Origin of the sequence: Streptomyces sp. NPDC005576 (assembly GCF_042871745.1) — a bacterium.
GTDB lineage: Bacteria > Actinomycetota > Actinomycetes > Streptomycetales > Streptomycetaceae > Streptomyces.
On record NZ_JBIAJC010000009.1, the window covers coordinates 1 to 55646 of the forward strand.

Below are 55646 nucleotides of genomic sequence, written 5' to 3' on the forward strand. Positions count from 1 at the left end.
GGGGGATGCCGTCGAGGGGGCGGGGGGTGGCGGTGAAGGACTGGAGGGGGGTGCGGAACTTGCCTTCCCAGTCCACGACGTCCTCGCGCCACAGTGTGTGGAGGAGGGCGTAGTTCTCGATGGCGAGCGGGATGCCCTGGCGGATGTCCTTGCCGAACCACGGGTAGACGGGGCCGGTGTTGCCGCGGCCCATCATCAGGTCGATGCGGCCGTCCGCGAGGTGCTGGAGGGTGGCGTAGTCCTCGGCGATCTTCACCGGGTCGTTCGTCGTGATCAGGGTGGTGGAGGTCGAGAGGATGAGCTTCTCGGTGCGGGCGGCGATGTAGGCGAGCGTCGTCGTCGGCGACGACGGGACGAACGGCGGGTTGTGGTGCTCACCGGTCGCGAAGACGTCCAGACCGACCTCTTCGGCCTTCTGCGCGATCGCGAGGGTCGCCTTGATCCGCTCGTTCTCGGACGGAGTCCGGCCGGTCGTCGGATCGGTGGTGACGTCCCCGACGGTGAAGATCCCGAACTGCATGACGCCCGCCTCCTGTGCTGTGGCTGCTTCAATGTTGTTGAAGCTTGAACTAACTGGTCCCACCCTACAACGGGGACCCCCCTCTGGCTATTCCGCCACCGGGCGGTCCGCGGTCGGAGGAGCGGCCGACAGCTCCGCCCGACACCGGACCGGTGCGTACGCTGAGGGCGAGGGGCGAGGGCCGCCGGGGCGCGGTGGACGCGGTGTACCCGGGCGCCACGCACCGGAGCGCGGGACGAAGGGAAACAGCCGTGAGCGAGAGCGAGAGCTGGAAGGAGCGCGGCGTCGCGCTGCGTGTCTTCGTGTACGTCTTCGCCACCCACGCCTTCGCGGGCTTCGTCTACCTGCTCTTCTACGTGGGGGACCACGCCCACAAGTAGCCGGGCGGACGAGCGCAACGCCACCGGGGCCGTGACGGGTCGATGGCGGGGGACGACCGGGCCGCAGCGCCCTTCGGTCCCGGGGCGCGCGGGTAGGTGCGCGGTACACTCGCCCCATGACCTCCGTACCGTGCCGGAACTGGTGGCGCTCCTCCTAGGAGCGGCACCCCTTCCGCACGGAACCAGGGCCGTTCGACACGGACGGCCCTTCTCCGTCCTCCCGTACGGCGCCCGTGGCGCGTACGGCAGGGACATGGATCAGCTTCACCGGCGGGGCCGTCCTCCACGCAGCCACATCCCGCGAGGAGAGATCCCATGACCACGATTCCGCCGACCGCCGCCCCCACGCCCACCGACGGCCCCGTCCCGGCCACCGGCTCCGGCGCGTCCGCCGCTTCCCCGCTGCCCGCGTCCACCGTGGCCGCCGCGCGCCGGCGCAGCGCCGAACTGGAGCGGGAACTCGCCGCCGACCCGGGCCGCTTCCGGGTGATGACCGGGGACCGGCCGACCGGCCCCCTCCACCTCGGCCATTACTTCGGCACCCTTCACAACCGGGTCCGGCTCCAGGACCTGGGCGTGGAGGTCTTCGTGCTGATCCCCGACTACCAGGCACTGACCGACCGGGACGTGGTCGACCGGCTCGCCGAGACGATGGAGGGACTGCTCCTCGACTACCTCGCCATCGGTATCGACCCGTCGCGATCGACGATCTTCAACCACAGTGCGGTGCCCGCTCTGAACCAGCTGCTGCTTCCCTTCCTCAGCCTGGTCTCGGTGGCCGAACTGGGCCGCAATCCCACCGTCAAGGACGAGATCGCCCACTCCCGCCAAGCGGCGGTGAGCGGCCTGATGTACACGTACCCCGTCCACCAGGCCGCCGACATCCTCTTCTGCAAGGGCAACCTCGTCCCGGTGGGCCAGGACCAGCTGCCGCACCTGGAACTCACCCGGACCGTCGCCCGCCGTTTCGGCGAGCGGTACGCGCCGGTCTTCCCGCAGCCGGAGGCGCTGCTCTCCGCCGCCCCGCTCCTGCTCGGCACGGACGGCGGGAAGATGAGCAAGAGCCGTGGCAACGCCATCACCCTCGGCGCCACCGCCGACGAGACCGCCCGGCTGATCAAGGGCGCGAAGACCGACGCCGACCGGACCATCTCCTACGACCCCGAGAACCGCCCCGCCGTCTCCAACCTCGTGCTGCTCGCCGCGCTCTGCCAGGACCGCGACCCGTACGAGGTCGCCGAGGAGATCGGCGACGGCGGCGCGGCGCTGCTCAAGCGGACCGTGACGGAGGCCGTCAACACCCGGCTCGCGCCCATCCGGGCCCGGCGCGCCGAGTACGCGCGGGACATGGGGTACGTACGGTCCGTGCTGCGTGAGGGGAACGCGCGCGCGAACGAGATCGCCGAACGCACCCTGGACGAGGTGCGGAAAGCCATGGGGACGCTGCGGTAGCCCGAGCCTGTGAGCCTCTGTCCCTCCACGCCGCGTACCTGCGTACCTGCGTACCTAGGCGGGCCGGTCGGGGCGGCGGGCCAGCGTGATGATCTCGCGGCTCGCCGCCGTGACCGGGGTACGGTCCCAGTCCCCGTATCTGCCTTCGATCAGGAAGCCCGCCCGGGCGAGGAGACCGTCCAACGCGGCCTCGTCGAGGAAGCGCAGGCGCGAGCGGTCCGTATGGAGCACGGTGGCGTCGGGGCCGGCACTCGCGGTCGTGCTCGTGAAGGCGACCACGCCACCTTCGGCCGACTCGACCTCGTGCCAGACGCGGAGCCCGCGCCCGGACGGGTACTCGACGGTGGAGGCATGGTCCGGAGTCCAGCTCTCCCAGGCGCGGGCGCGGGGGTGGCGGGTCTCGAAGGCGAACACCCCGCCGGGGCGCAGCGCGGAGTGGATCGCGTCCAGGGAGGCGCGCAGTTCCTCGTCGGTCACCAGACACTGGAACGCGTGGCTCACCATCGTCACCAACGTGAATCCGGACGGCTCGCCCTGCCGGTCGGGCCCGCCCACGTCCTGCCGGTCCGCGTCCGCCGCCGTGCCCTCGATCCATTCGATGTCGGTGCGGCGGCGGGCCCGGGCCAGGGCCGCCCGGTCCGGTTCGAGCCCGACGAGCCGGCCGGTGTGTCCTTGCTCCCGGGCCCGGACGAGCATCGCGCCGGTGCCGCAGCCCACGTCCAGGACGGAGTCCGCGTCGGCGAGCAGCGCCTCGTAGAAGGCGTCGGCAGGCCAGGCTCCGGGGTCCCAGGGGTTCAGCACGTCGTACAGGGCTGCGGCGTCCGCGTCCGAGAACATCGGCGCAGTGTGGCACGCCACGGAGAGGGCTGCCGGCCCCGCGTCACTTCGTGAGGAAGTCCAGCAGGTCCCCGGTGAACTTCTCCTTGTCGCCCGGTACCAGGGCGATGCCGTGCGAGCCGCCCTCGTAGACCTTCAGCGTGGCGTCCTTCACCAGCTTCGCCGTCTTGCGGCCGGTGGCGTCGATCGGGACGATCTGGTCGTCGTCCCCGTGCACGACGAGGGTGGGGACGTCGAACTTCTTCAGGTCCTCGTGAAAGTCCGTGGACGCGAAGGCGTCGACGCAGGCGACTCCGCCTTCGATGGTCTCGGCCATGGCCATGAACCAGAAGGCGTCCTGGTTGCCCTGGGTGGCTCTGGTGCCCTCGCGGTCGGCGGAGTGGAACCCCACCGCGGTGTCCTTCCAGAACTGCGAGCGTTCCGCCAGGATGCCCTTCTTGATGTCGTCGAAGACGCTCTGCGGGACGCCTTCGGGGTTGTCCTTCCCCTGGAGCATCAGAGGGGTGATCGCGGAGAGCAGGACGGTGGATCTGACCCGCCCGGTGCCGTACCGGCCGATGTACCGCGCCAGCTCGCCGCCTCCCATGGAGTGGGCGACCAGGGTCACGTCGCGCAGGTCGAGCTGGGTGATCAGGTCATTGAGGTCGTCGGCGAAGGTGTCGAAGTCGTAGCCGTCCCACACCGGGGTGGAACGGCCGTGGCCCCGGCGGTCGTGGGCGATGCCGCGGTAGCCGGCGTCCGCGACGGCTCTGAGCTGGTCCTGCCAGGCGTCGCCGTTCAGCGGCCAGCCGTGGATGAAGACCACCGGCCGACCGTGGCCCCAGTCCTTGTAGAAGATCTCGACTCCGTCGCGCGTGGTGCAGACGGGCATGTGCTTCTCCCTCTCCTGCGGTCCTGCCGTACGGGGGCAACACGGCCCATTACCGCATGACGGGAAAATCGGCGGGGAGCGTTCCTGGGCCGAACGGGTGAGGTGTACGGGCCGGGGTGGCGAGGAGAGCCGGGCCGGGGCATGGTGGGCCGGCGTCCGTTCGGGTGCGCACATGTTTCACGTGAAACGGGCCCGGAGCCCTCCGGAGGGCTCCCTGGCTCCGGGCCCGGCTTCGGCACCCGCAGATGTGTTCGGGCTTCGTTCAGCGCCGTCCGGCCGCCGAGCGCTGCCTGCGGAGCAGCTCGGCCAGCCCGCGCCGGGTCGCGGCGATCACCACCCGGTCCGCGGCCTGGAGTACGTACCCGGGCGGGAGATCCCAGATCAGTCCGGAGGTGCGCTGCTGCCTCCCTCGGGTGTCGTAGGGGGGTGGTGCGGCCGGATCGGGGACCCGTTCGCCGAGCGGGGTGGTGTCCAGGGCCAGTACCCGCCAGGCGCCGGCCCGGAAGGCCTGTGCGACGGTGTGGCCCTCCAGCTGCGGGTGGCCGCCCACCACCAGGGCGGCGAAGAGCATGACCTTCCGCTCCACCGGGACGGCGCCGAGGATCTGGCGGCCCATCATCGCCACGGCGAAGGAGGGGGCGGCCAGGTGGGTCACCGACCGGGAGCGGGTGGTGGCCTGCGGGTGGGCGGTGCGCAGGGTGCGGTAGACGATGGTCGCGAAGTCGTCGTCGTAGAGCCGGAGCGCCACCCGCAGGTCGGGCTTGATCGACCGGGCGTAGAGGGTCGCTTCGAGGTTGGTCGTATCGATGCTGGTCAGGGCGAGCAGCGCACGGGCCCGGCCGATCTTCGCCGCTTCCAGCACGCCCTCCTGGGTGACGTCGCCGATGACGGTCGGTACGTGCAGGGAGCGGGCCAGCGGGATGCCCCGGGCGTTCGGGTCCTCCTCGACGACGACCACGGGGATGCCGAGCTCCCGGAGCCGCACGAGGACTCGCGTACCGATCTTGCCCAGGCCGAGCAGGACCACGTGCCCGGAGAGGCCGCGGGGCGGGCGGCGCAGCGAGGAGGCGGTGCGCAGGGTGCCGAAGGCTTCCAGCACTGCCGCGATCAGCAGCGGCAGCAGGAGGAGCCCGGCCACCCCGGACAGAAGCTGGATGATCTTGCGTGCGGAGGGGGCCGTGGCCTCCGCCGGGTCCCCCATGGCGACGAGGTCGAGCAGGGTCAGGTACACGGCGTGCGGCGCACTGTCCCCGGTCGTCCGTACCGAGGCCACCGCCAGGCCGACGACCGCTGCCGCGACGCCCAGGGCCGACCAGCGCAGCCGCCGCGAGAACACCTGGCTCAGCGGGGCGCCCCTGCCGCCCATCCGGATGGCGGGCCGGTCCGGGCCCGACCGGCTGATGGTTTCCAGGACGATGGTGCCGCGCCCGGTCGCCGCCGCCACGGACCGCTCGTCGGGCAGCAGCCGCGGTCCTTCGTCGCCGCTGCTGTCGGAGCCTTCGGCGCCTGCCGGGTTGACGGTGGTGGACGAGAGGAGCGCGAGCGTGCAGAGTCCCGGGTCGGCTCGCTCGCCGGGGCCGGGAGGGGTACGTTCGACCGCCCGCAGCAGCAGCCCCTCCGCCTCGACGACCTTGCTGCTGCCGGTCAGCGCGGTGGCGGCGAGGGCCGGGGCGACCGTGTCGGCGTCGGAGAGGACCGTGGTGCTCGCGTCCAGCGCGGCCGGGTCGAGTCCGGGCGAGGCGACGGCCGCAGCCTGGTCGAGCAGCGTCTCCAGGTGGACGCCGAGCTTGCGGTTGTAGAGCCGGATCACCAGGCGCAGTCGGGGGTTGAGGCGTCGGGCGGTGAGTGCGGCCCGGATGTTGCGTTCGTCGTCCTCGTAGACGAGGGCGAGGGCGGCGGCCCGGTCGACGCCGGCGTCCTCCAGTGCGTCGTCGGAGGGTTCCGCCGCCTCCAGGATGAGGACGGGCTCCACCCCGGCGTTGGTGTCGCTGTCGCCCGATCCCACGCCGTCCAGGGGTGCGGGACCGACACCGTTGCGGCTCATCGCCGCGGACATCCGGCCGAACAGGGCGGAGGCGCGCGCCCGTTGGTTCATCGGGAGGTCGGGCTGTGCGGCGTCCGGGCCGGGCGGGATGATCAGGGTGACACGTTCGCCGTAGACGTAACGGAGCTCCACCGCGAGTCGTCGGGCCAGTGCGTCGTCGCCGCAGACGACCATGTGGCCCGATATCGGCGGGCGTTGGGAACGCTGCGGCTGCTGGGGGAGAGGGGACACAGAACCCAGCATGCCTTGCTCCTGTCGGGTCTGTGCGGGACTCGGTGATCCGGACGCGGTGCGTCCGTCGCTCGCGTGGACCGAGGAGGTGCGTGGAGGCGGGGAGTGCGCGCTGCTGCCGTGGTGGATGCCGCCGGACCGCCGGACTGCCGCACCGCCGGACCGCTGGGCTGCCGGGCGGTCCGTAGGCGGCGGGGAGAGGGCGGCGGGAGAGAGGAGACCCGTTACCGAGTCCCGTAGCGGGACCCGGTCGCGGGCCGTCCCCCCATCAATCCCCCGTCAGTACCCCCGTTGGCACCTGGTCGTTCCCCCGTGCGGTGCTGTACGGATCGTGGCAGCCGGAAGGGCCCCGGCGCACTGCCGGATTCCGGCAGTCATGGAGCGAGTGACTTGCCGGGCAGTGGCATGGACGGTTGTGAGCTACATATAGGTCAGGCGAGCACGGGGAGGGGAAGGGTCGATGGCGGAGTCGCGCATACCCATCGAGGCGCTGGGGAACTACGTCCGCGTCCTGGAGGAGGTGGCCGGGACGGGGCGGCGGTTGACGCACAAGGAGCTGGAGGAGCGTCGCGATCTGGGCCGGGAAGCCGCGGAATCCGGGGCGCAGTTGCGTGAACTGATCACTCTCCACCTCGCTCAGACCCGCGCCCACTGGCCGTGCGCGGTCCGGGGAGGCGCGGTCGCGACCGATGCGGTGCTGTTCGCCGTCGAGCAGGCCGTGGACGCCTTCGCCGAGGGCTTCGAGGGGGCGCAGCGACTGACGGTGCGCCGCGAGGAGGCGGCCCGCCGTGAGTTCATCGACGACCTGCTCTACGGGCGCAGCGACCTCGGCCGCCTCGCGGAGCGGTCCACCCGGTTCGGGCTGCATCTGTCGCGGGCGCACGCGGTCGCGGTGGCCGTGGGCCCGGAGGCGTACACCGAGACGGACGTGGTGCCGCGGGGCGTGGAGGCGGCGATGCTGGCCCGGTTCAGCGGTCGGGAGATCCTGCTGACGACCAAGGACGGCCGCCTGATCTGCATCGCGCCGGGCACTCAGCCGGACGTGCTGCTCCACTTCGCCAAGCAGGCCCACTCCGCGACCGGCGGTGGGCAGGTCGCCGTCGGCCGCCCGCACCACGGGCCGGGCGGCGTCGTCCAGTCGTACGACGAAGCTCTGGAAGCCCACGAACTCGCCGGGCGGATGGGGCTCGACGATCCGGTGCTGCACGCGGCCGATCTGCTGGTCTACCCCGTGCTGACCCGCGACCGGCAGGCCATGGCGGACCTGGTGCGCAGTCGGCTGGGTCCGCTCCAGAAGGCGAGGGGCGGCGCTGAACCGCTGCTGCGGACCCTTTCGGTGTACTTCGAATCGGGGTGTGTGGCGGCGGAGACGGCCCGACGCCTGTCGTTGAGCGTCCGGGCGCTGACGTACCGGCTGGAGCGCATCCACGAGTTGACCGGTTCCGACCCGTCCGACCCGGTGCACCGCTACACGCTCCAGACGGCCGTCATCGGCGCCCGGCTGCTGGACTGGCCGGCGAAGGAGCTCTGAGGGGTCCCGGTGGTACCCGGCGGCGACGGTGCGCCGGGCACCTGCCCGCCGTTCTCTCAGGCCCCGATGTCCCTGCGTCGGAGGTCGTCGAGGGATTCGCGGCGTACGAGCAGCCGTGCGGTACCGTCCGACACCGCGACCACCGGGGGCCTGCCGACGAGGTTGTACCCGGAGGCCATCGACAGGTGGTACGCCCCCGCCGCCGGTACGGCCAGCAGATCGCCCGGGTGCACGTCCCCGGGGAGTTCCACCGCTTCGGCGAGGATGTCGCCGGCCTCGCAGTGCCGGCCCACCACGGTCGTCAGCAGCCCGGGCGCGGTGGAGGCCCGTCCGACCAAGCGGGGCGCGTACCGCACTCCGTACAGCGCGGGTCGCGGGTTGTCGCTCATGCCACCGTCGACGGCGACGAAGGTGCGGGTGCCGGTCCGTTTGACCGCCAGCACCCGGTACACGGCGATGCCGGCCGGGCCGATGACCGCCCGGCCGGGTTCGACCGTCAGCCGGGGCACCGGCAGCATGGACCGGGCGCAGCCGGAGGCCAGTTCGGCGCGGATGCGGGAGGCGAGCGCGGGGATGTCGAGCGCTGGCTCCCCCGCCCGGTAGGCGATTCCGTGGCCTCCGCCCATGTCCAGTTCGGGCAGCACCACCCCGTGCTTGTCCCGGGTGCGGGCGAGGAGCCCCACCATCCGGCGGAGGGCGGCCACATACGGTGTGATCGAGGTGATCTGTGAGCCGATGTGACAGTGCAGGCCGACGAGTTCGAGCCCCGGCCGGCCGAGGACACGGTCGATTGCGTGCTGCGCCGAGCCGTCCATGAGGGAGAGGCCGAACTTCTGGTCGTCGGTACCGGTACGCACCGCCGCGTGTCCACCGGCCGAGATCCCGGGCACGACGCGGATCATGACGGGCCGGCGGGTCCCGTGCGGGACCAGGGCGGCGAGGCGGACGATCTCGGAGGTCGAGTCGAGCACGATCCTGCCCACCCCGAGTCGCACGGCGGTGCCCAGGTCCTCCGGGCTCTTGGCGTTGCCGTGCAGCACGATCCGCTCCGCGGGGAAGCCCGCGCCGACCGCGAGGAGGAGCTCGCCGGCCGAGCAGACGTCGAGCCCGAGGCCCTCCTCCCGGATCCACCGGACGACGGCCCGGCTCAGGAATGCCTTCGCCGCGTAGACCACGTCCGCCTCCTCGGGCGGGAAGGCGGCCCGGTAGGTCCGGCAGCGGTCGCGGACCTCGCCTTCGTCGAGCAGGTACAGCGGGGTGCCGAACCGTCCGGCGGCCTCGGACAGGGAGACCCCGCCCACGGTCATGTCCCCGTGCGGGCCGGGGCGTGCGGAGGCGGGCCAGACGTCCTGGGGGTACGCCTGCTGGGCCGGGGGGTCATACGGGACGGGGGCGGAGGGGGCGTTCGGGGTGGTGGTCATGGCGCGGTCCCTTCAGCGTCCGTGACGGACGAGCGCGGGAGCATCGGGGGCGGCCGGCGCGGCCTGCGCGGCGGTGGGGGGCACCGAGAGGTGCGGATCGGCGGCGCGCCGCGCGGAGAGCGGGGGATCGACGGTGAGGGCAGGGACGCCGAGCGGCGCGGCGAGCGCGCGCAGGGCGGTTTCGCAGAGGCGTACCCACTGCTGTCCGGTACCCAGCGTGGCGACGAGCCGTTGTTCCGAGGTGAACCCCACGGCGGTGCGCGCGCCGAGCGGGGTACGGAAGAACAGGGCCCGGACGCTCGACGGGCAGCGGACGGAACCCGGCCTGACGGGTACGAACAAGGGCCCGGCCGGGACGGACAGGAGCGGGGGTCCGGCCGGGACGGGTTCGAGGGGGTCGGAATCCGGCAGCGCGCTTTCCATGGTGCCTCCCAGCGTCGGCACGGGTCTCGGAGATGACCCGGCGGTTCGCCTTCGACGCTAAGTCCGCAGGCAGGAGGCGGTGCGGATGTGGGCCGGGCCCTGACGACGGCTTGACGCCGGACCGGGGTCACGTTGACGCGACCCTGATGCGGGTGTCTCTCCGCCCGGCCCGGGAAGCGCGGAAAGGGAGGCCGCGACGGTGAACGTGCCGGAGAGCCGCCAAGAGAAACGCCCCAGCCGTGGTGGCCGGGGCGCGTCGGGGTGGGGCTGGGTACCGCTGGGTGAGTCAGGGGTGGAGCGGGGGTGGGCGGGGTGAGCCGGAGTGGTTCGGCTCAGAGGTCGAACTCGTGCGGCGGCAGGTCGAGCGCGTAGCACGCCTCCCGGACCACGGCCTGCTCCGACTTGTCGAAGTCGCCGTCGGCGCCGCCGATGACGATGCCGATCTGGATGACCGCGCGCGCCTCGGCCGGCTTCTTCTTGGCCTTGGCGATCTCCTGGAGCACGGTGACCTTGCCGAAGGCGAAGTCCGCGGTGAGCTTGTCCACGTACGCGTTGAAGCGACGCTGGAGGTCGTCCGCGGGGAAGTTCTGGAGCACGCCGTTGCTCGTGATCAGCTGGGCGACACGCTGCCGCTCCGACGGGTCGATGGAGCCGTCGGCCGCGGAGACCAGGGCGCACATCGCCATGCTCGCATCGCGGAACGCCCCGCTCTTCAGGTCGTTCTTCTTCGCCTCCAGCTGCGTCTGCATCGTCGAGGCGGATTCCTTGATCCGGTCCCAAAGGGCCATGACGTCTCCATACGTTGCCTTGTGGTGCGTTGCCTGAACCGAAGCGAACTCTACAGACGTGTAGAACGTGATGCTCGCCCCGGCAGGCTTTGCCCCGGCAGGCTTTGCCCCGGAAAGACGGCTCAGTAGGATGCGGCGATCGCTGAGCAGTGCCCGGGGCCGCCCCGCCGTGACTGCGAGAGCTCGCGCGAAGGGCGGACATCGCATGGGAAACGCCGGAAGGCACCAAGACGTTCCGCCGGGGCGTGACGCCCCACCCGGACACGGTGCCGTGTCGGGCGGGGACGTTGCTCCCCGGGCGGCCCCGGACAGCGATGCGCCCTCGGGCGGCGGGCAGGGAGCCCGGCAGGACGCCTGGCAGGGCTGCGAACCGAGTGGCGAACCGAGGAGAGAACAGAGCGGCGGGCGCCTGCGCAGGCGCGGGCAGGGCGAGTTGGAGGCGCAGGTGCTCGCCGCGGTGCGGGCGGGCGGCGGCCCGGTGACGGCGGGCTGGGTGCGGGAACACCTCGAAGGCGGCCTCGCCCTGACGACCGTCATCACGATCCTCTCCCGCCTCCACGCGAAGAACGCGGTCACCCGCGCCCGCGCGGGCCGTTCCTACACCTGGACGAACGCTTCCGACGAGGCCGGTCTGGCCGCCCTGCGGATGCGCCGGGTGCTCGAAGGCGAACGGGACCGCGAGGCTGTCCTCGCCCGCTTCGTCTCCGCGCTCAGCCCCGGCGACGGGGAACGCCTGCGCGCGCTGCTCTCCCTGGCCGATCCGGCGGCCCCGGACGCGAACACGACGAGTGGGTCCGCCGAGCAGGCCGGGCCCGCCGCGCCCGTCGTGCCCGCAGGGTTCGCCGGTTCGGCCGGCTCCGCCACGCCTGCCGGGTCGGCCGAGCGGGCCGAACCGTCCGATCTCGGCGAACCCTCCATCCCCGGTGACCCCGGCCGCGCGCCGGGGAACCGGTGACGGCCGGCGGGACGTCGAGGGAGCGATGGGCATCTTCGTCTACCTGCCACTCGTCCTGCCGCTGACCGCGCTGCCGGTCGCACGGCTGGCCGCACACCATCTGCACCCGCGCAGCGCGACCCGGCTGCTGGCCGTCGCGGGTACGACGCTCGCGCTCTGCAGCACCCTCTGCCTGGCCCTGCTGATGGTGATCGGTACGGCCCAGCTCCCCGGCAACCCCTTGCCGGACGGCTGGTCGGACCCCCAGGTCAGGGCCGCGCTGCCGTACGAGGACCGGACGGGCCTGGTGGCCATCGGGGTTCTGGCCGCGGTGGTGGCCGCTTGCGCGACGACGCTCGTGCGCCATGTACGTACCCGGGCCGCCGCAGCCCGCGCGCTGAACACGCCGGGGGCGTCGGGTGGGTCGGGGACATCCTGGTCGACGGCGGGCCGGGGTTTCGAGGTGAGCGTGGTGGAGTCCCCCACCCCCTACGCGTACGCCCTCCCCGGTGGTCCGAGGGGCGGTACGGGACGGGTCGTCGTCTCCAGTGGCCTGCTCGGATGTCTCGAACCCGTCGAGCAGCAGGCCCTGTTCGCCCACGAGCGGGCGCACCTGGCGGGGCGCCACCACCGCTACCTGCTGCTGACGCAGCTGTCCGCGCGCGCCAACCCGTTCCTGGTGCCGCTGCGTACGGCGGTGGCGTACAGCATCGAGCGGTGGGCCGACGAGGAGGCCGCCCGGGCGGTCGGCAGCCGCCGCGCGGTGGCGCGGGCCGTGGGCAAGGCGGCGCTGGTCTCGGCCCGAGCGCCGTACGGGGGTCCGGCCGCCTTCGCCGGGGCAGCAGGGCCCGTACCGCGCCGGGTCGCCGCCCTCCTCGATTCCGCCCCGGCCTCCCGCTTCTGGCCCCCTTCCTCGGCCCACCTGCTCCTCGCGGCGCTGACGGCGCTGGTGGGCACGACGGTGTCGGCGCTGTCGTCGGTGAACGCCACGGTGGCGCTGGTCCGCATCCTGCACGCGGCGAACTCGTTGTAGGCGGAGACCGACGGCGGAGACCGACGGGGGAAACCCGCAGGTCGGGTGAAGGCGGCGCGCCGCGGGCGGTACACAACTGTTGCTGTGTACGGGAACGATGACAGCGGTGTCGTGGGTCCAGGACTTCCGGGCCGACGGCCCTCCGGATGGCTCATAGTGATCACACAGCGGGTTACGCACCGGGCCGTCCGGCCGGCGCGCAGAGCAGGTCCCCCACCAGATCACCGGCAGACCGAGGAGACGTCTCTCCACGGACGCCCTTCCCACGGGAGCATCACCATGGCTTCGGCCCTCCGCACCAAGACCGCCGTCCTCGTCGCCGCCGCCTTCGCGAGCACCCTGCTCCTCACGGCCTGTCAGGGCAGCGACTCCGACACGGCTTCGGACACCGGCGCGAAGGACACGAGCACCGGCGCCCCGGCGGACACCACGCCCTCGGCGACGGCTTCGGCGCCGCAGGACGCACCGTCCGCCACCGCAGCCGCTTCCGACGGTGGCAGCAGTTCGAGCGGTGGCAGCGCGACCTCGGGCGGTACCTCGGCTTCGGACGACCCGGAGACGGTGATCGAGGGCATCGACCAGGGCAAGGGCGTCAACGGCACCTGGAACGGAAAGGTGCGCTTCCTCGCCCCCGGCAAGTACACGGTTGTCCGACCGGACGGCATCGAGCAGCAGTTCTTCGTGTCCGAGGACACGGACATCGAGGGGACCGGCGACATCTGCGGTGTCGAGGACGGCCAGGCCGCGATGCCGTGCAGCGAGGAGATGCTGGAGGCCGCCACCAAGGGAGACGGTGTGGCCGCCGAGGTCGTCGTCGTGAACGGCATCGCCAAGAGCATCGTCGACAACCACTGACGCACCGCACCGCACCGCACCGCACCGCACCGCACCGCACAGCACGCACGGCACGGCACCACACCGTACTTCCCGCGCCGCGCCACGAGGTCTCCCGCTCTCCGTCCGCAGCCATCGGCTGTTCCCGGACGAGGAACGGGAGACCTCGTGGTGTTACGGGCCCGACCCGCAGCGCGTCAGCGGGTGGCGCGTCCCGGTGTCGGAGCGTCCCGGTATCGGGGCGTCAGTCGCGGCCCTCGCCGGCGTGTTCGGGCGTGAGGTCCTCGTGCGTGGGCCGTACGGCGACGGCCGTGGTGGCCTTGCCCTCCCGCACCCGACCGCTGTCCCCGGTACCGGTACCGATGGCGGTGCCCGTGCCGCCGGCTGTACGGGTACCCGCACCGCGCATCGCCTTGATCCGGCTGACGGCCGGCTCCGTCCAGCGGGCGGTGAGCGGGCCGAGGATGACCAGGATCAGTACGTACGCGGTGGCGATGGGCCCGATGCGCGGCTCGGTCGCGACGGCCAGACCCGCGATGACGATGGAGAACTCGCCGCGCGCCACGAGCGTGCCACCCGCCCGCCACCTGCCGCGCGACTTGATGCCGGCGCGACGGGCCGCGTACCAGCCGGTGAAGATCTTGGTCAGCATGGTGACGACGGCGAGCAGCGCGGCGGGGAGCAGCACCGGCGGGATGTCGGCCGGGTTGGTCGAGAGCCCGAAGAAGACGAAGAAGACCGCCGCGAAGAGGTCGCGCAGCGGCGTCAGCAGCTTGCGCGCCCCCTCGGCGACCTCGCCGGAGAGCGCGATGCCGACGAGGAACGCGCCCACCGCAGCCGAGACCTGGAGTTCCTGGGCCAGCCCGGCGACGAGCACGGTCAGACCGAGGACGACGAGGAGCAGCATCTCCGGGTTGTCGGAGGAGACGGCCCGGCTGATGAGCCGGCCGTGGCGCAGTGCCAGGTAGAGGACGAACCCCACGGTCCCGAGCGCGATCAGCAGCGCGATGCTTCCTCCGGCGAGGCCGACCCCGGCGACCATGGCGGTCAGCAGCGGCAGGTACACCGCCATCGCCAGGTCCTCGATGACGAGGACGCCGAGGATGACCGGCGTCTCCCGGTTGCCGAGGCGCCCCAGGTCCGTCATCACCTTGGCGATCACACCGGACGAGGAGATCCAGGTGACCCCGGCCAGCGCGACGGCCCCGGCGGGTCCCCAGCCGAGGATCAGCGCGGCGACGGCGCCGGGGGTCGCGTTGAGGACGAAGTCCACGAGGCCCGAGGGGTACTGCGTCTTCAGGCTCGTGACCAGCTCGGAGGCGCTGTATTCGAGCCCGAGGAGGAGCAGTAGCAGGATCACGCCGATCTCGGCGCCGACCGCGGTGAACTCCTCACTGGCGCCGAGTGGCAACAGCCCTCCCTCGCCGAACGCCAGCCCGGCCAGGAGGTAGAGGGGGATGGGCGAGAGCCCTATCCGGCCGGCGAACCGCCCGATGATGCCCAGCCCGAGAATGACGGAGCCGAGCTCCACCAGCAGTGCGGTCATGTCGTGCACGATCAGCCCTCCGCAATGATCTCGGAGAGCGCGTCGACGCCCTCACGCGTACCGACGACGACGAGCGTGTCGCCGATGGCCAGCCGGAAGTCCGGGCCCGGTGACGGATGCGCACTGTGCGTCCGCAACACCGCCACGATCGACGCCCCCGTACGGGTCCGCGCCTGCGTGTCCCCCAACACCCGCCCGCCGTAGGGCGAACGCGACCCGAGCGGGATGTGCTCGGTCACCAGGTCGATGCCCTCGGTCCGTACGGCGTCGATCGGCGCGGCGTCGATGAGGTGGGCGAGCGCGGTCGCCTCCTGCGTCGTCAGGGGTACGGAGAGGCGGCACGAATCTGGGTCGTCCTGCTCGTAGAACCCGATGAACCGGCGCCCGTCGTGGTGGACGACGACGGAGATGTGCTGGCCCGACTCGGTGATGAAGTCGTACTGAGCCCCGACTCCGGGCAGCGTGGTGCGGTGGGTTCCCATGGCTTCCTCCCGAGTGGCACGCCGGTCCGTGTGGCGCCCCTTGTCAACTCTTGGTGATCTCTTTACCTTTCAATACCTTAACGCGATCCATACGCGTGATCGGGAGTCGGGGGAGGGGACGGGGTGTAAAGGGGTGGCGGCGGGGTGTTGTGAGGGGACCGTGTCTCGACGCCCGGGAGGGGCGGTTGTGAGTGCCCTGTCGGACAGGGCGGAAGCGGCGAGGGTGGCCCGGAAGGCGGCTGTCGCCGGATGAACCAGCAGGTCGGGAGGAGTGCTCCCGCGTGGGCGGGGACAATCCCGAGTCGGACTGCTTCACCGCCGTCACCGACCGGCGCTCCCCGCGCGTGCGCGGATGGGCCCCCGCTTCCGTCGGCGGTCGGGGTGGCCGCACACTGCGGGCATGAACGACATGAGCGCCGCCCCCGGCAGCCGCATCCGGGGCACCACCGAGGCGGCGGTTCCACCCCTACGGTCGGGTGAACTGCTCGGATACCCGCCCGGGGAGCGCCTGCTGATCGTCAACTGCGACGACTTCGGGATGTACTCCGCGATCAACGAGGCGGTGGTGGAAGCGATCGAGCAGGGCATCGCGGGCTCGTGCAGCCTGATGGTCCCGTGCCCGGCCGCACCGGACGCGATGCGGCGGCTGCGTCGACGGCCGGAGATCTCGTTCGGCGTGCACCTGACGATGGTCTGCGAGATGCCCGGAACCCCCTGGGGCCCGATGGCGGGAGGGGAGAGGGTGCCGTCCTTGCTGGACCCGGCGGGCAGACTCTTCGCGCCCACCCCCGAGGGGCGGGAGATGCTCCTGGGCCAGGCGCGGATCGAGGACGTGGAGCGGGAGTTCCGGGCCCAGATCGACGCTGTCGCGGACGTCGGACTCGTCCCCACGCACCTGGACTTCCACTGCCTCGCCGACGGTGGCCGTCACGACATCTTCGACCTCACCGTGTCCCTCGCCGCCGAGTACGGCCTCGCCGTCCGCGCCTGGCTGGCCCCCGCACGTGAAGCCCTGCGCCGGCGTGAACTGCCCGCCAGCGAGAACGACTTCCTGGACAGTTACTCCCTCCCGCTCGACGGCAGAGCGGCCCGGTACGCGCAGCTCCTGCGCGACCTGCCTCCCGGCCTCAACGAGTGGGCGATTCACCCGAGTCTCGGCACCCAGGAGTCCCGGGCCGTGGACGAGGGCTGGCGCGTGCGACGCACGGACTACGAGTTCCTGGTCTCGTCGAAGGCGCGGCAGGTGCTGGCCGAGGAGAGCATCCGGTTGGTCGACTACGCGGAGGTACGGCGGGTCTGGCGGGAAAGGGATCGCGGGGGTCTCCCGGGACACTGAGCCCATGGGGTGCTGAGCCCACGGATGCCGCTCGCTTCCGCCCGCGCGGAACAGAAATTACTAATGTCCGATCAATTGCTGCCTCAAGCGATCATTACCGGCAGATCGCATTTCCGGGGCGGCAGAGCTGGGTAGCTTCGTGTCCGGTCCGGGGGGTGCTGGCTGCCGCCCGCCTACGGGAGTTCTTTCACCGGGCACGCCCCTTTGTGGGCCCAGTCGGCATCGCCGGGGGGGCGAGAAGGGAAGCAGCGGCCCGCAAGGTTGGGGAGGAAGAATCATGGCTGACGTTGACCTCGGTGTGGCGACCAGCTGGGACGAGGGGGAGTACCACGGCCGTATCAAGCTGCAGCAGAACAGGGCCTATCCCAACTCGCCGGAGCAGGACGTTCTGATCACCAGCCCGAACAGCATCGAACTCGTGATGAACGGCAACCACAGCTCCTCGCAGGAAGCGGACAAGATCTACTTCACGACCTACCACGGCTCCGCGAGGAGGGTCGTCGCGGTGCTCGACTCCGACGGCAACCTCTCGATCGCCGGAAAGCTCACGACCGACCAGAAGTACCTGACCAACTGACCCTGCCCCACTGGGGACTCGGGATCATTCCGCTGTCTCCGGGTGCTCCCCGCGCGTGCGGGGAGCACCCTCGGGGCTCGTGACCACCCGAGCAACCTCGCGCGCGGGCGGGGCCGTCCCTCTGTACTTCGCCCCTGCGTAATCCGCTCCCGCGCATGACGGCCGAGTGCATGACGGCCGAGTGCATGATGACCGAGCGCATTTCGGTCGTGCCGTACCGGACGCTTCTTCTGTGAAGGCACGACAGCCATCCTGTCCGGCGGAGGGATAAGAAATCCGCCGGACACCGACCTCCACCAACTCCGACACACCGAAACTAAGCTGCGACGACCTACTGGCTACGTTGCTCCGCTCCCGCCCCCGTCGGTACGTGGCTCGCGGCGCGGGCACGTAGCTCCTCCACGCCCGGGACCTTGCGGTACTTGTCGAGGCGGGTGCGCATGTCCTCGGTGGCTTCGGTGACCTTGACGGAGCGGATGCCGTCGGCGCAGTCGAGGAAGTCCGTCCAGGTGGCGAGCGCGGCGTCGAGGTGGCCTCGGCGGAGGTGGATCTGGCCGAGGTCGGCGAGGATGATGGCGCGGCTGCGGCGGCGGTCGATGCCGTGGATCTCCAGCGACTCGCGGAGGTGGCCGGTGGCGCTGTCCAGGTCGCCGAGGCGGGCGAGGATCATGCCGGAGTGGTGGGCCCAGCGGCCGATGCTGAAGTGGGAGGCCCAGGATTCTCCGGGGGCGGCGTCGGGAGTCTTCTCGATCGCGGTCTGGGCCGCGGTGAGGGCCCGGGTGGCGAGGCGGTGGTCGCCGTCGAGGGCGGCGGCGTCCGCGAGGGTGATCTGGAAGTACGACGTCGCGCGCGGGTCGTCCAGCGCCTTCGCGCTGTCCACGCACCGTTCGGAGAGACGCAACGCCATCGCGCCGTACTTCGGTCCGAGTTCGATCGCCTGAACGGCCAGCCCGCGCAAGGCGGTTGCGGCGAGTTCGGTCTCATCGGCGGCGACGGCGAGGCCGTAGGCGTGGGCGTAGTACTGCTGGCCCATGCCCTGGTTGCCCTCGTCCTGGGCCATCCACCCGGCGAGGTGCACGAGTTGGGAGGTTGCCGCGAACAACTTCCTGCCGATCGCCTCGGTGTAGGTGCCGTCGAGCCAGGGAGCGACGTCCTCGGTGAGGTAGCGGACGGCGAGGTGTCGGGCGTGTCCACCGCCGAGTTCGGCCGCGGTGTCGCCGAGGGCGCGGGTCATCTGCCGTACGGCGGCGACCTCTCCGGTGCCGACGCGTACGCCGCCGACGCGATTGGTCCGCCGGGTGACGCTCTCCGGGTCGGGCAGGTTCAGAGCGCCCAGAGCGTGGGCGCCCGAGGCGGCCAGGAAGTTTCGCCGAAGCACGTCGTTCCTCCCCAACTCGACGACTGACGCCACGGTATCGAGCGCCGCAAGGGGGCGGGAGGCGGATCGTTGAGCGGGTACGGACGGCGTGGGGCGCGGCGGGGCGGTGTCCAGACCGAGTACGTCGGCGATGTACGGGAGCCAGTAGTCCGGCTTCCGGCGGCCGGCCATCCAGCGCCGTACCGACTGGCGGTCGAGGCCGTTCGGCCCGCGCCCCTCGGCGATTCCCAACTCCCGGGCGAGTTTGGTCGGACCCCAGCCACGTGCCGCGCACGCCTGGCGGATCAACTCGCCGATCTCCTGGGATTCGGGCACCTTGCGCTCACTCCTCTCACCAGGGCGGTCCTCCCGGCCTGGCCTACGCGGGACTACATGTGGCCCACAGCCTGGCATCTCCTCACTGTGCGTGTTCACAAGTTCACTGAACGGCATCCCTCCGGGAGTTCAGATCCACCCTTCGCACAGAAAGAGGTGAGTCCGCGATGAGCTCAGCCAGCGAAGTCAGCGAAGCCGGCGGCAACAACGGGACGAGCGGAAGCAACAGGCCCAGTGGACCCAGTGGAGCCGGAGGATCCGGAGGGGGCGGGGGAGCCGGAGGGGCTGGGTACCGTCCGGTGGCGTACGGAGTCCCCCCGTACGTCGGTACGCCCGTCACGGGTGTGCCGGTCAACCGCGCGGATCTGGCCGCAGATGTGCAGCTGGCCCTCGACCTCGCCCGGGGGCGGGCGACCGGCGAGGCGGCGGATGCCTTGCGGGCCCGCCTGCGCCGCGCCATCGTCGCGTACGCGCCGTTGGCCGACGCGTACGCCGCCCAGCTCGCGGACTCCCGGGCGCGGGAGATCGTCACGCACATGGTCTGTCATGCGTGGGCCGTTGCGCAGGATCCGGGGCAGGACCCGGCGGTCCATCTGCGGCTGCTGGCGAAGGCGGTGGATCACCTCGCGCGGTACGCGGCGGCGGCACGCCACATGGCCCCCACCGACACGGACTCGGGGGCCTGCTGACCGGCGGGTTCTGGCTCACTTTCCGTGAAGCGTGCACGCGTGCACGCGTGCGTCCTGCGTGACTGTGGGGTACCGCTCTACCGTCCGAAGGGACAGGGTTCCGGCCGGCAGAGCCGCTGTCCCCGGCGCTCGTGGCCGGGGCGGGGTCAGCGTTGCGCGGGCTCCGCGTCCGCCCCGCGCTGCCCGCAGTGCGGGCAGCGTTCACGGCCGTCCCATGCGGACCAGCCGAAGTCGGTCGGAGTGAGGGCTGGGCCCTCCAGCTCGTTGCGGACGGCCTCGCGGTAGGCCCAGACGGCGTCCAGGTAGGGGTGGTAGACGTCGTGGAACGCGGGGGTCGAGATGCCGGCGCCCGCGGCGACCGTCCTGCGAAGGGCACGAAGGCGTTCGAACATGGTCTGGCCCGTGCCCGCGATCCGGGCGCTGGCGTCGAGGAAGAGACGCTCGCGCACCTCGTAAATGCGGGCGTTCGTCAATGCCAGGCGGCTTGCTTCCTCCAGGTGGGTCGCCTCGGCGCCGCTCTGCGCGAGGCGGCGCAGTTCGGTGTGGGCCACGCCTGCCGCCGCTATGAACTCCGTATAGACGTCCCGGCGGCGCGCCTGAAGGCCGCGACGGTGTTCCTGACGGATGCGCAGGCGGTCGGCCAGCACCGTGCCCGCTATCGCGATCGAGCCGCCGCCCAGTGCGGCGATCAGCGTTCCCCATTCCACAGGTGTCCCCCCGGTCGGTGTCTCGGAAGGGCGCGCACCCCGCGCCGTCCCCTCCAGCAGATCATGCCCGCCGACCGGCCGGCCGAGTACGCCTCGGCTTGATGTCCGCCCCGGGTCTGCCCCCCCGGAAACGTGATGCTCGGTCAGCTCCGTACGGAAAGTCAGCCGGAACCCGGGGCAGGACCACACCACCCTCGGCGATCGTGCTGCCGTCGCCGCAGGCCGTGCGCCTGCGCCAAGTCGCCGTCCGGCGGCCACACGAACAGGCGCCCGGCGGCTTTGCCATTCCTTTACAACCCGGGGTGCCGCTGCCTCGTCTCTTCGCGTGTTCCGTTTCCCGGCCCATCCGTTCCGGTGGGCCGACGACGAAGGAGAGCAGCCCATGCGCCGAACTGCCATGAGTCTGATGACGCTTGCCTGTGCCGCCGCGCTGGCCGCCACCGCCGGCCCCGCTTTCGCGGACGGGCGGACCCCGACCCCGCGCCCGGCCGCCACCGTCTCCGCCGAGCCGACTGCCGCTCCGGCCCCGGCCGCCACGGAGCCTCCGACCACGGCGTCCAGCGCCACTCCGACCTCCGCGCCCAGCCGGGTTCCCACCCAGGCACCGGCCCCGGCCGAGGGGGACCAGGTCTCCGCCGTACCGTCCGGGGCGCCGAACACCGGTGAGACCGCGGGGCCGTCGGGGAGTGGCGACGGGATGTTGATCGGTGGCGGCGCCGCCGTGGTGCTCGGGGCGGGCGCGGCCGTGTTCCTGGTGCGGCGCCGCCGCGTCGCCGGGGCGAATGGGGCGGCCCGGGCGTGACCTCGTACTCCAGGCGGGCCTTCGGGGTCGCCGCCGTGGCCTCGCTGATCGCCGGTTGCGGCCGTGCGGGCGGGGGGAGTGGCGGAGATGACGCGGGAGAGGCGTCGACCGTCACCATCACCCCCGCCCCCACGGCGGGCGCTCGGTCCGGCGTGCCCCAAGCGGAGCCGCCCGCAGCTGCGTTGCCGCGTTCGCTGCCGCTGCGGCTGGTGATCCCGGCGATCGGGGTGGACACCCCGGTCGTACGGCTCGGCCTGGAGGCGGACGGCACGGTGGAGGTGCCCGCGATCACCGCGCACGACCGGGCGGGCTGGTACGAGCACGGGCCGACCCCGGGCCAGACCGGCCCGGCTGTGATGCTGGGGCACGTGACGGTCGGGTCGTACGGCGACGGCGTGTTCCGGAACCTCGGGCGGTTGCGCGCGGGGGACCGGGTCGTGGTGCGCCTGGCGGATTCGACCGCTGCCGAGTTCGCCGTCTTCGCCACCCGGACGGTGGCGAAGGCGGAGTTCCCCACCCAGGAGGTCTACGGCAACGTGGACCGCCCGGAGCTGCGGCTCATCACCTGCGGCGGAGCCCGTACCGGTGACGGCGGTTACCAGGACAACGTGATCGTCTTCGCCGCCCTCGCAGACACGGGCCGGACGGCGTCCGACCGGACGGCGTCCGGCCAAGGAACGTCCCACCCGGGAGATCGGTGAAGCGGGCCCGCGACAGCAGTGACCGGCACGGAAGTGACCGGCGGGGAAGCGACCGGCGTGGCAGGCACGACGAGGCCGCGTCGGAGCTCTTCGCCGTCCTCTATCCGCGTCTCGCCGGGTGGTGCCGCCGTCTGGTGGACGACGACGGGACGGCGCACGAGATCGCTTCGGAGGCGTTCACCCGGCTCTGGGCCAAGTGGACTTCGGTGGACGAGCCGCGCGGGTACCTCTACGTCACCGCGGCCAACCTCGTACGTGACCACTGGCGTTCGCTGGAGCGGGAGCGCAAGGCGGTACGCCGGGTGGTCTCCGAGGAGGTCACCGCTGGGCACGCCGAGCAGGCCGATCCATCGGTGCGGATGCTGGTGCAGTCGTTGCCCGAACGGCTGCGGGTGCCGATCCTGTTGCATTACTACGCGGACATGCCGATCCGGGAGGTGTCCGCGCTGACCGGGCGGAAGGAAGGGACCGTCAAGGCCGACCTCCACGCGGCCCGCGAACTGCTCCGCGCCCACCTGAGGAGAAGCCTTGATCACACGCGCTGACGAGGAGCCGGAGTTCGATCCCGACGACCCGCTCGCCGTCATCCTGCGGCCCACCCACGACCGCCTCGGCCCGCCCCCGGGCGCCTACGAGGAGATCCGCCGCAGCGCGGCCGGCCGGCGGTACCGCCGGGCTGCCGCGGGGGTCGGCATCGCGTGCGCGGTCGCGGGGCTGGCCGTGCTGCCCTTCCGGTTGACGGCGGGCCCGCCCACGCCGGTCCTGCCCGCGTCCCCGGCGTCACCCACTTCCCCGGTGTCACCCCCGGCCACCCCGCTGCCGGCCCCACCGTCGTCGGGGCCGTCGTCCGGGCCGATGTCCAGGACCGATCAGACACCCCGGACCGAGCCGCCGACCGAACCGACGAGCCGGCCGACGCCCAGCCCGGCGGCCACCGCGGCGACGTCCTTCCCGCAGGCGACGCGCGCTCCCTCCGCGTCGGCGTCCGTGTCCGGTGCCCGGTCCGACGACCCGGCGGGATCCCCGAACTCGGCCGTGCCGTCCCCGACCCCCACGAACACACCCGTTCGCGGTCCGGCGACCGCAGACCCGGGCGCCACTCCCACCGGTCGTCAGTAGGGTGGGCGCGGCTGATGTGACGATGGTGTCGCCCCACGAGCCTTCGGCGTGACAGCCGTCGGTGGAGCGTCGGTCGGCGCCGACCGGCCTCCCCGGATCGGCAGGCGGATCGGACGAAGTCGCGGCCGTTGCCCATCCCTGGCTGGGGCAGGCTACGTCTCCGGGCCCGGCCCATACTCGAAGCCATGACCGCGAAATCGCCCCTCGGGGACTTCCTGCACACTCGGCGCTCGGAGCTGCGTCCGGAGGCTGCCGGAGTGCCCACTTACGGGGAGCGCCGGCGTGTGCCGGGCCTTCGCCGTGAGGAGCTCGCGTTGCTGGCGGGGGTGAGCGCCTCGTACTACACGCGCTTGGAGCAGGGGCACGCGTGGAGCGCCTCGCCCGAGGTACTGGACGCGCTTGCCGGGGCGTTGCGGCTGGACGAGTCCGAGCGACGGTACCTGCACGATCTGGCCCGTACGGGCAGGCAGCGCGTCCGGGGTCGACGGCCCTCCCCGGAACGGGTGTCGGAGTCCGCCCGCCAGTTGTTGGACGTGCTGGGCGACACCCCGGCGATCGTCCTGGGCCGGCGCGGCGATGTGCTGGCGTGGAATTCCCTCGGGCACTCGCTGTTCGCGGGGCACGTGGACCAGGGTGCGCCGGACCGGCCCGGGGGAGGTCCCAACATGAGCAGGCTGGTCTTCCTCGATGCCCATGTCCGGGAGTTGTACGCGGACTGGCCGAGCAAGGCGGGGGCGGTGGTCGGGAGCCTGCGCCTGGCGGCCGGTCGGCATCCGGATGACACCGCACTCCACGCGCTGGTCGGTGAACTGTGCGCGAAGAGCGTGGAGTTCGCTTCCATGTGGGCCGACCATCGGATCAGGGCATGTACGGTCGCCGCCTATGAAATGCGGCATCCGCTGGTCGGTTCGCTCACCGTCACGCAGCAGACCTTGAGCCACGGACCGGGTCCCGTCGTCGTGGTCGCCACCACGGATCCGGCCTCGCCCTCGCGGGCCGCGCTGACGCTGCTCGCGCAGGCCACGGCCCGGCCCGGCGCCCCCGACGCACCGGCAAGGACGCGGACGCACGCCGGCCAGAACTGACCCGCGCGGCGCGAAACCGCCGCCGCGACCCTCCCACCTCGGCAAGCACACCCGGCACGAACCCGCAGGCAAGAACACTCCGGCGGCAAGACCACCCGGCAAGACCACCTGGCAAGCACACCCGGCAGGAGCACGCGGGCAAGAGCCCGACCACCGGTAACCCCCGTGCGTCGGCGTGCAGCCACCGCATGCCCGGAAACCCTCGCACACCCCTGAAAACACTCAGTCGCAGGAGAGAAGCATGCCCACGAAGCTCATCCGGTCCGCCGTGGCGGCGGCCGTCCTGGTCGCGGCCGCCGCCTCGGCGCTCACTCCCACCGCGGCCTCGGCCGTCTCCGCGCCGCTGAGCGACGCGCGGATCGTCCAGCACTTCGACTTCGGGAAGGGCCGGACACCGGAGAACATCGCCATGGCGCCGGACGGCACCGCGTACGTCACCTTCGCCGCGGGCCGTCAGGTCGCCGGGATCTCGCCCTCGGGCGCCGTCCGCATCCTGGCCACCATGCCCGCGCCCGAGGACGGCGGTGTCCACACCCCGGTCCTGGGATTCCCGCTGACGGTGGGCATCGTCCGTGCTCAGGACGGCACGCTGTACTTCCTTTACGCCACCGGTACCGCCGACCTCACCGGCGTGTGGCGGCTGCGCCCGGGCGGCCGGCCGCAGCGGATCGCCGCGTTGCCCGCGCAGGGTCTGCCCAACGGTCTGGCACTGGACCGGGGGACCGGCATCCTCTACGTCACGGACTCCGTCCGCGGGACGATCTCGCGCGTTCCGGTCACCGGAGGAGTCCCCGCCCTCTGGTCCACCGCCCCCGAGCTGGCTTCCACCGGCTTCCTCGGCGCGAACGGGCTGAAGGTCCGCAACGGTGCCGTCTGGACCACCAACCTCGACAGGGGCACCGTCCTGCGCATCCCCATCCTCCGGGACGGGCGTGCCGGTGCGGTCCGGGTCCGGGCCACCGGCCTGACGGGGATCGACGACTTCGCCTTCACCGGTCACGGCGATCAACTGCTGGCCGCGCTCAACGGACCGGGCGAGGTCGTGCTCGTCCAGCCCGACGGCAGCCACTCCTCCGTCCTGACCTCGGCGGACGGCCTGCGGAACCCGACCTCTGTCGCTCTGCGGGGCGACACCGTCCATGTTGCGAGTGCCGCCTACACCACCACCGCCCAGGATCCGAATCTCCTCCTGGCCCACCTCGATTCCGAGAGGGCGCCCGGCATGGAATAGGACGACAGGCATCCGCGCGATCACGGCAATCCGTCAGGTGGTGTCCGGCGGATCATGGCCCGAGTCCCGATCTTGATCCGCCTGACGCCGATCAGGGCTTGCCTGATCGGCCCTTGTCGGGATAGATCTACTTCACGACCCTGGGGAGGGCGCCACCGCTGGTGGGGGGTTTTCGTTTCCGTCATGCCGTGCGCCGGTGTCACGACCGACACCGAAGGCACGTCGACGGCACCATGACATCCGACACCGCCCTTACGCGCGCGAGTCGACGCCGGCCGGTGCGCCGCTCCCCGTGGAGTCGTCATGTCCACAGGAGGCAGAATGCCCAACCTCGCAATACCCGGGTCCAGGCGGACCCGGAAGATGGCCACAGCGGCAGCGATCGTCTGCGCCGGTCTGATGGTCAGCGGTTCGATGACGATCACCGCGCACGCGGCCGGGAACGACGCCGCGACCCACGGCACGGTCACCGTGCCGCACGCCGCACCCTCGCACCCCACCTTCTCGGTCCCGGGCCGCGAGAACGCCGCGGCACCCAAGCCGCGCTCGCTGACCCGTGCCGCGGGCATCACCACGCCCGCCCAGCGCGCCGACTTCGACGGCGACGGCACCGGTGACCTCGCCTACCGCGATGCCTGGGGCGACATCTACACCGACTGGGGCTACGACTTCACGGCCGCCATCCCCGCGGAGAGCTCCCAGGTCAAGGACCTGCTGCTGCCGGGCGACATGACCGGCGACGGTCGGCCCGACCTGCTGACGGTGACGCCCACCGGATCGCTCAGGCTGCACAGCGGCGCCAGTGCGACGTACGAGGGCGGCATGACCTCGTACACCACGCTCAGCAGCGGCTGGCAGGCGTACAACAAGCTCGTCGTTCCGGGTGACCTGAACGGCGACGGCAAGAGCGACCTGATCGCCCGCAGCACCGCCGGGCTGTTCCTCTTCCCGGGCACCGGCACCAACTTCGGCAAGGCCATCAAGATCGGCGGCGCCGGCTGGAGCCAGTTCGACCAGCTGGTCGGCGCGGACGACCTCACCGGTGACGGTGTCGCCGACCTGGTGGCCCGTAACGCCTCCGGCGTCTACGTGTATCCCGGAAACGGCAGCGTCGCCGGGTACCCGTTCAAGACCCAGTTCAAGATCGGCGGCACCGGCTGGCTCCAGTACAACCAGATCACCGGCGGCTCGGACTACGACGGCAACGGCACCGCCGACCTGATGGCCCGCGGTTTCGACGGCACGATGTACTACTACGAGGGCAAGGGCAACGGCTTCTTCGAGGACCGGCTGGCCACCACGACCGGGTGGGGCTCTGTCTCCCAGTTCGCGGGTGCCGGGAATCAGGCGGCGTACGGCAAGGCCGGGGTCTTCGCCCGGACCAGCAACGGCACGCTGTACGCCTACGACGGCACCGGTACCGGGAAGCTCTCGACGAAGTACCTCGTGGGTACGGGCTGGGCCCGCTCCGACAGCCGCCTCACCCACAGCGTCTCGCTCCGGTCCTACGGTGAGTCGACCCTGATCGCGCACAGCACGTACGACGGCCACCTGTACAACGCGGCCATGTACGCGGAGAACGACACCGACCTCGCGGCCGGTTCGAAGTCGTACAACCTGGTCGTCGGCCCCGGCGACCTCAACGGTGACGGCAAGAGCGACCTGCTCGCCCGCAGCTCCACCGCGCTGTACTTCTACGCGGGCAACGGCGACGGCCTCTCCATGAAGGGCCGGGTCCAGGTCGGCGGCAGCGGCTGGAGCCAGTACAACAAGCTGGTCGGCGCCGGTGACTACAACCTCGACGGTCGCGCGGACCTGCTGGCCCGCAGCTCCGCCGGGCTGTTCCTCTACCCCGGCACCGGCAAGGCGGCCACCCCCTTCGGGACCCGCGTCCAGGTCGGTGGCAGCGGCTGGAGCCAGTACTCCAACCTCACCGCTCCGGGTGACATCAACGGGGACGGCATCGCCGACCTCCTGACGTCCAACTCCAAGGGCCAGCTGTTCTTCTACGCGGGCACCGGCGTCACCAAGACGCCGTTCAAGGCCCGCGTCACGATCGGCAGTGGGGGCTGGAACCAGTACCCCGACCTGGTCTGACCTTCCTGGAGCCAGGGCACGCGAGCCCGTCGCGGTCCACATGGCACCTCCCGCCCCGTGCCCACCTTCAGTGGTGGGTGCGGGGCGTCGTCGTGATGGCCGCGACGGGGCTGGTGCGAACCATGTGGTGCTGGCGTACATGCCACTGCGGCGCTTCGGGCTCTTCCCGATCCTGCTGAACGGCCGGCCGCTGGGGAACGGAACGACGACGGCCTCCTCTCCGCACTGCCGCGACCTGCCAGATCTCGCCCGCCTGGTCGAGAGCGGCGAACCGCATGAACGGTTCCAGCTCATCCTGGGCGACACCTTCGACCACGTGCGGGTCGACGCCGAGATGACCGACCGCGCGGTCCGCTTCCGCTTCCGCTCCTACGACGAGAATGCGCAGTGGCGCGAAGTACGGGTGGACCGGGCGGAGTTCCTCACCGTCTGGAGGCGGGCCGCAGCCTGCATCGAGGCGACCCTCGTCCGGAGCGACGAGAAGGGATCACCACCTCGGAGCAGCCGCGACGGCCGGAGCAGCCGCATCCCCCCTGTCGGCGCTGATCTTCACGCTCCGTCCCCCTCGAACTGATGAACCGTCGGAAGCCACAAACCAAGCGGCAGTTGGGGTCTCTGGGCGTGTCTGTCCGTTGGTGTGCCGTTCGTGCGGTGAGGGGTGTTACGGGTGTTGTACGGTGACCTCGTCATCACGCTCCGTGTGCCCATGCGCACATAGGGCGGCCCCCGGAGGTGCCGCAAGCACCGTCCCGAGGGCCTTCACCACTTTGGACAAGTGAGGTCCGCAGGGATGCTTTGGCATGCTATCTCGCCGGTGCTGGACACGGGCGGGCGTTCGAGGTTGCTGGTCGGCTCGCGCCGGATGAACAGCGACGCGAAGATCATTTTGTTGTACGTGGAAGGGCTCCCGGACGAGGAACGTCGCGGGATGATGGGCCCGTTGTGGGATTACGCGCGGGCGGCGGGCATCGACTCCGGTCCGTTCAAGAAGGCCAAGAGGTTCCTGAGGCGCGAGGGCCATCTCAACGAGTGGTCCTACTCGTACGGGAACGGTCGTTGGGCGACCGCGCAGATCCTGTCGAACGCGCCGATCACCCTGGCGGAGGCGAAGGCGGTCTGGGCCGTCCGGGGGTGCTTGCCGGCCGGTCGGGACGACGGGTGGGGCGACCGGCCGGACGTGCCGGACGAGCGGACGGGCGGCGCTTCGGGTGAGGGGCCCGTTGGGGGCCGAGGCTGGGGGCGGGCTCGGGGACCGGCGCCGTCGGAGAGCGCATCGCCGCAGGTCGGTCCGAGTGACGTAGGTCCGACTGCCGGACCGACGTACAGGCGGGAGCAGGGCGGCTACCCACCTGACGGACAACTGATGGCGCGCTCATCCCACCTACCTACCAGGCAGCGTGGGAACTCGAACGAAGAGCGAGGCGCGTACGCACGCCGGTTCGAGGTGGGCCCGCTGCTCATGGACGAGTCCGACAACGGCTTCTGGTCGGAGGCGCCGGACTGGCTGATCGAGCAGGACCCGGTGGGAGTCCCGGCGAGGCCGGTCGCGCCGGTGGAGGAGAGTGCGCCGGTTCCGGACCCGGGGCCGGGCACCGCTCCGGAAGACACGCGGGTGGCTGAGCCGGGACATGGGCCGGTGCCCCGGTCGGCGCCCGGGTCGGCGCCCGGGTTCGCGGCTCCAGCCGAGCGCGGGGACGTACCCGTGACTGAGGCTGTTCTTGAACCCGAAAGCGTGCACGCATCCGAACGCGTTCCCGTGACCTTTCCCGTGGCCGAAGCGGCGGCCCCGCCTGTTGCCCCGCCTGTTGCCCCGGCGGCGGACGCGGCGGCGGAATCATCGACGGCGGCGGAGGCCCGGGGGAAGGACTGGACGCCGCACATGGTGCTGGCGGAAGAGGTGTTGCTGTCGCTGGGGAAGCAGTCCAGGCAGTTGCACCTCGGGGTGTACGAGGCCCGGGGGCTGGTGGACAAGGCGGCGGAGTGGCTGCGGCGCGGGGTGTCGGCTTCCGACATGCGGTACGTGCTGAGTTCGGCACTGCCCCAGGACGGGGTGAAGACGGCTGTCGGGTTCCTGCGTCACCGGCTGAGGGAGAAGATGCCCCCGGAGCCGGGCCGCAGGCGCGCGGTCGCGGGCGCTGTGGCGCCGGGAGCGTCGCGACCCCGGGGAGTGGACGGGGCCCGGAGCCTGGTCCTGACCCCGGGTGGGCAGTGGGTGGTGGAGCAGGACGAGGGTCCGGCCCCGGAGGTGGTGCCGCCCCCGCCGTTGCTGGTCTGCGAGGGTCCGGGCGACGAGCACATGTTCCGGGCGTACGAGGGCCATGTGAAGTGCGGGGAATGCCGACAGATCGAGGCGTACGAGCGGTGGGCGGCGCAGCGGGAGGCGGCCGCCCGGGCACGGGGCGAGGACGGGCTGACCGGGGACGGCAAGGGCGGCTGGCGCGACCGCCTCGCCGAACTCGCCGCCTCCCGGGACAGCGCGGCCACCGAACCCCCGGGGCGGCCGGAGCACACCGTGGACGGATGAGGCCGCCCGCGCGCCCGGTCCCGTGAACGGACAGAGGCCGCCCGCGCGCCCGGCGCGGACGGCCCCACCGGGTCCAGGCCCAAATTCGGGTCCGGGTCCAGGTCCGGGAAGCCTCAGTCGGTGACCTCGATGCTCCCGTCCCCGTTGCCCTGACCGCTGCCCTGACCCCTGCTCTTCCCGGTGCCCCGCCCGTTGCCGGCGCCGCTGCTCGCAACGGCGGCAGGCTCCGCGACAGCGCCCCCGGTGCCGGCCGCGGGTGCGGCGGTCCGGGAGGCGGTGAGGCTCTTGAGGAGCGAGGCCACGTCGACGCCGGTCGTGGAGGTGAGCAACTCCATGCCCTGCGCGACGTTGTCGGTGACGGTGCGGGCCAACTGGCTCGCACCGTCCGTGGAGATGACCGTCAGCTTGTCGATGGCGCTCAGCGGCTCCGCCGCCTTGGCGACGACCTGCGGCAGCACCTCCACCAGCATCTGGAGGACGGCCGCGTCACCGTACTGCGCGAAGGCGTCGGCCTTCTTCCGCATGGCCTCGGCCTCCGCCGCACCACGGGCGGCGATGGCGGCGGCCTCGGCCTCGCCCTCGATGCGTACCGCGGCGGCCAGGGCCGAACGCTGGAGCTTCTCGCCCTCACCGGTCAGCCGGGCGCGGTCGGCGGTGGCCTCCGCCTCCTTGACCTGGGCGATCCGGCGGGCCTCGGCCTCCTGCTCGGCCTGGTAGCGGGCGGCGTCGGCGGGCTTGCGGACGCGGGTGTCGAGCTCACGGTCGGTCAGGGCCGCCTGGCGCTCGGCCACCTTCTCCTGCTCCTGGAGCACCTCCTGCTGGCGGGCGGCCTCGGCGAGCGGACCCGCGGCGTTGGCCTTGGCGGCCGCCACCTCGGTCTCCACCCGGATCTCCGCCTGCTTCAGGTAGAACGTCCGCTCGGCTATGGCGACGTCCTCGGCCGCCTTCAGCCGGGCCTGCTCCGAGGTACGGCGCGAGTTGGCCTCGGCGATGTCCGCTTCCTGCTTGGCGCGGGCGGCCTCGGGGCGGCCGAGGTCCTCCAGGTAGGTGCCCTCGGTGGTGATGTCGTGGATCTGGAACGCGTCCAGGATCAGCCCCTGGCCGGAGAGGCTCGCCTCGGCCTCCTCCGCGACCTGACTGGCGAAGGCGGCACGGTCGCGGATGATGTCCTCGACCGACATCCGGCCGACGATCGCGCGCAGCGAACCCGAGAGGACCTCCTGGGTGAAGCCCGCGATCCCCGCCTGCTGGCGGAGGAACCGCTGCGCCGACGCGCGGATCGCGTCCTCGCTGCCGCCGACCTTGACGATCGCGACGCCTTCGAGGTTCGCCTTCACCCCGCGCAGGGTGACGGCCCCACGCACCTTCACCGGGATCTGCCGGCTGGAGAGGTCGAGGGTGAAGCGCTGCTGCACGAACGGCACGACGAAGACGCCGCCGCCGACCACGACCTTCTGGCCGGTGTTGTCGATGCTGGTCTGACCGGTGACGGGGTCCGTGTGCTTCTTGCCCCGGCGGCCGGTGATGATGAACGCCTCGCTGGGACCGGCGACTTTGTACCGGGTGACCACGGCGAGGCCGAGGAACACGATCAGGACGACGATGCCGATGACGGAGATGACGACTGGACTCATGGTGATGCCCCCTGGCCCGCCGCCCGTTCGGGCAGCGGATTGTTCAACAACCTCGTGTTTTACGGGCGTTCTACCGGGCGCACGGAGACGGAGGAGGAGGACAAGGTGGCCTCCACCCAGATCTCGGTGCCCTGTGCGACGGGTGCGGCGCTCTTCGCCGCGTACTTCACGGTGTGCCCGGCGTGGCGCACCAGCACCTCGCCGTAACCGTTCGCCGGGATGGCGGTGACGACGGAACCGGTGGTACCGATCAGGTCGTCGCCGCGCGGTGTGGGGTCGGTCCGGTCCTGCATCAGGGAACGGCTGAACTTCCAGGTCAGCCAGGCCGCGACCAGTCCCGCGAGGCCCCCGCTCGCGAGGGCCACGGCCAGACCCGCCCCGGTGGTCCCCTGCACGATCGCTCCGCCGAAACCGAGCATCGAGAGGAATCCGGCGATCACCGGGAGGGAGAGCAGGCCGTCGAAGAGTCCGTTGAGCAGACCCCCGAAGAGTCCGCCGAAGATCCCCTCCAGGATGCCGTCGAAGAGCAACGACAGAGCGAGCAGGGCGAGTCCCGCCGCACCCAGTGCGAGGAGAAGCGTCACGTCGTACCCCCCTTGAGCTTTTTCGGGCCCCCCGGCCCAGCTCCGTGGCGAACCGCGAACCGCGAACCGACCGGAGCGTCTCACGGCCCGGGGCCCACCGTCACTGCCGGGAACCGGCAGTCTTCGAGCGGTCTCGATGCCGGGAAGCTGCCCAGTCGGAGAGGGGGACGAACCACATCGGGCGGATGGTTCCGCAGGAGTGGATCGGCGTCACCGCTTGACCAGCGCCCCCACGCTCAGCCCGAACATCGCCACACCCAGGGGGAGATGGACCGACGGCACGTGCGCGATGCCCAGCACGACCTGGACCGAGGCGAGCACCAGGAAGCCGGTCGCGTGCCCGACCGGCCGGACCGGACCGCCGCCCGGCTTCCACGCCAGTACCGCCGCGAGGACGTAGAGCATCGACGCCCCGTACATCACGCGGGCGCCGACGCTGTGCAGCGTCTCCCCGTAGGGAGCGGTCAACAGCAGTCCGGCGGAGACGGCTTGGAGGAAGATGGTCAGGGTCTGGAGGGCTATCGCGATCCGCAGGAACGAGAAACGGTGCTCTGCCGTCGCCGGGGTGGTCATGGCAGCGGTCCCCCTTTTCCGCCCGTGAGGGCAGTCGGTCGATAAGGTCTCACCGGTCCGACGAGACGGGCCCGCAGAAGGTAAGGCGAGGGGGCGGCCGGGATGGGCGGGGCGGGTTCGAGCACCGACGAGGTGGCCGGAGAAAGGCGTCAACTGCTCAACATCGGCTACCGGTTGCTCGGATCTCTCACCGACGCCGAGGACGCCGTGCAGGAGGCGTACACCCGCTGGTACGCGCTGCCGCGGGCCCGGCGGGACGAGATCGTCTCGCCCGGTGCCTGGCTGACGACCGTGACCGGCCGCGTCTGCCTGGACGTGCTCGGCTCGGCGCGGGCGCGCCGCGAACGGTACATCGGCTCCTGGCTGCCCGACCCGCTGCCCGACCGCGCCGAGTGGAACCGCGAAGGCGGCGCCGACCCCGCCGATCTGATGGTCCTGGACGAATCGGTGACCACGGCCTTCCTCGTCGTCCTGGAGTCGATGACCCCCGCCGAGCGGGTGGCGGTCGTGCTGCACGACGTCTTCCGCTACCCGTTCGCCGAGATCGCCGACGTCCTCGGCCGGACCCCGGCCGCCTGCAAACAGCTCGCCGCGTCCGGGCGGCGGCGACTGCGCGAGGAGCGCGCACCGGTGACGGCGGCCGGCCGGGACGAGGTGGTGCGGCAGGTCAAGAAGGCGTGGGAGACCAGGAACATCGCGGCCCTCGTCGACCTCCTCGACCCGGCCGCCGTGCTGACCGCCGACGGCGGCGGAGTGACGAGCGCCGTCCTCCGCCCGGTCGAGGGCGGTGCGCGCATCGCCGCCTACATGGCCGCCGTCGCCGACCGGGCGCCCGGACTCGAACTCCTGGAGCGCTCGGTCAGCGGAACGCCGGGCCTGGTGGCCCGGAGCGGCGGCACCGTCCTGACGGTCGCGTCGTTCGAGATCGCCGACGGCCGTGTCACCCGCATGTGGGTGGTCCGCAACCCGGAGAAGCTGCGGCCCTGGCTGAGCGGAGCCTGAGAAGGGCCCCGCGGCCGGCCGTCAGACGGCCTCGAGGGCGGCGAGCTGCTCGGCCAGGGTGTCGACGGACTGGAAGGTCGCACCGATCAGCGCCACGTGCTTCCACCGCAGCACGCCGTCCGGACCGATGAGGAACACCGAGCGCCGCACCCCGATACCGGGCGCGGCGACCCCGTACTTCCGGGCGACCGCGCGGTCCGGGTCGGCGAGCAGCGGCATCCGCAGACCGCGCGCACGGGCGAAGTGCTCGTGGCTGTCCACACCCTGTGGACTGATTCCCCAGACGTCCGCGCCGAGCCCCTCGAAGACCTCCAGGCCCGAGGAGTACGAGCAGAGCTGCCGGGTGCAGACGGTGGTGTTGTCACCGGGGTAGAACGCCAGGATCAGCGCGCGCCCCGGCGCGTTGTCCCGGAAGTAGTCGCGCCGCACGAACTCCTCACCGACGAGAGCCCCACCCGGGAGGGTGAACTCCGGTGCGGGAGCGCCGATCTGAGGTCCTGATGCCATGATGTCTCCTTCGTTCGGGGAACGTTCACGGCGAGGTGCTCGCCGTCGAACGGTTCCTACGAGAATGTGCCCAGGTGCTCCGTGCGGGCATGCTCCTCGTCAGGGCGAACCGTCCCACGATCCAGGAGGTGCGCGTGGCCCCGCAGACGCCCTCGGCAGCGGTGCTCGTCCTGCACGGCGGACGGGCGCACGGTACCGAACCGCCACCGCCCGGCCTGCTCAACCTCCCGGGCCTGCGGATGTGGCCGTTCATCCGGTCGCTCGTCCGGGCGACCGGAGAGTTACGGGGTGGCGGGACCGGCCCCGTACTGGTGCGCGGCGTGCGGTACGGCCACCGGGGGTGGAACGGCGAGCGGGACGACGCGTTCCACGACGCGGTGCAGGCCCTGGACGAGCTCCAGGACGAGGCCGGGGACCTGCCGGTGATCCTCCTCGGCCACTCCATGGGTGCCCGCGCCGCCCTGCGCGCCGCCGGGCACCCGCTGGTACGCGGGGTCGTCGGGCTCGCGCCCTGGTGCCCGCCCGGCGACCCGGTCACCCAGCTCTCCGGCCGTGACGTGATCCTGCTGCACAGCACCCGCGACCGGGTCACCAGCCCGCAGGCGACCCAGTCCCTCGTCACCCGCGCCCGCCGCGCCGGAGCCCGTACCTGCCTGATCACCGTCCGGGACAGCGACCACGCGATGATCCGCCGCGCCCCCGCCTGGCACCGCACCACGACTGCGCTCGTCACCGGGCTGCTCGGGCTGACCCCGGTGCCCCCGCCGGTCGCGGACGTCCTGCGCCTCCCCGTGAGCGCGGAGGCCCCGGCCGGCACCATCGACTTCGACCGGCTCCCCGCGCGCTGAGCGGCACCGGCCGGGGCGCGGGGTCCCCGGCTGCGGATGCGGGGCCCCCGGGCGCGGCAGAGGATGGGAATCCGGCAGGTCACGAGCGGACGAGCGGGCGCGCGGGCCGACGACGGCGGGAGATTCCGGTGGTGGGCAGATCCGGCGCGGAGCCACCTCCGGGCGTTCCCGCGGCCGACCTGGCCGTGGTCGCCGCCTTCGCCGAGGGCTCCCCCGCCGGCGTGGCCGTCTTCGACGCCGGGCTGCGGTACGTCTACGTGAACCCGGCCCTCGAAGAGTTCAACGGCCTCCCCGCCGCCGCCCACCTCGGCCGCACGGTCCACGAAGTGCTGCCCCACCTCGACGCACGCACCCATGTCATGCGGCTGGTGCTGCGCGACGGGAAACCGCGCGAATCCGTCACACGGGGCCAGACCCGGAGCGTCTCGCACCACGAGGAACGCTACTGGCAGGCCGCCTACCACCGGCTGGAGCGCGACGGCGTGCCGGTCGGACTCGTCGCCGTCCTGGTGGAGATGAGCCAGATCAAGAGCGAGGAACGCGAGCTGGTGCGCGCCCGCAGGCACCTGGCTCTCCTCGCCACCGCCGCCCTCCACATCGGGACGACGCTCGACATGGACACCACCTGCCGGGAGCTCGCCGAGTTCGTCGTCCCCGCGCTCGCCGACTTCGCCGCGGTGGAGGTCTTCCCGCCCGAGATCGGGCACACCGTCCGCCAGGCGCCGCGGGGCGTCCTCCGGATGCGACGGGCCGGGTTCGCCGCCGCTGCCGAGTACCGGGCGGGAGCGGCGCTCTTCACCCACGCGGGTGACTACATCGACTTCGCGGAGGACGCGGTCGTCTCGCAGTGCCTGGCGGGGGGCGAGCCCGTCGTCAAGGACCTGGGCGAGGGGAGCGAGTTCGGACGCGCCGGCGCCACCGCCGAACTGATCGCCGCCTACCGCGCCTCCGGCCTGAGATCCGCCCTCGTCGTCCCGCTCGCCGCGCGCGGGACGTCCCTCGGCGTGCTGAGCCTGGTCCGCTCGGAGCACTCGCCGCCCTTCGACGACGAGGACGTGCTCGTCGCCGGGGAACTCGCCGGCCGGGCCGCGGTCGACCTCGACCACGCCCGCCGCTACGCCCGCGAGCACACCATCGCCCGCGAGCTCCAGGCGTCCCTGCTCTCCGAACCCCGGGGCGCCCACCCGCACGTGGAGGTCGCCACCCGCTACCTGCCCGCCGACCGGGGCGCGGTGGTGGGCGGCGACTGGTTCGACGTCGTGCCGCTGCACGACGGGCGCCACCTCAAGGCGATGGGGGACGTCATGGGGCACGGCGTCGACGCGGCGGTGGCGATGAGCCACTACCGCTCGCTGCTGCGGCTGCTCGCCGAGGAGGACCTGCCCCCGCACCGCCTGCTGGAGCAACTCGACGCGATGGTGCAGCGCTCGGGCCTGGACCGGGCCGCCACCTGCCTGCTCGCCGTCGTCGACCGGTACGCCGGGACGTGCGAGGTGGCGAGCGCCGGACACCTGCCGCCCGTCTTCATCGACCCGGGGCAGCCCCGCTCACGGGTGGTACCGGTGAACCCGGGGCCGCCGCTCGGCACGGGGTTCGGCGGCTACCGCACCGAGGTCGTGCCCTGCGGCCCCGGCACCGTCCTCTTCATGTACACCGACGGGCTGGTGGAACGCCGGGGCGAGGACATCGACGTCTCCGTGCGGCGCCTCGCGACCCTGACCATGCCGGAGAGCGGCGACCTGGAGGACCTGCTGGACGAGGCCATCGACCGGTTCGGTGAGGGCGCCGACGACGACATCGCCGTCCTCGCCTCACGCATCCGGGAGGACGCCGCCCTCGACCGCCCGGCGTCCGGCTCCGGACGGACGGGGCGGCGCTACCACCCCGCCGGACCGGAGCTGATCGACGGCCCCCGCCCGGTCACCGGCCCCCGCCTGGCAGCGGGACCGGGACCGCACCCCCGCCCGCGCCCCTGACGGTCACCTGGCCCACCGCCTCAGCCCAGCTCCAGGCTGGTGAGCCCGTACACCCCGGCCCGGTCGAACTCCGGTACCGGCCCCGCGTACATCCGGGCCGTCCCGAACGACGGACGCAACCCCAGCTGCTCCACCAGCCGTACCGCCACCGGGTTGATGTCGGGCACGTCCACCGCCACCGGCGCCCCCGGCACGGCGGCCGCCAGAGCGCCGAGCAGCGCCGCCGCCACATCCGGCGAAGCCGCGTACAGCGGACCCACCCGGGAGGCGGCTCGGCAGGCCCGCACCACCCCGAACCCCTCGACCGCGCCGTCCTCCTCCCGCACCACGGCGAGCGCCGTCCGGCGCGGCGCGGTGATCCACGCCGCGAGGAACGCCTCGCGCGGAGCTGGGAAGAACCGCCGGTCGTACGCCGCCAGCCGGTCGAAGGGCACCGTCCGGGCGTCGGCGAGCCGCAGCCCCGGCGGCAGCACCGCCCCGGCCGCCGGGAAGCCCTCGTACCGTGCGTTGCGCCACTCCGTACGGAAACCCGACCTGCGGTAGTTGTCCTGCTGGTCGGGTACGCCGTCGAGCCCGATGGTGCGCCCGCTCAGGCGCGCCGTACCGGCCCGCCAGGTCCGCAGGCCGTATCCCTGGCCGCGCAGGTGGGGGCGGGTGAGATAGAAGCCGAGGAAGGCGTACCCGGAGCCGTAGCGGACGACCGACACGGAGGTGACGGGCTCGCCGTCGAGCCGGCCGAGGAGGAAGCCGCAGGGGTCAGCGGTGAAGAAGGGGCCCTCGTCGGCGAGCCCCGGGTTCCATCCCTCCTCGTGGGCCCAGGCGGCCAGGGTCGGCATGTCGTCGGCGCTCGCGGTGGTGATCTCGAAGGTGGACACGGTCCAGTGGTACCCCGGGCGGGCGGGGGCATCGGGGCGGTTTCGCGTATTCCGGCCCCCGCGCTCCCGACTCGCCCCCGAAACTGCCCTAAGGAGTGGCGTGCGCGGAGTGCGGTTTACGCCGCAGCTGCCGCACCACGACGGCGACCGCGGTGATCATCGGCAGCAGGCCCGCCACGGCGTCGGCGGCGAGCAGCTTGTCCGCCCGGCCCGTGGTGCGGCGGACCCGCTTGAGCGCGCGGAAGACCGCGAGGCCGCCGGTGCCGACCTTGAGCAGCAGGCGCGCCTTGGAAGGCCCCTCCGAGGCGGACCCGGCGGACCCCTGGTCCAGCTGCTCCTCGTGCTTCCCGGACTTCTGGTGCTTCCCGGACTTCAGGGTCTTCTGGGACTTCTTCGCGGACATCTGCCCGTCCCTCCTGGTGGCTCCGGCCGGACCCGTGCGCGCGGCCCGGATGCGTACGCGTCCCACGTAACCGGCCTCGGGTGCGCCCCGCAAACGCAGCCCGCGCCGGGCGGACCGAGGGACGTGACCGAGGGACAGGGCGCGGGGCGGTGTGGGCGGCCGGAGGTGCTCGCCGGGCGGGGGAGCGGGCCGTGGTCCCGGCGGTCGTCCTGGCGCTCGGGGCGCGGTCAAGTCGCCCTTGTAGGGGCCGGATTCGGGCCCGTGAACATGACGTAGCCCTTCACGACGGGGGATGCGTGAAGGGCTACGTGTGCATTATGGCCCGCCCCGCGTCCGGCGACAACTGACCAGTAGGTCGGTCCGTTTCGGCGGCCCGGCCGGTCGTCGGTGCGCGTCGGGCGAGCGGGGAGGCCGGTGGGAGGTGGTGGCGCGAGTAACCCCGGGCGCCCCAACGGTTGCGTGCGAAGGCCATGTACGTGAGGGCGAAAGCCTCGCTCCATGAGACGGGAAAAACTGTCGCGGCTACGATAGACGTGACTGATCTGGACACGAGTGTTCTGGGATTCGCAGGAGTCGTCGGAGAGCGGACAAGCCGCCTCCCGGGCGCCCGCGTCGTCCCGGAAGAGGTGCTATGCCCCCGGAAGCCACACATCACGTCGTCGACCGGCTGGACGACGACGACTACCCCGCGTACACGATGGGGAGGGCCGCCGAGATGATCGGCGCGACACCGGCCTTCCTGCGGGCGATCGGAGACGCCCGACTGATCACCCCCCTGCGGTCCGAGGGGGGCCACCGCCGTTACTCCCGCTACCAGCTCCGCATCGCCGCTCGCGCGCGCGAGCTGGTGGACAGCGGGACGCCGGTGGAGGCGGCCTGCCGGATCGTGATCCTGGAGGACCAGCTGGAGGACGCGCTCCGCCTCAACGAGGAGCTGCGCGGGGAGCCGGGCGACCGGCGTTCCGGCGGTTCCGGCGGTTCCGGGGGCGCCGGCGGCCCCGTTGGGGGCGAAGATCCCGGTGAGTCCTGAATATCTGCCCCCGTCGAAGCAGGTTTACGGGCAATGCGCGATGAGACTTTATGACGCACCCGGCGGAACGTAATTACTTACCGCCCTCTCCCGCTTGCGTCGTGCTACGGTTATTGAAGTTGCAGTTGTGGTTCCCAAGAACTTCACGCGCTCTTGTCGGTTGTATGCCGGTGGGTGCGGTTTTGTATTTCCGGTACTCATCCCGGACGGGGTAATCATCACGGCGACGTTGGGTGCGCACAGTGCGTATCCGCGGGTTACGCCCCCAAGGAGACTGACATGGCTACTGGAACCGTGAAGTGGTTCAACTCGGAAAAGGGCTTCGGCTTCATCGAGCAGGACGGTGGCGGCGCTGACGTCTTCGCCCACTACTCGAACATTGCCGCCCAGGGCTTCCGCGAGCTGCAGGAGGGCCAGAAGGTGAACTTCGACATCACCCAGGGCCAGAAGGGCCCGCAGGCCGAGAACATCACTCCTGCCTGATCTCGCCAGACGTTCCACGCAGCTGGGGCCCGCACCTTGGGGTGCGGGCCCCGGCTCGTTGGCGTTTCCGCCCGTGCGGGACGGTGTCGTCCCCGGGTCGGTTCGCTTTCACGCCTGATTCATCCGGCGTTTCCCGTTCTTCCACAGGAGTTCCGCTCCCGGATCTCCTGTTTCTGTACGTAATCCGTTCATCGGCTCGTTCTTGCGATTCTGGGCGTCCTTTCGGTCGTCGCTGTCCTCAGAGAATCCCTCGATACGTGCCCATCGAGGAAGGTTCTGCATGAACCGCGATCGCACGCCCCGCTCGAACGACAGGTTCTCCCGCACCCGATCCGGTGGTTCCGCCCCCTCCTTCGGTGGTGGCTCCGGCGGTGGCTCCGGCTTCGGCGGCGGCTCCCGGTACTCCGGCGGCGGCCGTCCCGGTGGCTCCGGTGGCTCCGGCGGCGGGCCCCGCCGCTCCGGTGGCTCGGGCAGCCGCAGGCCCGCCGGCAGGAGCGAGTTCGCCCTGCCCGTCACGATCAACCCGGGGCTCCCGGCGATCGAGGCATTCGAGGACATGGAACTGCCCGCGCCCCTGAAGGCGACGCTCGTCGCCGAGGGCGTCACCGTGCCGTTCCCGATTCAGGCGGCCACCCTCCCCAACTCGATCGCCGGACGCGACGTCCTCGGTCGGGGACGCACCGGTTCCGGCAAGACGCTGGCCTTCGGCCTCGCCCTGCTGGCCCGTACCGAAGGCCGCCGCGCGGACGCCCGCCGACCGCTCGCCCTGGTCCTGGTGCCCACCCGCGAGCTGGCGCAGCAGGTGACCGACGCGCTCACCCCGTACGCCCGGTCGCTGAAGCTGCGGCTCGCCACCGTCGTCGGCGGCATGTCGATCGGCCGCCAGGCCAGCGCGCTGCGCGGCGGTGCCGAAGTCGTCGTCGCCACGCCGGGCCGGCTCAAGGACCTCATCGAGCGCGGCGACTGCAAGCTGGACCGGGTCACCATCACGGTGCTCGACGAGGCCGACCAGATGGCCGACATGGGCTTCATGCCGCAGGTCACCGAGTTGCTCGACCAGGTGAACCCGGAGGGGCAGCGGATGCTCTTCTCGGCCACCCTCGACAAGAACGTCGACCTGCTGGTCCGGCGCTACCTGCACGACCCGGTCGTGCACTCCGTCGACCCGGCCGCCGGTGCCGTCACCACGATGGAGCACCACGTGCTCTACGTGCAGGGCGCCGACAAGTACGCCACCACCACGGAGATCGCCGCCCGCGAGGGCCGGGTGATCATGTTCCTGGACACCAAGCACGCGGTGGACCGGCTCACCGACCACCTGCTGGCCAGCGGTGTCCGGGCGGCCGCGCTGCACGGCGGCAAGTCGCAGCCGCAGCGCACCCGCACCCTGGACCGCTTCAAGACCGGGCACGTCACCGTGCTGGTCGCCACGAACGTCGCGGCGCGCGGCATCCACGTCGACAACCTCGACCTCGTCGTGAACGTCGACCCGCCGAGCGACCACAAGGACTACCTGCACCGCGGTGGGCGCACCGCGCGCGCCGGTGAGTCCGGCAGCGTCGTCACGCTGGTGCTGCCCAACCAGCGCCGCGAGATGACCCGGCTGATGCAGGACGCCGGTATCACCCCGCAGATCGCCCAGGTCCGGTCCGGCGAGGCCGAGCTGAGCCGGATCACCGGCGCCCGGACCCCGTCCGGCGTCCCGGTGGTCATCACCAGCCCGCTCTCCGAGCGCCCGAAGTCCGGCGGCAAGTCCCGCGGCGGTGCCTTCATGGGCCGCGGCCGGGGACCGGGCGCCGGTGCCCGCACGGGTACCGGCCGGGCCCGCCGCACCGACCTGCCGACGCCGGAGGCACGCGCCGCCGCTGCGGTGCGCCGCACCAACCGCGCCGCGTAAGCAGCTCGCACCTGCGAAGAGCGCCCCCCGCCCGTCCGGTCCTCGTGACCGGGGGGCGGGGGCGCTCGTGCGTGCGGGCGCGGTGTCAGGTCTTCCGGGCGGCGGTACCGGCCGTGCCCTCCACGTCCAGGTGCGGCAGCAGGCGGTCCAGCCACCGGGGAGTCCACCAGGCGGCCCGGCCCAGCAGGGTCATCACGGCGGGCACCAGCAGCAGCCGTACGACGGTGGCGTCGATGAGCACGCTGGCGGCGAGGCCCAGGCCCAGCATCTTCACCACGATGTTGTCGCTGATCAGGAACGCCGCGAAGACGCTCACCATGATCAGCGCCGCGCAGGTGATGACCCGGGCGGTGATCTCCAGCGCGTGCGCCACGCTCCCCCGGGGATCGCCGGTGCGCAGCCATGCCTCGTGGATGCGGGAGAGCAGGAAGATCTCGTAGTCCATGCTGAGCCCGAAGACGATCGCGAACATCATCATCGGGACGTAGCTCTCGATCGGCACGTCCCCCGACACGCCGAGCGCCGGGCCGCCCCAGCCCCACTGGAAGACGGCGACCACCACCCCGTACGAGGCGGCGATCGAGAGCACGTTGAGGACCGCCGCCTTCACGGCGACGAGCAGGCCCCGGAAGACGACCAGGATCACCAGGAACGCCAGCCCCACCACCACCAGGATGATCAGTGGCAACCGGCCGGCGACGATGTCGAGGAAGTCGACCTGCGCCGCCGTGGTGCCGGTGACGTACGTCTTCGCCGGGTAGCCGGCCACGGCCTCCGGCAGGACGGTGTCGGTCAGGTCGCGGGTGAGGGCGGTGGTCCGCTCGTCCTGCGGGGCCGCGACGGAGTACGCGGTCGCGGTCAGCACGTCCCCGTCCGAGGTGGCCGTGAGCGGGGTGATCGTCGCGGCGTCGGCGACCCCGGTGAGGGCCTTGCCCGCCTGCGAGGAGAGCGCCGCCCGGTCCGCCTGCGCCACGCCGCTCACGTCGATCACCAGCGTCAGCGGACCGTTCGAACCGGGGCCGAAGGCGGACGACATCAGGTCGTACGCCCGCCGGTCGGTGAACGACTTCGGGTCGGCCCCGTCGCCGATGTGCCCCAACCGGATGAAGAACAGGGGGAGGGCGAGCACCGCCAGCACCACCACCCCGCCGGCCAGGAACCACCAGGGCCGCCGCTCCACCCGCTCCGCGTACCGATGCCACCCGCCGTGCGCGGTCGCGCCCGGTGCCGCGGCCGTCTCGGCGATCGGGGGACGGACCCTGACCCGGTCGATGTGCCTGCCGATCAGCCCGAGGAGCGCGGGGAGGAGGGTGAGCGCCCCGAGCACCGCCGTGACCACGGTGACGGCCGCCGCCAGCCCCAGCTTCCCGATGAATCCGATGCCGGACACCCAGAGCCCGGAGAGCGCGATGATCACGGTGCAGCCCGAGAGCAGCACCGCCCGCCCGCTGGTCGCGGCGGCGTTCCCGGCGGCGGTGGCCGGATGCTGCCCGCCGATGAGGTTCTGCCGGTGCCGGGTGACCAGGAAGAGCGCGTAGTCGATGCCGACCCCGATGCCGATCATCGTGGCGAGGGTCGGCGACACCGTCGCGAACGTCCACACCGATGCCGACAGCCCCAGCAGCGCCAGTCCGCAGACCGCGCAGAACACCGCCGTGACCAGGGGCAACAGAGCGGCGAGCAGGCTGCCGAAGCCGATCAGCAGCACCAGGATCGCCACGCCGAAACCGATCGCCTCGCTGGTGCGGTCGTTCGCCTCGGGGCGCGCGAGTTCGCCGAGCGGACCCCCGTACTCCACCTGGACCCCGGCCGAACGCAGCGGCTGCACCGCCTGGTCCACACCGTGCAGGTACGCCGGGCCGAGCGTCGAGGGCTGCACGCTGAAACGGACCGTGATGTACGCGGTCTTCCCGTCCGTGGAGAGCGGTCCGGTGTCCGGGGTCCCGGTGGGCGGCGGGGTCGGCCGGGTGCCGGGCGGTGGCAGCGGGTTCTGGACGGAGAGCACGTCGGGGAGCTTCTGGAGGCTGCCGACCGCCGAGGAGACCTGGTCGGAGAGGTCGGTGAGGGGCTTGTCCGCGTCGTGCAGGACGACCTGGCCGCTGTACCCGCCGGCGGACGGCGCGTGCGCCTCGAGGACGTTCAGTCCGTCCTGGGACTGCGTACCGGGGAGCGAGAAGTCGTCGGAGTAGTCGCCGCCGTACGCGTGGACGAGCGCCTGGAGCCCGGCCAGCGCCACCACCCACACCACCAGCACGATCACGGAGTGCCGGGCGCACCACGCACCGAGGCGCCGCAGCCCGCCGGTGGGGCGCTCGGCCCAACCGGCGCGGCGCGGGGACGGGACGGACGGCCGGGCCTGCGACGACGGCATGGGGCCTCCTGGAAACCTCCTGGACGACATGTCATTGAAAGCGGGGCGGGGCGGCTACGGCACGTGGAGGCGGGGGAACGGGTGATGAGACCTGGAGAAGCCCGCACAGGGGTGGGCGTGGCGGCTCCGTCCCGTACGACCGTGCAGGTCACCGGGGTGCGGCGGCGTCCGGCCCCGGCCCCGGCGTCACCCGGTTGCCCGGCCCTCCTGCGAAGTCCGGCGGGGCGACGCAGGGTGGACCTCATGTGGTCCCGCCGACTGGCCGTAGGAGCCGTACTCCTGACGCTGGCCTTCCTGATACTCAGGGACGGCCCCGCCGGGCATGCCCCTCCCGAGCGCGCCGCCGCCGTCGCCCCCGAACGGATACGGGTGCCCGCCGAACCCCGGATCGTCAGCCGCGCCGACTGGCACGCCGACGAATCGATCGTGAAGGAGAAGGCGCAGTACACCGGCGCCGCCCGGGCCGTTTTCATCCACCACACGAACAACGGCAACCGGTACGACTGCGACGACGCCCCGGAGATGCTGCGGGCGGTCCAGTCCGACCACGTGAACGACGAGGGCTGGGACGACATCGGCTACAACTTCGTCGTCGACCGCTGCGGCACCATCTACGAGGGCCGCGCCGGCGGAGTCACCCGCTCGGTGCGCGGCGCCCACACCAAGGGCTTCAACGCGGACACCGTCGGGATAGCCGCCCTCGGCACCTTCTCCGACCCCGACACTCCCGTACCGCAGCCCATGCTCGACGCCATCGAGCGCATCGCCGCGTGGAAGCTGCGCCCCGGCACCGACCCGCGCGGTGAGGTCGTCCTGGTCTCCACCAACAGCGAGAGCCTCTACCCCAAGGGCAACTCCGCCGACCTGCACGTCATCTCGGGCCACCGCGACAGCTACGGCACCGACTGCCCCGGCGACGCGCTGTACGCCAAGCTCCCCGAGATCCGCGAGCGGACCGCCGCCCTCCGCAAGGCCGTCAGCGGCAGCGCGGACCTGCTCCCGGCCGGGACGCCGGCGCGGAAACAGGCCGCGGGGCGGTGAGGGTGAGGCGCCTTCGGTGGTCTCAGCTCTCGGCGCGTTCCGCCGCGCTGCGCTCGACGCAGAACTCGTTGCCCTCCGGATCGAGCAGCGTCACCCACCCGGCGCCGCCGGGCTTGCGGTGGTCCTCGTAGAGCCTGGCTCCGAGACCGATCAGCCGGGCCACCTCCTCGTCGCGGGTCCGGTCCTGGGGCTGGAGGTCGAGGTGCAGCCGGTTCTTGACGGTCTTGTGGTCCTCGACCGCGATGAAGAGCAGCCCGTGTCCGGCGGCCGTGACCGTCGCCTCGGGGTCACCCGGAAAGTCGTCCTCGGCCAGTGCGCCGCCCAGCGCGGCGGCCCAGAAGCTCGCAAGTTCGTACGGATCGGCGCAGTCGACGGTGATGTGACGTATCGCGGAAGTCATGGGGCCACCCGATCACGGGGTGGGGCCGGTGCGCAGGGGTTGTTCGAGATGGAGGCCGGCTCAGTCGACTCCAGTGAGGACGACAAGGCGGACCAAGGGGCGCCCTTACGTGGCGGGTGACCGCTTTCCCGTGGACGTGCGGGAGGCCGCCCGGCGACGCCACACGATCCGAGACCCGTACGCCGCCTGAGACGACCCGCCCCCGCACCCACCCCCCTTCTCCGGAGCCCGCCGGCCTCAGATGCGGTGGACCGTGTGGAGCGCCGTCGCGTAGGTGCCGGTGCCGTCGAGGAGCGAGGCGCCGCCGAGGTCGGACATGGTGGGGCCGTTGCCGGTCTTGCGGCTGGAGAGGAACCTGCGCTTCCCGGCGGAGTCCGGGCCGAGGTAGATGCCGACGTGGTCGACGGTGGCCGTCACCGTGTCGTCGCCGGAGTCGGCGTTGAACAGCAGGAGGTCCCCGGGCTGGAGTTGCTCGGCGGCGGGCGGGTTCGTGCCGTCCGTCCGGTCGATCCGGGTCCCGGGCGTGTAGTCCGCCATGTGCCGGGACTGGCGCGGGATGCGGGTCCGCGAGGTGTCCTCGCCGGCGGCCACGGGAACGCCCATGTGGTAGCCGTAGACCATGCGCGTGTAGCCGGAGCAGTCGAGGTTGCCTGCCTGCCGGGTGGACGGTCCGGTGGAGGTGCCGTCCGGGAAGGTCCAGCCGATGCCCATGTACTCGTGGAAGTCGGCGCCCTCGTAGCGGTACCCCCGCGGGTCCAGATAGCCGTAGCCGGCCTCGCCCATGACCTGGCTGCCCGTCGCCGGGGTCGCGGAGGTGGTGACGCGAGGGGCTCCGGGGAGGAACGCGGCGGCGTGGGAGAGGACGTCGGGGGCCGGGGACCCCGCCCAGCGGCGGACGGTCTGCTCCAGGGCGGACGTCCAGTTTCCGTCGAAGGGCGCGGTCAGGACGCGTACCCAGCTGTCGTGGGTGACGGTCGGAGGCTGCTGCCAGGTCGCGGCGTCGACCTGGAAGCGGCTCACCACCAGGGTCACGGGCAGGTTCGCGCAGCCCTGGTTGGCCAGTGCCCTCAGGCCGACCCGGCCCTTGGCGAAGGTGGTGTCCGTGACGTCCGCGGCCCAGGCGGCGGGCTCGGCGGTGTCCGTTCTCCACGCCTTGACCTGGATGCGGGCGCCTTCACGGCGGACCCGTACCGTCCACTCCGTGCCGGCCGGAACCCCGGTGGCGAGCGTGGTGGCCGCGGTCAGCTGGGTGACCGTGTCCGCGACCTCCTTCTCGACCCGCAGTTCGACGGTGCCGGTGGTCAGGAAGGAGAGCCTGGCCCGGTAGTTGTTGTGGGTGTCCTGGTAGCCGAAGGACAACGCGTAGGAGCACGCCTGGCCGGTGGGCACCTTGTCGAATCCGGCGGTCGAGCGGACGTCGACGTCGGTGATCCCGTCGTCCCGCAGGGTGGCGTGACGGCTGGCGTAGTCGGTGGTGAGGGCGATGGCCGCGCTTCCCGGGACGACCGAGTAGTCGGTGTCGACGGGTCCCAGCGTGGACCAGCTGCCGCCCGCGGGGGAGGTTCCCCAGTACGCGCGGTCCGCGACCGGGAGATCCGGGTCCGGGAGCGTGCGCCGGAAGTCGTCGGCGAAGGGCTGTTTGTTCTCGGTGAAGGTGCGCCGGGGACCCGCCAGGACGACGGTGCGCGCGCCCCGGGTCAGGACGGCGATCCGCCGGGAGCCGGAGGTGACCTCCAGGCGCTCGGGCGTGCCCGGCACCACCGCGGTGGTGAGGGTGCCGAGGGAGACGTCGGTGAAGTAGGCGGGGTCGATCGGCCCGAGCGTGACCGAGGACCGGGGCGAGCCGAGCGAGGCGGAGGCGGCGGACGACGTGGCCGGAACCGTGGACGGGGGCGAGGCCGCGGCGCTCGTGGCGCCGAGCGGGACGGCGGCGGCGCCTGCGAGAGCGGCAAGTACGGTGCGGCGGGACGTGGTTGACATGCGGCCATGATCCACCGGGAACCGCCTGCCGCAACCCGCCTGCCGTGCCCCGCCTACCGCGCCCGCGCCTCTTGCGTGCCGCTGTTCCTGGCGTAGTGGTGGGCGGCGGCGACGGAGGCCAGGAGTTCGGCGTCCAGGACGGACGGGTCGGCGAGCCGGGTCGGGGCGGCGTACGAGGCGAAGAGGGCCTTGGTCACGCGGAGGGCCGACTCCGGGCGGCGGACGACCGGCTTGACCCACTCGCTGACGGCCCGGTCGAGTTCGGCCTCGGGGACGACCTTCTGGAGGACGGAGAGTTCGTACGCCTCCTGGGCGTCGAAAGCGCGGCCGGTGAGGATGAGTTCGCGGGCGCGGGCGGCGCCGACCTCGTTGATCAGGCGGGGGAGTACGCCGCCCCAGGCGGTGGGCAGGCCGAGGGCCAGTTCGGGGAGGCGGAAGGTGGTGGTGTCGGCGCCGACGCGCAGGTCGCAGGCGAGGGCGAGGGCGAGGCCGGCGCCGATCACCTTGCCCTGGACGCGGGCGACGGTGACCGCGGGGTTGCCGGAGAGCGCTTCGCAGACGCGGCGGGCCTTGTCGGCGGCGATCCGGATGCCGTTCCCCGTGGGGTCCTCGTCGAGCCAGTCGGCGAACTCGTTGCGGTCGCCGCCGAGGCTGAAGTCCTTCCCGGCTCCGCTCAGGACGAGGACGCGTACCCCGGGGTCCGGTACGGCGAGGACGGTCAGCAGGTCGTCCAGCATCGCCTCGCTGACCGTGTTCCCCTCGTCGGGCCGGTGCAGCTCGATCCGCAGGACGGATCCCTCGCGATGCGTGCGCACGGTGGCGGCGCGGCGTCCGTAGGGCGAGAGGAAGTCGGAGAGCGGGAGTTTCATGTCGTCACATTCATATCGTCACGCCGAGCGAGGTCACACGGCGGAAGACCATCCGGGAGGCGTACGCGGCGGGGGTGGTGACCCGGAGATCCGGGAAGCGGTCGAGGAGCTGGACGAGGAGGGAGCGGGCCTCCAGCCGGGCGAGGGCCGCGCCCAGGCAGTAGTGGACGCCACCGCCGAAGGTGAGGTGGTTGCCCCGGCGCCCGATGTCGAAGGTGTGCGGGTCCGCGTTGCGGCGCGGGTCGTGGTTGGCCGCCCCGTACATGACGTGGACCATGGCGTCCTTGGGGATCGTGACGCCCGCGAGTTCGGTCTCCGCGGCGGCGACCCGGGTGTTGATGTGTATCGGCGGGTCGTAGCGGAGCACCTCCTCCAGCGCGTCGTCGATCCGCTCGGGGTGCGCGCGCAGTTCCGCCCACCGCTCCGGGTCGCCGGCGAGCAGCGACACGAGGGAGGAGAGCAGGGTGGCGGTGGTCTCCAGGGAGGCGATGGTGACGAACATGGTGAGCCGGTAGAGGATCTCGTCGGCCGCCTCCCGGTCCGGTTCCATCGCGTCCCAGGTGTGGATCCAGCCCGTGAGGACGTCGTGGGCGGGGTGGTCGCGGCGCTCCTGGACGAGCTGGGTGAAGTACTTCCGCAGGTGCGCGGTGGCGTCGGCGGAGACGGCAAGTTCACTGCGGGTCGGCAGCAACTCCTGGGCGTGCACCTGGTTGTGGGTGATGTCCAGGATGTGGTCGTAGTCCTCGGCGGGAATGCCGAGCCAGCCGCCGATGGTGGAGATCGGGAGCCGGTCGCTCACCAGGGAGACGAAGTCGGCCTCGCCGCCGCCTTCGAGGGCCTCGGCGAGGTCGTCGAGCAGTCGGCCGGCGTGCTCCTCGACCTGCGGGGTGAGCCGCTCGATGGTCGTACGGTCGAAGAGGTTGCCGAGGCTGCGGCGCTGGCAGGTGTGCTCCGGGGCGTTGAGGCGAGCCAGGGTCTTGGTCATCTCCCGGGTGGCGACGGCGTCCCAGCGTCCGGCGTCCTCCTGGCGTTCCTGCCAGGCGAAGTCGGGGGCCAGCCAGCCGCGCCCCTTGAGGACCTGGTTCGCGGAATCGAAGCCGGTGACGAAGTACCCGCCCCAGGGAGCGGGGACCACGTCACCCATGGCTCTCAATTCCGCGAGCAGGGGATAGGGATCTCCCTGCCCTTCCGGTGATTTGAGTTTCCGGAGAAGGGCCACGAGTGCCCGGCGGTCGACGACGGGCTTGCCTGCGCCACTGCTCGCGCTCACGGAGAGTTCCTATTCCTGGGCTCTTGGTTACCGCCCAGAACCTACCCGTGGGCATATCCCGGTCATGCGCCGATCATTGTCGGTCATGTCACAGGGATATGCCTCAAGAATGGTCAATTCATACCCGGAAGACATCAAGGAATGAACTCCACCAACCCTTGCTCTTCTTCGTGGTGTCGGCAGCATGGTGACGGGGCGTCACCTGCGAGGGTTCCGCCGAGACGCGTGGGGCCGTGGTCGCCTGATGATGCGTCACGCCGTGACGGGCCGCGGTCGGGGTGAAGACCACCGGCAGGGAGACCAGCGCCCGGTGGAAGGGCCCCGGCCGCCACTCGACGGCCGACGGGTGCACCGCCAGAGCGATGTCCGGTACGGAGTTGAGCACCTTCTCGATGGCGGTGAGGGCGATCAGCTGGGCCGGGGACTTCGCCGGGCACACGTGCGGGCCGGCGCCCCAGGCGAGGTGGGCGCCCTTCGCCATGGTCTCGCGCGCGGCGTTGAGGTCCGGGTCGCTGTTGGCCGCGGCGAAGCTGATCAGGACGGGCGTACCGGCCGGCAGGATCATGCCGTTCAGGTCGACGTCCTGAACGGGGAAGTGTGTCGCGTAGTTGGCGATCGGCGGGTTGTTCCAGAGCACCCCATCGATGGCGTCCTCGACGAGGAGCCCACCGCCGCGGTGACCGGGGCCCTGACCCGTGTCGCCCGACAACATGGCGAGCAGGGCGTTGGCTATCAGGTTGCGCTCCGGCTCGACGCCCGCGCCCATCAACATGACGAGCTGGTCCTTCAGCTCCTCGTCGCTGAGCCCGGCCGGGTGCTGGATGAGCCAGGAGGTGATGTCCTCGCCCGGCTGCCGCCGCTTGAGGGAGACGAGCTCCATCAGGCACTCCGTCAGGCGGGCGTTGGCGCGCAGCACGTCCTCACCGTCGAAGATGGCGGACATGTCACGGGTCAGCCGGTCGCCGATGTCGCCGGGGCAGCCGAAGAGCTGGTTGAAGAGCAGCAGCGGCAGCAGCTTCGCGTAGTCGCCGAGGAGGTCGGCGCTGCCCCGCTCGATGAACTGGTCGACGAGGTAGTCCCCGATGCGCTCCACGTCCCGCCGCAGCCGGCTGGGGTTCAGCCGGGCGAGGCTCTCGGTGACCGCCTTGCGCAGCCGGAGGTGCTCGGTGCCGTCCGTGAAGAGGCAGTTGGGCCGGTACGCCATCATCGGCAGTACCGGGCTGTCGAGCGGAACCTGTCCCTCGCGCAGCGCCACCCACCGCCGGGAGTCCCGCGCGAAGAGCGACGGGTTCTGCAGGACCCGGAGCGCCGCCTCGTGCTGGACCACGAGAGTGGCCTCCACACCGGGGGCCAGCTCGATCGGTGCCGCGGGGCCGTGGGCGCGCAGCGCCTCGTACACGCGATGCGGATCGGCCGCGAACTCCGGGCCGTAGAGCGACGTCTGCCGCCCCTGGTGCATCGGGCACCCGGAGGGGGCGCCCTGCGGGTTGGCTCCCGGCGACGGGTCCATGTCTCTTCCTCGGTGTGAAGTCGGTGTGAGGTCGGGCCGGAACAGGCCCGTGGGGGGTGGGGCTCGGAGGGGCGGGGTCAGGCGACGCGGGCGAGCAGGTGCTGCACCAGCGTGATCAGGGCCTGGGCCGAGGACTTCTGGTCACGGGCGTCGCAGTGGATCACCGGAGTGTCCGGCAGCAGGTCGAGTGCCTCGCGGAGCTCGTCCTCGCTGTGCTGCGTGGCCGGGTCGAAGCTGTTCACGGCGACCGCGTACTCCAGGCCGTACCGCTCGACCAGGTCGATCACCGGGAAGGTGTCGGCCAGCCGGCCCGGGTCGATCAGCAGCAGCGCGCCGAGCGAACCGCGGGCCATGTCCTCCCAGAGCTGGACGAACCGCTGCTGCCCGGGGGTACCGAACAGGTACAGCACCAGCTCGTCGCTGAGCGTCAGACGGCCGAAGTCCAGCGCGACCGTCGTCGTCTCCTTCCCGGGCGCGCTCCGCAGGTCGTCCAGGTGAGCGGCGGCCTGCGTCATCCGCTCCTCGGTCCGCAGCGGAGTGATCTCGGAGAGGGTGCCGATGAGCGTCGTCTTGCCCACGGCGAAATGTCCGACGACGAGGATCTTCGCCGCGCGCTGGACCGCATCCGGCACATAGATGTTCTCAGCCGAAGCGGACGTGGAGTCCATGCAACACCTCTTCGAGGATCTTCCGGTCAACGAGCTGGGCGGCCGGCGGCGCCTTGCGCCGCATGAGGTGACCCTGTTCCGCTAAATCCTGGAGCAGGAGCCGGGCCACTCCCACGGGCTGCTGGAGGTGACCGGCCACCTCCGCCACCGAGAGGTAGCCGCCGGAACACAGGTCCCAGATCGCCCGGACCTCGGGACCCGCGTGCGCGGGCATCTCCCGGTCCGGCGCGATGGTGACGAGCGTGACGAGGGAGAGTGCATCGGCGTCGGGCAGACCGCGCCCGCCGGTGATGACGTACGAACGGACGAATCCGCTGGAGACGGCCTCTTCCTCGCCCCGGGCCGTCATGCGTCGCTTCCCGCCGTCTGGCGAGGAGGTGTGGTCATCGCCTTTCCGACCGCGCCCACCTGCTGCTGCATACGGAACGACATCGCTTCCATGTCCACGTCCGCAGCCGCCGCGGCGGCCAGGTAGGCTCCGCTGCCCGCCGCTATGAGGAAGATCCAGCCGTCCTCGTACTCCAGCAGCGTCTGCCGCCACTGGCCGGGCGTCCGGGTACCGATGAAGGGGGCGACGGCCCGGCTCAGCGACTGCATCGAACTCATGGCGGCGGCGACGGTCTCGGCGTCGTCACGGCCGATGTCGGCCGAGCTGGCGAGGAGCAGGCCGTCGGCGGACACGAGGATCGCGTGCCGGGCGCCTGGTACCTGGAGCACGTCGTCGAGTACCCACGACAGGTCGGGATTCACTGGTTCTCGGGTCCTTCCATCGTCGTCGTGTCACGTCCGGACCGGGTGCCGCGCTGGAACGCGCCGAGCCGGGAGGCCGTCTCCTCGTTGCTGCGCACGGCGGGCGCCGGTTCGGCTCCCGCCGTGGGAAGGACGGAGACCGGGCTCTGACGACGGCGCTTGGGCAGGCCGCCGACGGTGGTGGCCGGTGCCGCCGCCGGAGCGGCCGGCTCGTGCCGTACGGCGTCGGGGAACAGCGGGGTCGGGGCGGCTGCGGCCGGGCGCACCGGGAGCGACGGCGCGGACGGCGCCGAGGTCCCGCGGGCGACCGGTGCGGGGCTCGGCGGCACGTCGCCGGTCAGCAGCTCGTCGGGGAGCAGAACCACCGCGCGTACACCTCCGTAGGGGGATACGGAGTCCACCGACACCTTGAACCCGTAACGGGCGGCCAGGAGGCCGGAGACGGCGAACCCGAACTGAGGGGGAATGCCCAGGCTGGAGACGCTGATCTCCGCACGGGGGTCGAGCAGGGCTCCGGCGCGGTCCTTCTCCTCCTGGCCCATGCCGAGACCGGCGTCGTCCACGATGAGGCAGACGCCCGAGGGCACGGCCTGGATGTTGATCTCGACCGGGGTACCGGGGGCGGAGTAGTTGGTGGCGTTCGCCATCAGCTCGGCGAGGACCACGGCGACCGGTTCGACGGCCCTGCTGACCACCGAGAAGTTCACTTGCCCGTTGATCCGGACCCGGTCGAAGTGCCGGATACGGCCCTGGGCGCTGCGGGCCACGTCGAAGACGGAGGCGACGGTCTCGCGGCGGCCGAGCCAGCCGCCGCAGAGCACCGCGATGCCCTGTGCCCGGCGGCCGAACTGGCTGTTGGCGTGGTCGATCGCCATGAGGTCGGCCAGGATCTGCGGGTCGTCGCCGTACTTGGTCTGCGCCTTCTCGATGACGACCTGCTGCTGGTCGGCGAGGCCCTGGAGGGTACGCACGGCCGCCTTGAGGACGGCCTTGGTCTCCTCCTCGGCGTCCCTGCGGACGTCGGACAGCTCGGCGGCGTGCCGGTGCAGGAGGCCGGTCTGCGCGGCCTGCCACTCGTCGCGCTGCCGCCACAGCCCTTCGCGCTCGGATCTGAGCTCGGAGGTCTGCCTGCGCAGCCGGATGTTGGTTTTACGAGCCCGCAGCACGGCGCCTACGGCGACCAGTGCTACGACCATCAGTGCCCAGAGGACAGCGTCCTGTGGAAATGTCATGAGACTCACTTCAAGTGCCATGGCTACGGATACGGCTTGACGCCCCCGTGCCTGCCGCATTCCCTGGCTCAACGAGCCCTGGACCGCGCCATGCAGGGAATGCCCCTCCGAAGTAGGGGCCGAGGATGTCACCCCTTGCGGGACGCCCCCTATACGCCATCAGCCCACTGGAAGTCAGTTGATCTTACATGGGCCACATAAGTAAGTGTGAATTCATGAACGCCAGTTGCGCGGTCCTGACCGAATATGCGCATTTGTGATCCACCGTCATATGCGCGCCCTCTGCGGGGGGATGTCCGTTCGCGGAGGCGAACGGTGCGGTGGTGACACGTGTGTCGGTGACGCGCGAGGGATGACGGGGGTGCGGCGGGGCGAACGCGACGTGTCCGCGGGATGGCGGAGTGTGACCGTGGGGGGTGGTGGCGCGCGGGGGAGGTGGCGGGTTGGCAGATTGTGGGGACTGTGTGGAGATCCCGTGAATGGATGGCGATCCGGTTTCACGTGGGATGGGGCAGCCGCCGGTTCAGACGGCGATGACGGTCACGCCCGCCTCGCGGAACGCGTCCGCGTCCGCGTCGCCGATCGCGGTGTCGGTCACCAGCACGTCGATGCGGGGGAGTTCGCAGACCCGCGCGAAGGCCCGACGGCCGATCTTCGAGGAGTCGGCCGCGACGACCACGCGCTGAGCCCGCTCCGCCAGCAGCCGGTTGACGGCCGCCTCGCCCTCGTGGTGGACGTATGCCCCGTCCCGTACGTCGATCGCGTTGACGCCCAGGACGGCGACGTCGAGCGTGATCTCCTCCAGCACCCCGCGTGCCAGCGGTCCCGTCAGCTCGTACGACTGGGGGCGGGCGACCCCGCCGGTCACCACGATCTTGATCTGCGGCCGGATCACCAGCTCGTTCGCGATGTTCAGGGCGTTCGTCACCACGGTCAGCGCGGGCGGGGCGTTGCCGCCGGCCGCTCCGTCGCCGCCGATGTCCGTACGGACCGAGAGTCCGCGCGCCACCTCGGTGACCGTCGTGCCGCCGGTCAGGCCCACGACCCCGCCGACCGGCACCAGCGCGGCCACGGCGCGGCCGATGCGCTGCTTCTCCGAGGCGTGGCGCGCCGTCTTGTACCGCAGGGGCAGCTCGTACGAGACCCCGTGCGCGACCGCGCCGCCCCGGGTCCGGGTCAGCATCTGCTGCTCGGCGAGCTGGTCCAGATCCCGGCGGATGGTCGCGGCCGACACCTCCAGCGTCGTCGCCGCCTCCTCCACGTCCACCCGGCCGTGCGCGGCGAGCAGTTCCAGCAGGGCGTTCCACCGGGCGTCCCTGGACACAGGCGCTCTCCTCGGATGTGTGGGGCGTGCGGGGGTGTAAGGGGCGTGCGGGGGTCCGGGCCGGCTCCACGGGCTGTCCCGACAGTCCCAAGCCTGACACGAGTGGTCGGAATGTTCGAACGGTGAGCGAAGTGAGGGTCTGCATGCTTGAAAATGTTCGATCGGAGCCGCTAGCGTGCAGGAACGAGCACAATCGCTTCGGGATGGCGTCATGGCTCTCGGCACGTGCCTCGTCGGTGCAGTCGCCACTCCCGCAGCCCGCCCCCCATTCAGGAGCGCACTCCATGACCTTCGTCGAAGCCGAGATCGCCAGTCAGCCCGCCTGCTGGCGCCGCGCCGCCGAACTGGCGTCCGCGCGGGCCGAGGCCCTCCCCGCCCACGGTGAACGCATCGCCGTCGTGGGGTGCGGCACCTCCTACTACATGGCGCAGGCCTACACGGCGCTGCGCGAGAGCAACGGACTCGGCGAGTCCGACGCCTTCGCCGCCTCGGAGTTCCCCTCCGGGCGCCGCTACGACCGGGTCGTGGCAC

54 protein-coding genes (1 of these 54 running past the window's edge) are annotated in these 55646 nt (G+C 71.9%); 25 read left to right on the plus strand and 29 right to left on the minus strand.

Annotated features, from left to right (window positions below; translation table 11 throughout):
- Window positions 1-520, minus strand: a 520-nt coding sequence (locus ACFYPN_RS17175; protein ID WP_389299019.1) for an LLM class flavin-dependent oxidoreductase, incomplete at its 3' end; no start/stop codon positions are given.
- Between the two features lie 251 nt (window positions 521-771).
- Between ACFYPN_RS17175 and ACFYPN_RS17180 the strand changes: the two genes are divergently transcribed.
- Window positions 772-900, plus strand: coding sequence for a DUF6126 family protein (locus ACFYPN_RS17180; protein ID WP_358761443.1), 129 nt, complete (start codon window positions 772-774; stop codon window positions 898-900).
- Between the two features lie 315 nt (window positions 901-1215).
- Window positions 1216-2352 carry a tryptophan--tRNA ligase gene (gene trpS, locus ACFYPN_RS17185; protein WP_389299022.1) on the plus strand — a complete coding sequence of 379 codons (1137 nt, stop codon included), beginning with the start codon at window positions 1216-1218 and terminating at the stop codon, window positions 2350-2352.
- Between the two features lie 54 nt (window positions 2353-2406).
- Here trpS and ACFYPN_RS17190 read toward each other — a convergent pair whose 3' ends face one another.
- From ACFYPN_RS17190 to ACFYPN_RS17200, 3 genes are all read right to left on the minus strand, one after another.
- Entirely contained in the window at window positions 2407-3189 is a 783-nt protein-coding gene (locus tag ACFYPN_RS17190) for a class I SAM-dependent methyltransferase (protein WP_389299026.1), read from the minus strand.
- Window positions 3190-3232: 43 nt separating this feature from the next.
- Window positions 3233-4060 carry an alpha/beta hydrolase gene (locus tag ACFYPN_RS17195; protein WP_358761441.1) on the minus strand — a complete coding sequence of 276 codons (828 nt, stop codon included), beginning with the start codon at window positions 4058-4060 and terminating at the stop codon, window positions 3233-3235.
- Window positions 4061-4322: 262 nt separating this feature from the next.
- Window positions 4323-6347: an NAD-binding protein gene (locus tag ACFYPN_RS17200; protein WP_358761440.1), complete on the minus strand. Its 2025-nt coding sequence runs from the start codon at window positions 6345-6347 to the stop codon at window positions 4323-4325.
- Between the two features lie 448 nt (window positions 6348-6795).
- Between ACFYPN_RS17200 and ACFYPN_RS17205 the strand changes: the two genes are divergently transcribed.
- Window positions 6796-7866, plus strand: a complete 1071-nt coding sequence (locus ACFYPN_RS17205) for a helix-turn-helix domain-containing protein (protein ID WP_358761439.1) — start codon at window positions 6796-6798, stop codon at window positions 7864-7866.
- A gap of 56 nt (window positions 7867-7922) precedes the next feature.
- On the opposite strand, the gene lysA is transcribed toward ACFYPN_RS17205, so the two are convergent.
- The 3 genes from lysA to ACFYPN_RS17220 all read right to left on the minus strand — a co-directional run bounded on the left by lysA (window position 7923) and on the right by ACFYPN_RS17220 (window position 10498).
- Entirely contained in the window at window positions 7923-9287 is a 1365-nt protein-coding gene (gene lysA / locus ACFYPN_RS17210) for a diaminopimelate decarboxylase (protein ID WP_389299031.1), read from the minus strand.
- Between the two features lie 12 nt (window positions 9288-9299).
- Window positions 9300-9710, minus strand: a complete 411-nt coding sequence (locus ACFYPN_RS17215) for an SAV_915 family protein (RefSeq protein WP_389299034.1) — start codon at window positions 9708-9710, stop codon at window positions 9300-9302.
- Between the two features lie 332 nt (window positions 9711-10042).
- The gene (locus ACFYPN_RS17220) at window positions 10043-10498 is read right to left on the minus strand and encodes a TerB family tellurite resistance protein (RefSeq protein ID WP_358761436.1); all 456 of its coding nucleotides are present in this window, start codon (window positions 10496-10498) and stop codon (window positions 10043-10045) included.
- 271 nt (window positions 10499-10769) lie between these two features.
- Here ACFYPN_RS17220 and ACFYPN_RS17225 point away from each other — a divergent pair, with 271 nt between their 5' ends.
- The 3 genes from ACFYPN_RS17225 to ACFYPN_RS17235 all read left to right on the plus strand — a co-directional run bounded on the left by ACFYPN_RS17225 (window position 10770) and on the right by ACFYPN_RS17235 (window position 13320).
- On the plus strand, window positions 10770-11453 hold the full coding sequence (locus ACFYPN_RS17225; RefSeq protein ID WP_389299037.1) for a BlaI/MecI/CopY family transcriptional regulator: 684 nt from the start codon (window positions 10770-10772) through the stop codon (window positions 11451-11453).
- Window positions 11454-11478: 25 nt separating this feature from the next.
- Window positions 11479-12465, plus strand: coding sequence for a M56 family metallopeptidase (locus tag ACFYPN_RS17230; protein WP_389299040.1), 987 nt, complete (start codon window positions 11479-11481; stop codon window positions 12463-12465).
- Window positions 12466-12744: 279 nt separating this feature from the next.
- A complete protein-coding gene (locus ACFYPN_RS17235) occupies window positions 12745-13320 on the plus strand; it encodes a hypothetical protein (RefSeq protein WP_358761434.1) in 576 nt (191 codons plus the stop codon).
- Window positions 13321-13543: 223 nt separating this feature from the next.
- On the opposite strand, the gene ACFYPN_RS17240 is transcribed toward ACFYPN_RS17235, so the two are convergent.
- Both ACFYPN_RS17240 and ACFYPN_RS17245 read right to left on the minus strand, forming a co-directional pair.
- Window positions 13544-14854 (minus strand): cation:proton antiporter, encoded by a 1311-nt coding sequence (locus tag ACFYPN_RS17240; RefSeq protein ID WP_389299043.1) that lies wholly within the window; start codon window positions 14852-14854, stop codon window positions 13544-13546.
- 2 nt (window positions 14855-14856) lie between these two features.
- Complete coding sequence (locus ACFYPN_RS17245; RefSeq protein WP_358761432.1) at window positions 14857-15327, minus strand: TrkA C-terminal domain-containing protein; 471 nt, start codon at window positions 15325-15327, stop codon at window positions 14857-14859.
- A gap of 400 nt (window positions 15328-15727) precedes the next feature.
- On the opposite strand from ACFYPN_RS17245, the gene ACFYPN_RS17250 reads away from it, so the two are divergent.
- Both ACFYPN_RS17250 and ACFYPN_RS17255 read left to right on the plus strand, forming a co-directional pair.
- The gene (locus tag ACFYPN_RS17250; protein ID WP_389299046.1) at window positions 15728-16663 is read left to right on the plus strand and encodes a polysaccharide deacetylase family protein; all 936 of its coding nucleotides are present in this window, start codon (window positions 15728-15730) and stop codon (window positions 16661-16663) included.
- Between the two features lie 277 nt (window positions 16664-16940).
- A complete protein-coding gene (locus tag ACFYPN_RS17255; protein WP_358761431.1) occupies window positions 16941-17240 on the plus strand; it encodes a DUF6342 family protein in 300 nt (99 codons plus the stop codon).
- 331 nt (window positions 17241-17571) lie between these two features.
- Here ACFYPN_RS17255 and ACFYPN_RS17260 read toward each other — a convergent pair whose 3' ends face one another.
- On the minus strand, window positions 17572-18933 hold the full coding sequence (locus ACFYPN_RS17260) for a tetratricopeptide repeat protein (RefSeq protein ID WP_389299049.1): 1362 nt from the start codon (window positions 18931-18933) through the stop codon (window positions 17572-17574).
- Window positions 18934-19232: 299 nt separating this feature from the next.
- On the opposite strand from ACFYPN_RS17260, the gene ACFYPN_RS17265 reads away from it, so the two are divergent.
- Window positions 19233-19622, plus strand: coding sequence for a hypothetical protein (locus ACFYPN_RS17265; RefSeq protein WP_358761429.1), 390 nt, complete (start codon window positions 19233-19235; stop codon window positions 19620-19622).
- Window positions 19623-19768: 146 nt separating this feature from the next.
- On the opposite strand, the gene ACFYPN_RS17270 is transcribed toward ACFYPN_RS17265, so the two are convergent.
- Entirely contained in the window at window positions 19769-20329 is a 561-nt protein-coding gene (locus ACFYPN_RS17270) for a CchlQ (RefSeq protein ID WP_358761428.1), read from the minus strand.
- Between the two features lie 382 nt (window positions 20330-20711).
- Between ACFYPN_RS17270 and ACFYPN_RS17275 the strand changes: the two genes are divergently transcribed.
- Genes ACFYPN_RS17275 through ACFYPN_RS17285 form a run of 3 tightly spaced genes read left to right on the plus strand, consistent with a single transcriptional unit; the run spans window position 20712 to window position 22377 of the window.
- Complete coding sequence (locus ACFYPN_RS17275) at window positions 20712-21131, plus strand: sortase-dependent protein (protein WP_358761427.1); 420 nt, start codon at window positions 20712-20714, stop codon at window positions 21129-21131.
- Window positions 21128-21832 carry a class F sortase gene (locus ACFYPN_RS17280; protein WP_389299053.1) on the plus strand — a complete coding sequence of 235 codons (705 nt, stop codon included), beginning with the start codon at window positions 21128-21130 and terminating at the stop codon, window positions 21830-21832. Before ACFYPN_RS17275 ends, ACFYPN_RS17280 begins: the two co-directional genes overlap by 4 nt.
- Complete coding sequence (locus ACFYPN_RS17285) at window positions 21829-22377, plus strand: RNA polymerase sigma factor (RefSeq protein ID WP_358761425.1); 549 nt, start codon at window positions 21829-21831, stop codon at window positions 22375-22377. The genes ACFYPN_RS17280 and ACFYPN_RS17285 overlap by 4 nt, the downstream gene beginning before the upstream one ends.
- Window positions 22378-22701: 324 nt before the next feature.
- Here ACFYPN_RS17285 and ACFYPN_RS17290 read toward each other — a convergent pair whose 3' ends face one another.
- Entirely contained in the window at window positions 22702-22887 is a 186-nt protein-coding gene (locus tag ACFYPN_RS17290; protein WP_358761424.1) for a hypothetical protein, read from the minus strand.
- Window positions 22888-23136: 249 nt separating this feature from the next.
- Here ACFYPN_RS17290 and ACFYPN_RS17295 point away from each other — a divergent pair, with 249 nt between their 5' ends.
- From ACFYPN_RS17295 to ACFYPN_RS17315, 5 genes are all read left to right on the plus strand, one after another.
- Window positions 23137-24036 carry a helix-turn-helix domain-containing protein gene (locus tag ACFYPN_RS17295; RefSeq protein WP_389299057.1) on the plus strand — a complete coding sequence of 300 codons (900 nt, stop codon included), beginning with the start codon at window positions 23137-23139 and terminating at the stop codon, window positions 24034-24036.
- A gap of 241 nt (window positions 24037-24277) precedes the next feature.
- Window positions 24278-25267, plus strand: coding sequence for a hypothetical protein (locus ACFYPN_RS17300; RefSeq protein ID WP_358761422.1), 990 nt, complete (start codon window positions 24278-24280; stop codon window positions 25265-25267).
- A 363-nt stretch (window positions 25268-25630) separates the two neighbouring features.
- Window positions 25631-27364: an FG-GAP repeat domain-containing protein gene (locus ACFYPN_RS17305; protein ID WP_389299060.1), complete on the plus strand. Its 1734-nt coding sequence runs from the start codon at window positions 25631-25633 to the stop codon at window positions 27362-27364.
- Window positions 27365-27503: 139 nt separating this feature from the next.
- The gene (locus tag ACFYPN_RS17310; protein ID WP_389299063.1) at window positions 27504-27938 is read left to right on the plus strand and encodes a hypothetical protein; all 435 of its coding nucleotides are present in this window, start codon (window positions 27504-27506) and stop codon (window positions 27936-27938) included.
- 1182 nt (window positions 27939-29120) lie between these two features.
- Complete coding sequence (locus ACFYPN_RS17315; protein WP_389299066.1) at window positions 29121-29888, plus strand: hypothetical protein; 768 nt, start codon at window positions 29121-29123, stop codon at window positions 29886-29888.
- 113 nt (window positions 29889-30001) lie between these two features.
- Here the strand turns inward: ACFYPN_RS17315 and ACFYPN_RS17320 are convergent, their stop codons facing one another.
- From ACFYPN_RS17320 to ACFYPN_RS17330, 3 genes are all read right to left on the minus strand, one after another.
- A complete protein-coding gene (locus tag ACFYPN_RS17320; RefSeq protein WP_389299069.1) occupies window positions 30002-31522 on the minus strand; it encodes a flotillin family protein in 1521 nt (506 codons plus the stop codon).
- 59 nt (window positions 31523-31581) lie between these two features.
- Window positions 31582-32106 (minus strand): NfeD family protein, encoded by a 525-nt coding sequence (locus ACFYPN_RS17325; RefSeq protein ID WP_358761417.1) that lies wholly within the window; start codon window positions 32104-32106, stop codon window positions 31582-31584.
- A 210-nt stretch (window positions 32107-32316) separates the two neighbouring features.
- Window positions 32317-32679 carry a hypothetical protein gene (locus ACFYPN_RS17330; protein WP_358761416.1) on the minus strand — a complete coding sequence of 121 codons (363 nt, stop codon included), beginning with the start codon at window positions 32677-32679 and terminating at the stop codon, window positions 32317-32319.
- Between the two features lie 102 nt (window positions 32680-32781).
- Here ACFYPN_RS17330 and sigJ point away from each other — a divergent pair, with 102 nt between their 5' ends.
- Window positions 32782-33681, plus strand: a complete 900-nt coding sequence (gene sigJ, locus ACFYPN_RS17335; protein WP_389299072.1) for an RNA polymerase sigma factor SigJ — start codon at window positions 32782-32784, stop codon at window positions 33679-33681.
- Between the two features lie 21 nt (window positions 33682-33702).
- On the opposite strand, the gene ACFYPN_RS17340 is transcribed toward sigJ, so the two are convergent.
- Window positions 33703-34188 (minus strand): peroxiredoxin, encoded by a 486-nt coding sequence (locus ACFYPN_RS17340; protein ID WP_358761414.1) that lies wholly within the window; start codon window positions 34186-34188, stop codon window positions 33703-33705.
- A gap of 134 nt (window positions 34189-34322) precedes the next feature.
- On the opposite strand from ACFYPN_RS17340, the gene ACFYPN_RS17345 reads away from it, so the two are divergent.
- Window positions 34323-35036 carry an alpha/beta hydrolase gene (locus ACFYPN_RS17345; protein WP_389299421.1) on the plus strand — a complete coding sequence of 238 codons (714 nt, stop codon included), beginning with the start codon at window positions 34323-34325 and terminating at the stop codon, window positions 35034-35036.
- Between the two features lie 131 nt (window positions 35037-35167).
- A complete protein-coding gene (locus ACFYPN_RS17350; protein ID WP_358761446.1) occupies window positions 35168-37012 on the plus strand; it encodes a SpoIIE family protein phosphatase in 1845 nt (614 codons plus the stop codon).
- 20 nt (window positions 37013-37032) lie between these two features.
- Here ACFYPN_RS17350 and ACFYPN_RS17355 read toward each other — a convergent pair whose 3' ends face one another.
- Together ACFYPN_RS17355 and ACFYPN_RS17360 are read right to left on the minus strand one after the other, a co-directional pair.
- Complete coding sequence (locus tag ACFYPN_RS17355; RefSeq protein ID WP_358761412.1) at window positions 37033-37887, minus strand: GNAT family N-acetyltransferase; 855 nt, start codon at window positions 37885-37887, stop codon at window positions 37033-37035.
- Window positions 37888-37975: 88 nt separating this feature from the next.
- Window positions 37976-38290, minus strand: a complete 315-nt coding sequence (locus tag ACFYPN_RS17360; protein WP_358761411.1) for a hypothetical protein — start codon at window positions 38288-38290, stop codon at window positions 37976-37978.
- A 631-nt stretch (window positions 38291-38921) separates the two neighbouring features.
- On the opposite strand from ACFYPN_RS17360, the gene ACFYPN_RS17365 reads away from it, so the two are divergent.
- The 3 genes from ACFYPN_RS17365 to ACFYPN_RS17375 all read left to right on the plus strand — a co-directional run bounded on the left by ACFYPN_RS17365 (window position 38922) and on the right by ACFYPN_RS17375 (window position 41700).
- The gene (locus ACFYPN_RS17365; RefSeq protein WP_358761410.1) at window positions 38922-39320 is read left to right on the plus strand and encodes a MerR family transcriptional regulator; all 399 of its coding nucleotides are present in this window, start codon (window positions 38922-38924) and stop codon (window positions 39318-39320) included.
- Window positions 39321-39599: 279 nt separating this feature from the next.
- Window positions 39600-39803 (plus strand): cold-shock protein, encoded by a 204-nt coding sequence (locus tag ACFYPN_RS17370; protein ID WP_266706811.1) that lies wholly within the window; start codon window positions 39600-39602, stop codon window positions 39801-39803.
- Window positions 39804-40083: 280 nt separating this feature from the next.
- Window positions 40084-41700: a DEAD/DEAH box helicase gene (locus ACFYPN_RS17375; RefSeq protein ID WP_358761409.1), complete on the plus strand. Its 1617-nt coding sequence runs from the start codon at window positions 40084-40086 to the stop codon at window positions 41698-41700.
- 85 nt (window positions 41701-41785) lie between these two features.
- Here ACFYPN_RS17375 and ACFYPN_RS17380 read toward each other — a convergent pair whose 3' ends face one another.
- Window positions 41786-44071 (minus strand): MMPL family transporter, encoded by a 2286-nt coding sequence (locus ACFYPN_RS17380; RefSeq protein WP_358761408.1) that lies wholly within the window; start codon window positions 44069-44071, stop codon window positions 41786-41788.
- A 243-nt stretch (window positions 44072-44314) separates the two neighbouring features.
- Between ACFYPN_RS17380 and ACFYPN_RS17385 the strand changes: the two genes are divergently transcribed.
- Window positions 44315-45112: a peptidoglycan recognition protein gene (locus tag ACFYPN_RS17385; RefSeq protein ID WP_358761407.1), complete on the plus strand. Its 798-nt coding sequence runs from the start codon at window positions 44315-44317 to the stop codon at window positions 45110-45112.
- 22 nt (window positions 45113-45134) lie between these two features.
- Here the strand turns inward: ACFYPN_RS17385 and ACFYPN_RS17390 are convergent, their stop codons facing one another.
- The 10 genes from ACFYPN_RS17390 to ACFYPN_RS17435 all read right to left on the minus strand — a co-directional run bounded on the left by ACFYPN_RS17390 (window position 45135) and on the right by ACFYPN_RS17435 (window position 55115).
- Window positions 45135-45512: a VOC family protein gene (locus ACFYPN_RS17390; RefSeq protein WP_358761406.1), complete on the minus strand. Its 378-nt coding sequence runs from the start codon at window positions 45510-45512 to the stop codon at window positions 45135-45137.
- Between the two features lie 237 nt (window positions 45513-45749).
- Window positions 45750-47492 carry an NlpC/P60 family protein gene (locus tag ACFYPN_RS17395; protein ID WP_389299079.1) on the minus strand — a complete coding sequence of 581 codons (1743 nt, stop codon included), beginning with the start codon at window positions 47490-47492 and terminating at the stop codon, window positions 45750-45752.
- Window positions 47493-47545: 53 nt separating this feature from the next.
- Window positions 47546-48361 (minus strand): enoyl-CoA hydratase/isomerase family protein, encoded by an 816-nt coding sequence (locus tag ACFYPN_RS17400; protein ID WP_389299082.1) that lies wholly within the window; start codon window positions 48359-48361, stop codon window positions 47546-47548.
- A 10-nt stretch (window positions 48362-48371) separates the two neighbouring features.
- Window positions 48372-49505, minus strand: a complete 1134-nt coding sequence (locus tag ACFYPN_RS17405) for a cytochrome P450 (RefSeq protein WP_389299424.1) — start codon at window positions 49503-49505, stop codon at window positions 48372-48374.
- Window positions 49506-49749: 244 nt separating this feature from the next.
- On the minus strand, window positions 49750-51141 hold the full coding sequence (locus ACFYPN_RS17410; RefSeq protein ID WP_358761402.1) for a cytochrome P450: 1392 nt from the start codon (window positions 51139-51141) through the stop codon (window positions 49750-49752).
- Window positions 51142-51218: 77 nt separating this feature from the next.
- Window positions 51219-51809 (minus strand): ATP/GTP-binding protein, encoded by a 591-nt coding sequence (locus ACFYPN_RS17415; protein ID WP_358761401.1) that lies wholly within the window; start codon window positions 51807-51809, stop codon window positions 51219-51221.
- Window positions 51784-52158 carry a DUF742 domain-containing protein gene (locus tag ACFYPN_RS17420; protein ID WP_358761400.1) on the minus strand — a complete coding sequence of 125 codons (375 nt, stop codon included), beginning with the start codon at window positions 52156-52158 and terminating at the stop codon, window positions 51784-51786. The genes ACFYPN_RS17415 and ACFYPN_RS17420 overlap by 26 nt, the downstream gene beginning before the upstream one ends.
- Window positions 52155-52559 (minus strand): roadblock/LC7 domain-containing protein, encoded by a 405-nt coding sequence (locus ACFYPN_RS17425; protein ID WP_275493012.1) that lies wholly within the window; start codon window positions 52557-52559, stop codon window positions 52155-52157. Before ACFYPN_RS17425 ends, ACFYPN_RS17420 begins: the two co-directional genes overlap by 4 nt.
- Complete coding sequence (locus ACFYPN_RS17430; RefSeq protein ID WP_389299086.1) at window positions 52556-53791, minus strand: ATP-binding protein; 1236 nt, start codon at window positions 53789-53791, stop codon at window positions 52556-52558. Before ACFYPN_RS17430 ends, ACFYPN_RS17425 begins: the two co-directional genes overlap by 4 nt.
- A gap of 523 nt (window positions 53792-54314) precedes the next feature.
- Window positions 54315-55115 carry a DeoR/GlpR family DNA-binding transcription regulator gene (locus ACFYPN_RS17435; protein WP_358761398.1) on the minus strand — a complete coding sequence of 267 codons (801 nt, stop codon included), beginning with the start codon at window positions 55113-55115 and terminating at the stop codon, window positions 54315-54317.
- Between the two features lie 284 nt (window positions 55116-55399).
- On the opposite strand from ACFYPN_RS17435, the gene ACFYPN_RS17440 reads away from it, so the two are divergent.
- On the plus strand, window positions 55400-55646 hold the beginning of the coding sequence (locus tag ACFYPN_RS17440; RefSeq protein WP_358761397.1) for a sugar isomerase. It continues 638 nt past the right edge of the window; only the first 247 of its 885 coding nucleotides appear in the window; the start codon lies at window positions 55400-55402; its stop codon lies off the right edge, out of view.

What these genes read in the sequence shown, in the direction of transcription:
- ACFYPN_RS17365 (WP_358761410.1), top strand. Translation starts at nt 38,922, where the DNA reads ATGCCCCCGGAAGCCACACATCACGTCGTCGACCGGCTGGACGACGAC.
- ACFYPN_RS17360 (WP_358761411.1), bottom strand. Translation starts at nt 38,290, where the DNA reads ATGTCCGCGAAGAAGTCCCAGAAGACCCTGAAGTCCGGGAAGCACCAG.
- ACFYPN_RS17235 (WP_358761434.1), top strand. Translation starts at nt 12,745, where the DNA reads ATGGCTTCGGCCCTCCGCACCAAGACCGCCGTCCTCGTCGCCGCCGCC.
- ACFYPN_RS17420 (WP_358761400.1), bottom strand. Translation starts at nt 52,158, where the DNA reads ATGACGGCCCGGGGCGAGGAAGAGGCCGTCTCCAGCGGATTCGTCCGT.
- ACFYPN_RS17250 (WP_389299046.1), top strand. Translation starts at nt 15,728, where the DNA reads ATGAACGACATGAGCGCCGCCCCCGGCAGCCGCATCCGGGGCACCACC.
- ACFYPN_RS17310 (WP_389299063.1), top strand. Translation starts at nt 27,504, where the DNA reads ATGCCACTGCGGCGCTTCGGGCTCTTCCCGATCCTGCTGAACGGCCGG.
- ACFYPN_RS17305 (WP_389299060.1), top strand. Translation starts at nt 25,631, where the DNA reads ATGGCCACAGCGGCAGCGATCGTCTGCGCCGGTCTGATGGTCAGCGGT.
- ACFYPN_RS17395 (WP_389299079.1), bottom strand. Translation starts at nt 47,492, where the DNA reads ATGTCAACCACGTCCCGCCGCACCGTACTTGCCGCTCTCGCAGGCGCC.
- sigJ (WP_389299072.1), top strand. Translation starts at nt 32,782, where the DNA reads ATGGGCGGGGCGGGTTCGAGCACCGACGAGGTGGCCGGAGAAAGGCGT.
- ACFYPN_RS17255 (WP_358761431.1), top strand. Translation starts at nt 16,941, where the DNA reads ATGGCTGACGTTGACCTCGGTGTGGCGACCAGCTGGGACGAGGGGGAG.
- ACFYPN_RS17405 (WP_389299424.1), bottom strand. Translation starts at nt 49,505, where the DNA reads ATGGGTGACGTGGTCCCCGCTCCCTGGGGCGGGTACTTCGTCACCGGC.
- ACFYPN_RS17300 (WP_358761422.1), top strand. Translation starts at nt 24,278, where the DNA reads ATGCCCACGAAGCTCATCCGGTCCGCCGTGGCGGCGGCCGTCCTGGTC.
- ACFYPN_RS17320 (WP_389299069.1), bottom strand. Translation starts at nt 31,522, where the DNA reads ATGAGTCCAGTCGTCATCTCCGTCATCGGCATCGTCGTCCTGATCGTG.
- ACFYPN_RS17400 (WP_389299082.1), bottom strand. Translation starts at nt 48,361, where the DNA reads ATGAAACTCCCGCTCTCCGACTTCCTCTCGCCCTACGGACGCCGCGCC.
- ACFYPN_RS17295 (WP_389299057.1), top strand. Translation starts at nt 23,137, where the DNA reads ATGACCGCGAAATCGCCCCTCGGGGACTTCCTGCACACTCGGCGCTCG.
- ACFYPN_RS17415 (WP_358761401.1), bottom strand. Translation starts at nt 51,809, where the DNA reads ATGGACTCCACGTCCGCTTCGGCTGAGAACATCTATGTGCCGGATGCG.
- ACFYPN_RS17200 (WP_358761440.1), bottom strand. Translation starts at nt 6,347, where the DNA reads ATGCTGGGTTCTGTGTCCCCTCTCCCCCAGCAGCCGCAGCGTTCCCAA.
- ACFYPN_RS17205 (WP_358761439.1), top strand. Translation starts at nt 6,796, where the DNA reads ATGGCGGAGTCGCGCATACCCATCGAGGCGCTGGGGAACTACGTCCGC.
- ACFYPN_RS17330 (WP_358761416.1), bottom strand. Translation starts at nt 32,679, where the DNA reads ATGACCACCCCGGCGACGGCAGAGCACCGTTTCTCGTTCCTGCGGATC.
- ACFYPN_RS17195 (WP_358761441.1), bottom strand. Translation starts at nt 4,060, where the DNA reads ATGCCCGTCTGCACCACGCGCGACGGAGTCGAGATCTTCTACAAGGAC.
- ACFYPN_RS17245 (WP_358761432.1), bottom strand. Translation starts at nt 15,327, where the DNA reads ATGGGAACCCACCGCACCACGCTGCCCGGAGTCGGGGCTCAGTACGAC.
- ACFYPN_RS17370 (WP_266706811.1), top strand. Translation starts at nt 39,600, where the DNA reads ATGGCTACTGGAACCGTGAAGTGGTTCAACTCGGAAAAGGGCTTCGGC.
- ACFYPN_RS17375 (WP_358761409.1), top strand. Translation starts at nt 40,084, where the DNA reads ATGAACCGCGATCGCACGCCCCGCTCGAACGACAGGTTCTCCCGCACC.
- ACFYPN_RS17340 (WP_358761414.1), bottom strand. Translation starts at nt 34,188, where the DNA reads ATGGCATCAGGACCTCAGATCGGCGCTCCCGCACCGGAGTTCACCCTC.
- ACFYPN_RS17190 (WP_389299026.1), bottom strand. Translation starts at nt 3,189, where the DNA reads ATGTTCTCGGACGCGGACGCCGCAGCCCTGTACGACGTGCTGAACCCC.
- ACFYPN_RS17390 (WP_358761406.1), bottom strand. Translation starts at nt 45,512, where the DNA reads ATGACTTCCGCGATACGTCACATCACCGTCGACTGCGCCGATCCGTAC.
- ACFYPN_RS17275 (WP_358761427.1), top strand. Translation starts at nt 20,712, where the DNA reads ATGCGCCGAACTGCCATGAGTCTGATGACGCTTGCCTGTGCCGCCGCG.
- ACFYPN_RS17230 (WP_389299040.1), top strand. Translation starts at nt 11,479, where the DNA reads ATGGGCATCTTCGTCTACCTGCCACTCGTCCTGCCGCTGACCGCGCTG.
- ACFYPN_RS17410 (WP_358761402.1), bottom strand. Translation starts at nt 51,141, where the DNA reads ATGGACCCGTCGCCGGGAGCCAACCCGCAGGGCGCCCCCTCCGGGTGC.
- lysA (WP_389299031.1), bottom strand. Translation starts at nt 9,287, where the DNA reads ATGACCACCACCCCGAACGCCCCCTCCGCCCCCGTCCCGTATGACCCC.
- ACFYPN_RS17430 (WP_389299086.1), bottom strand. Translation starts at nt 53,791, where the DNA reads ATGACATTTCCACAGGACGCTGTCCTCTGGGCACTGATGGTCGTAGCA.
- ACFYPN_RS17380 (WP_358761408.1), bottom strand. Translation starts at nt 44,071, where the DNA reads ATGCCGTCGTCGCAGGCCCGGCCGTCCGTCCCGTCCCCGCGCCGCGCC.
- ACFYPN_RS17215 (WP_389299034.1), bottom strand. Translation starts at nt 9,710, where the DNA reads ATGGAAAGCGCGCTGCCGGATTCCGACCCCCTCGAACCCGTCCCGGCC.
- trpS (WP_389299022.1), top strand. Translation starts at nt 1,216, where the DNA reads ATGACCACGATTCCGCCGACCGCCGCCCCCACGCCCACCGACGGCCCC.
- ACFYPN_RS17220 (WP_358761436.1), bottom strand. Translation starts at nt 10,498, where the DNA reads ATGGCCCTTTGGGACCGGATCAAGGAATCCGCCTCGACGATGCAGACG.
- ACFYPN_RS17385 (WP_358761407.1), top strand. Translation starts at nt 44,315, where the DNA reads ATGTGGTCCCGCCGACTGGCCGTAGGAGCCGTACTCCTGACGCTGGCC.